The following is a 56,492-nucleotide window of genomic DNA, read 5'->3' as shown; positions in this document are numbered from 1 at the left end:
CGCGGGCGATCCCTCGCCGAAGCGCTGGTAGCGGCTCAGCCACGCCTCGTCGCAGGTCCGCGAAAGCACCACCCGGTCCGTATCGGCCTCGACGTCCCCGACCGGCGCGAGCGCGCCGATCCGCACCTGTGCGTAGGTCTCGGCCGCCCAGCCCTTCGACTCCAGCTCCGCGCACAGCAGTTCATGGGTGCCCTCGGCCCCGGTGGACGTCTGCACGAACGCGGGCAGCCCGCGCTCCGCGTACCACTCCCGTACGAAGGAGAGCGCGTCGTCGAGCGGCATGCCGGGGTCGCCGAGCGCGAGTACCGAGTTGGCCCGGCGCGTGAAGCCGTCCGCGGCCCGCAGCTCCCAGTCCCCGAGCGGTTCGCTCTCGACCGGCTGCCAGCTGCGTGCCGCCACCCGCGCCAGCTCCTGGAACGAAGCCGCCGGTCCCCGCCGCCGGGCCGGCGCGGCGGGCACGACCTTGCCCGCGACCAGGCGGGATTCCGGAATACGGACAGGTGAACCGTCACGCCGTGTGATGAGCAGCACATCGTTGTTCCACGATGTGAGAACCCCCACCGTGTCGGTGAACTTCCCACCCGTGGCTCCAGCGTCCGTCAAGGACCGCACGGAGACCCGTTTGCCCACGTCAGAGCGGTTGATGCGGATTTCGAGAAGACCGCCACCGATGATTTCCACAGCTCAGTCCGCCCCTCCTGTTCGGATCATGCCCCGGAACGGAGATACTAGGTGCGGGCATCGACGACGCCGCGCTCCCGCGCGCCAGGTGGCGGAGGCCCAGGAGGCCCGCCAGCGCCCTATCGAGGAGGAACGACAGCGTGACTTACGTCATCGCGCAGCCTTGTGTCGACGTCAAGGACAAGGCGTGCATCGAGGAGTGCCCGGTCGACTGCATCTACGAGGGCTCCCGGTCCTTGTACATCCACCCGGACGAATGCGTCGACTGTGGTGCCTGTGAGCCGGTCTGCCCGGTCGAGGCGATCTTCTATGAGGACGACACTCCTGAGGAGTGGAAGGACTACTACAAGGCGAACGTCGAGTTCTTCGACGAGCTCGGCTCCCCGGGCGGCGCCAGCAAGCTCGGCCTGATCGAGCGCGACCACCCCTTCATCGCCGCACTGCCGCCGCAGAACCAGTAGTCGGCAGGCCACACTCCACGGTCCCGTACGGCGCGAACTGCCGTACGGGACCGAGGCGTTTTTCCGGCCGGGGGACCCAGGGGTCGCCCCCGGGAAAAAACAGTCGTACGTACGAGAAAGTGAGCACCCCGTGAGCGCCGTCTCCGACCGTCTGCCCGTGTTCCCCTGGGACAAGCTCGAGCCGTACAAGGCCACCGCCGCCGCCCACGCGGACGGCATCGTGGACCTCTCGGTCGGCACCCCGGTGGACCCGGTGCCGGAGCTGATCCGGAAAGCTCTGGTGGACGCGGCGGACTCGCCGGGCTACCCCACGGTGTGGGGCACGACCGAGCTGCGGGACGCGCTCGTCGGCTGGTGCGAACGGCGCCTGGGCGCCCGCGGGTTCACCCACCGCAACGTCCTGCCGACCGTCGGCTCCAAGGAGCTGGTGGCCTGGCTGCCGACCCAGCTGGGTCTGGGCCCCGGAGACAAGGTGGCGTACCCGAGGCTCGCGTACCCGACCTACGAGGTGGGCGCCCGCCTGGCCCGCGCGGACTACGTCGCGTACGACACTGAGACATTTGCGGCTGACGCCGCGGGCACGGAACTCGACCCCACCGGCATCAAGCTCCTGTGGCTCAACTCGCCCTCCAACCCGACCGGCCGCGTCCTCGCCGAGGACGAGCTGATCCGGATCGTGGCCTGGGCCCGTGAGCACGGCATCCTCGTCGTCTCCGACGAGTGCTACCTGGAGCTCGGCTGGGAGGCCGAGCCGGTCAGCGTCCTGCACCCGAAGGTCTGCGGCGGCTCGTACGAGGGCCTGATCGCGGTGCACTCGCTCTCCAAGCGCTCCAACCTGGCGGGCTACCGCTTCGCGTTCCTCGCGGGCGACGAGAGCCGCCTCCAGGACCTGCTGCAGATCCGCAAGCACGGCGGCATGATGACCGCCGCTCCCGTCCAGGCCGCGGCCGCCGTCGCGCTCGGCGACGACGCGCACGTGGCCGAGCAGCGCGCCCGGTACGCGGCCCGCCGCGAGGCGCTGCGGGACGCGCTGACCGCGCACGGCTTCCGTATCGAGCACAGCGAGGCCAGCCTCTATCTGTGGGCCACCCGCGACGAGAACTGCTGGGACACGGTCGGCCGGCTCGCCGAGCTCGGCATCCTGGTGGCGCCCGGTGACTTCTACGGCACGGCGGGGGAGCGCTTCGTCCGCGTGGCGTTCACGGCCACCGACGAGCGGGTCGCGGCTGCGGTGGAGCGGCTCCGCAAGGGCTGATCGTCCCCGAACACGCCGAAGGGGCCCGGGAGTTGATCCCAGGCCCCTTTCGCGTGGAGACGCGGACGGGTCAGCCGCCGAGCGGCAGGCCGCCCATCAGGCCGTCGGTGGGCAGACCGCCACCGGCGACCGGCAGACCGCCCTTGGTCAGGCCGTCCGTGGGAAGGCCGCCCTTGGTGAGCGAGTCGGTGGGCAGACCGCCCTTGGTCACGGCGTCGGTCGGCAGACCACCCTTGGTGAGCGAGTCGGTGGGCAGACCCGCGCCCACGATCGGCAGACCGTCCTCGGTCGCGGCCTTCGTGCTCTCGCCGAGCACCTCGCCGGCGCTGCCCGCGACCTCACCGGCGGCCTTCTGCACGGCGGGCGTGGCGGTCTTGCCGGCCTTGCCGACGGTCTTGCCCGCGGTCGGCACGGCCTTCTTGACGGCCTTGGAACCGGCATCGCCCGCGAGACCCGAGACGTTCTGCGCCGCGTTGTCGATGGTGTCGCCGAGGCCGGCGCCGTCCAGGGCGGTCAGCCCGCCGAGGTCGGGTGCGGCCGGGAGGTCGACGGCGCTCGCGGAGCCGGCCGCACCGACCGCGGAGGCCGCTCCCGCTGCGGTGAGCAGCGCGGCACGGGCGATCCGACGGGTCAGGGGGAGGGACATGATGCTCCTTTTGGACGGGGAAAGTAGAACGTTGTGCGTCCTGCCGCATCCGGCTTTCGGACTGCCGCATCTGGCGTACGGACGCCGTGACTACCGCTCGAAGCGCGGGAAGGTTGCGGTCCGGCAACGTAAAGAGTTGGTAATGCGTCGCATCATCGTCTGCGGCGAAATCCGGGCAAAATCGGCCCTTCGGCGGAGCCTTTGGGTGCGCCACTTCCCTTTGTTCTCAAGGGATTTGAGGACTAGGGGACTGTGCGTAGAAAAACTGGTCCCAAGGGTCGTGCGTACGCCGCCGGGCTAACCCCTGCGAGTGAACGCCCGCACGGCTGCCCGCTGACGTTCGGCGACGGCGAACGGAGCTGGAAGGGGATCGGGCGCCGGTGACGATCAGGTGGCGGTGGACGATCAGGCAGCCGTGACGATCAGGCAGCGGTGACGATCAGGACCTCGGCCGCGCCGGAGCCCTTGCCGGACCCGGCGTCACGCCACTGCCCGTCGTTCTCGCCGGCGACCCACTCGCGCCCGTCGTACACGACCCGCTCGAGCCGCAGCGCCGAGGCCTGCGCCACCGCCCACTGCGCGAGCTCCCAGCCGCGCCGTCCGTCGCCGCCCGTCACCGGCACGTTCACCGTGCGCTGCCGCTCGGCGGCCTCCGCGTCGTCCGTGACCTCCGCGCCGGCCGCCTCCGTGCGGGGCAGCACCCCGCGCCCGAAGTCCCGCTCGAGCGTCTCGCGCACCTTCGCCGGGTCGCCGGCCTGCGCGGCCGCCGGGCCCTCGCACTTCAGCGAGCCCGCGGCCCGCCCGGTGAGCGCGGCGGAGAGCAGCGCGGCATCCGGCTCGTGCTTGGCGTACGCCTGCGGGAAACCGCTGCGCTGCACCTTCTGCGCGGCGACCGTCAGCGGAAGCCGCGAGTAGCCGGGCACGTCCTTGAGGCCGTCGTAGAACTTCCCGGCCGAGTACACCGGGTCCATGATCTGCGCGATCGTGCCCCAGCCCTGCGAGGGCCGCTGCTGGAAGAGGCCGACCGAGTCGCGGTCGCCGTGGTCGATGTTGCGCAGCCCGGACTCCTGGAGGGCGGTCGCAAGGGCGATGGTCACGGCCCGCTCGGGCATCTTGCGCGAGGTGCCGACGGCGGAGATCGTCGCCGCGTTCTCGGCCTGCTCGTATGTCATCTCGTACGAGGCACCGCCCGCGCCGATCACCGTGCAGCGCGGTGCGGGCTTGCCGCCGCCCTCGTACTGGACCACCAGATACCCGGCGAGTCCGAGCAGCACGACAAGGGCCGCGCCGAACCGGAGGAAACGGCCGCGGCCTGCGACGGCGGGGGAGGGACCAGGCACGCGGACCACCGTACTGGAGTCCAACGGGCAGACGGGCACAGTCCCTGGCCGAGCCGGACGTTAGGCTCGCCACTATGGCCGACCAGCACAGCTCTTACACCCAGCCGACCGCACTCGACCTGGACCTCGACGCCGCTCAGCTCACCGCTCAGCTCGTCGACTTCGCCTCGCCCAGCGGCTCGGAGAAGCCGCTCGCCGACGCGATCGAGACGGAGCTGCGCGCGCTGCCGCATCTGACGGTCGACCGCTTCGGCAACAACATCGTGGCCCGCACCCAGCTCGGCCACAGTGAGCGCGTCATCCTGGCCGGCCATATCGACACCGTCCCGATCGCGGACAATGTGCCGAGCCGCCTCGACGAGGACGGCACCCTGTGGGGCTGCGGCACCAGCGACATGAAGGCCGGTGTCGCGGTCCAGCTGCGCATCGCGCGGACCGTGCCCGCGCCCAACCGCGACCTGACCTTCGTCTTCTACGACAACGAAGAGGTCGCCGCCCACCTCAACGGTCTGGGCAAGGTCTCCGAAGCCCACCCCGACTGGCTCGCGGGCGACTTCGCGATCCTGCTCGAAGGCACCGAGGGCCTCGTCGAGGGCGGCTGCCAGGGCACGCTGCGGGTCTTCCTCAAGTTCAAGGGGGAGCGGGCGCACTCGGCGCGCGCCTGGATGGGCAGCAATGCCATCCACCGCGCCTCGAAGGCCCTGGCCGCGCTGGCCGCGTACGAGCCGCGCAAGCCGGTGGTCGACGGGCTGCAGTTCCACGAGGGCCTCAATGCCGTACGCGTGGAAGGCGGCGTCGCGGGCAACGTGATCCCCGACGAGGCCACCCTGGTGGTCAACTTCCGCTACGCACCTGACCGCAGCATGGACGACGCGCTCGCCTTCGTACGGGAGTTCTTCGCGGACTGCGACGTCGACGAGTTCGTGGTCGACGACCACTCGGGCGGCGCACGCCCCGGACTCACCCACCCGGTGGCGGCGGCCTTCGCCGCAGCCGTCGGCGGCGAGCCGCGCCCGAAGTTCGGCTGGACGGACGTCGCCCGATTCAGCGCACTGGGCGTACCGGCCGTGAACTACGGCCCGGGCAACCCGATCTACGCCCACAAGGTGGATGAGCGCGTGGACACGGCGAAGATCCTGGAGGGCGAGAAGGCCCTGAGGGGGTGGCTGACCAATTAGCCAATCAAGCCCCTGCGGCGCTTGAGCAGATCCGAACGAAGTTCGGGTGCGGGGGGTCCGGGGGCGGGGCCCCCGGTTTCGGGAAGGGGCGGGGCGGGGAGAAAAGCCCGCCGCAGGCGCCACCCACCTGCACCGGCCACCCTCCGCACCCCCGTAATTCCCCCACCGTCAACCGACTGAGATCTACGCTGATCACGCGGCACGCGCTGCACAGCACCAGTGGGAGGAGAAGGCCATGGGCAATCCGGAAGCGCAGGGTCCGCCGGAGGAGCAGTACCTGGGTCCGGTGGTGCGGCGACGGGATCAGGTCACGCCCGACACCACCGACCGGCGCCTGCTCGACACCGAGGGCGACTCGGAGTGGGTGCACACCGATCCCTGGCGGGTGATGCGGATCCAGTCGGAGTTCGTCGAGGGCTTCGGCGCGCTCGCCGAACTCCCCAGCGCGATCAGCGTGTTCGGCTCGGCCAGGACCCCGGCCGACACCCCGGAGTACGAGGCGGGCGTCGCGATCGGCCGGGCTCTGGTCGAGGCCGGCTTCGCCGTGATCACCGGCGGCGGACCCGGCGCGATGGAGGCCGCGAACAAGGGAGCGCGCGAGGCCGACGGCGTCTCCGTCGGGCTCGGCATCGAGCTCCCCTTCGAGCAGGGCCTCAACCCGCACGTCGACATCGGGGTCAACTTCCGCTACTTCTTCGTCCGCAAGATGATGTTCGTGAAGTACGCGCAGGGCTTCGTGGTGCTGCCCGGCGGCCTCGGTACCCTCGACGAGCTCTTCGAGGCCCTGACCCTCGTCCAGACGCGAAAGGTCACCAAGTTCCCGATCGTGCTCTTCGGCACGGCGTACTGGAGCGGTCTGGTCGACTGGCTGCGCGACACGGTGATCGCCCAGGGCAAGGCCTCCGAGAAGGACCTCCTGCTCTTCCACGTGACGGACAGCGTCGACGAGGCGGTCGCCCTGGTGACCAAGGAGACGGGCAAGTAGCCGACCGCCCCGGCGGGCTCACGCGACCGTACGCAGGGGCCCGCCGTCGGGAACGCTGTCGAGCAGCAGCCGCGTATAGGGGTGCTGCGGTGCGGTGAACAGGTCGTCCCGCGCGGCGACTTCGACCAGCTCACCGTGTTGCAGCACCGCCACCTCGTCGCAGACGTGGCGGACCACGGCCAGGTCGTGGGAGATGAACAGCATCGTCAGACCGAGCTCGCGGCGCAGTTCGCGCAGCACGCCGAGCACCTCGGCCTGCACCGAGGTGTCGAGCGCCGAGGTGACCTCGTCCGCGATGATCAGCGCGGGGCGTACCGCCAACGCGCGTGCCACGGCGATCCGTTGGCGCTGTCCGCCGGAGAACTCCTGCGGGTAGCGGGCGGCGACGTCGCCGTCGAGCGCGACGCGGTTGAGCAGCGCCTCGATCTCCGGGCGGTGCTTCTTGACGCTCGCGCGCCGTGGATCGAGCGCTTCGGCGAGGGTCTCGCCGATGGTCATACGCGGGTTCAGCGAGGAGTACGGGTCCTGCGGGATCATCTGCACCCGGCGGCGTACCGCGACAGTCCGCTTGGCGTGCGTGAGGTCCACGCCGTCGAGCAGGATCCGTCCGCCGACCGGCCTGACCAGGCCGACGACCGCTTTGGCCAGGGTGGACTTGCCCGACCCCGACTCGCCGACGAGGCCGAGGGTGCGGCCCCGCGGGACGGTCAGGGAGACCTGCTTGAGGACGTGGTGCCGGCCGAAGGCGACGTCCAGGTCCTGGACTTCCAGAACGGCGTTTCCCGTTGTGGTCGCGTCGGTCATGCGACGACCTCCTCGTCCTGCTTGTCCCAGGTGAGCGCGTGGCAGGCGGTGGCCCCCGTACCCGTGGCGGCCAGTACCGGCAGTTCGTCGTGGCACTGCTGCCGCGCCAGCGGGCAGCGCGGCGCGAAGGCGCAGCCCGCCGGGCGGCTCGCCGGGTGGGGCGGCCGGCCGGGTATCGAGGCCAGCGGCTCGTCGACCGCCGAGTGCAGCGTGGGCGTGGCGGCCAACAGGGCCTGTGTATAAGGGTGATCGGCGTCCCCCGCGCGCAGCCGCCCGATGGGCAGCGTCTCCACGATCCGGCCCGCGTACATGACGACGACCCGGTCGCAGATCGCGGAGATCACCCCGACGTCGTGCGAGATCAGCAGGATCGCGGTGCCGTCGCGCTCGTTGGCCTCGCGCAGCAGCCCGAGCACCTCGGCCTGGACCGTGACGTCGAGCGCGGTGGTGGGCTCGTCCGCGATGAGCAGCTTCGGCGAGGTCAGCAGCGCAGAGGCGATCATCGCCCGCTGCCGCATGCCGCCGGACAGCTCGTGCGGGTACTGCTTGAGCCGCTGCTCCGGCAACGTCACGCGTGCGGCGGCCAGTTGGTCCACGGCCTGCTGTGCGGCGGCCTTCTTGGACGTGCGGCCATGGGTCCGCAGCGCCTCGGTGAGCTGGCCGCCGAGCTTGAGCGTGGGATTGAACGAGGCCGAGGGGTCCTGGTAGACGATGCCGATCTCAGTGGCCAGCCTGGACGCCGGAGGCTTGCCGTTCAGATCCAGATCGCCCACCTTGAGCGTGCCCGCCACCGCAGTGAGGTCCTCCGGCAGCAGCTTGGCAAGGGCCATCGCCGTCAGGCTCTTGCCCGAGCCCGACTCGCCGACCAGTCCGAGGACTTCGCCGGGCTTGACGGCGAAGGAGACCTCGTCGACCAAGCGGGTGCCGTCGGGCAGGACGACACTGAGCCGGTCGGCCACGGCGAGCGCGTCCTCGTCGTACGGGGGTACGGCGGTGACCGCCTCGACCTTGGCCCGGTACCCGCGCTTGCGCCCGGCCGCCGGGCTGACCGCGGCCGCGAGCCCGTCGCCGATCAGACCGCCGGCAAGACCGGCCAGGATGATCACGAGGGACGGGCCGAGCGCCGGCCAGGGGTTGAGGTAGATGCCCTCGAGCCCCTTGTTGAGTACGGATCCCCAGTCGTAGTCCGGCGCCTGCACCCCGACCCCGAGGAAGGAGAGCCCGGACAGCGCCTTCAGCGAGACGGTGAAGGCCACCGAGAGCAGCACGAGCAGCGGCTCCGCGATATTCGGCAGGATGTGCCGGCGAAGGAGCCGGGCCGGCGATACACCGAGCAGCCGCGCGGTGGAGACGAAGTCCCGGCCCGCGATGGACGCGGCCAGATTGGTGGTGAGCCGGGCGAAGGCCGGGCAGGTCGCCAGACCGATCGCGACGATCGAGGTGCTCACGCCGGGGCCGAGGATCGCCACCATGACCAGGGCGAAGATGACGCTGGGATACGAGATCAGTACGTCGATCACGCGCTGCCCGAGTGCCCGTACGCGGGGGCCGGCCACCCAGATCGCCGCACCGAAGCCGATCCCGCCGACCGCGGCGATGGCGGTGGTGGCCAGGCACATCAGCAGGGTCAGCCGGGTCGCGACCATCGTCCGGGCGAAGATGTCGCGGCCGAGCGCGTCGGTGCCGAACCAGTGCTCGGCGGAGGCCGCCAAGTGGGTCTGGTCGGTGAGGGTTTCGGCCCTGTCGCCCCAGATGTACGGGGCGATGATGCCGAGGGCCACGAAGAGCGCGAGCCCGGCCAGACCGAGCATCAGCGCGGGAGACCTGCGCAGTTGCTTCCTCATGCGTCGCCCGCCTTTCCGCGGAGGCTGCGGGGGTCGAGGAGGCCGAGCACGACGTCCACGAGCAGATTGAGAAGGGTGGCCAGGATGCCGAGCAGCAGCACGACGCCCTGGATCACCGGGTAGTCGCGTTTCACGAGGGCGTCGAGGACACCCGTACCGAGTCCGGGCCAGGCGAAGACGAACTCGACGATCACCGCGCCGCCGAGCAGTCCGGTCAGGACCAGGCCGCCCAGCGTCAGGGTGCTGGTCATCAGATTCGGCAGCGCGTGACGTGCGTAGAGCCGGACTGCCCTGAGCCGGCGGCCCTTTGCGGTGCGCATGTAGTCCATGGAGAGCACGGCCGCCGTCTCGCGCCGCACCACACGGGCCAGCGTGCAGATCGGCGCGATGGTCAGGGCCAGGACCGGCAGCACCATCGAGTCGAGGGTGGCGGCGCCCGACGGCGGGAACATGTTGAGCTTGATCGCGAAGAACATGATCAGCAGGGTCGCGAGCACGAACTCGGGGATCGAGCCCAGAACCGCGGTCACCGAGGTGAACGCCGTGTCAAGCGCCTTGCGGCGGTTGCCCCGGCAGGCCACCGCGACCGCCATCCCCAGCGGGACGCTGACGACGAGGGCCATCACGACCGCGAGCAGCGCGATCTGGGCGGTGAAGGGGAGCCGGTTGGCGATGATCTCGGAGACCGGGAGACCGCTGCTGAAGGACGTACCGAGATCACCCTCAAGCAGACCGCCGGCGTACTCCGTGAACTGGGTGAACAGCGGCTGGTCCAGGCCCTGTTCCTGCCGGATCTGCTCGACCTGCGCCTGACTGGCATCCGGTCCGGCCATCACCTGGGCGGGGTCGCCCGGGATCAGCTGGACGATCAGGAACGTGCCGACGACCAGCATGACGAGGACACCCACGAGGCCGCCGAGCCGGCCGAGCAGGAACCGCGGCCAGGGCGACCCGACGGTCTTCGGCGTGACGGCCTTGGGCGGCTCAGGCGCCTTGGGGGATGCGATCAGAGTCTCCACGACTCTCCTCACCTGGGGAAGAAACCGGCCGGGGCAACGCCGCCCCGGCCGGTCCGGGTGCCGCTGCACTGCGTACTACTTGGTGACGCGCACCGTCTCCGGCGCGAGCAGACCGTCGGGGGCGGCGATCGAAATCCGGGCGGCGGTGGTGTAGTTGAGGTTCACCGTCGCGAGCGGCACCACGTCGTGGCTGCCGAGCAGCGACTTCTGGGCTTCGCCCCAGGCCGCGCACTTCGCGCTCTCGTCGGTGGTGGCCATCGCCTCGCCGAAGCCCTTCGCGAAGCCCTTGTTGTCGACGCCGGGGAAGTTGCGGCCGCCATCCGCCGGGTCCGGGCCCAGGAACAGGCTGGCCGGGGTGGTCAGCAGGTTCGTCAGGTTGAGGTTCGGCAGGATCGTGAGGTCCCAGTCGCCCTTGTTGCTGATGACGTCGTTGCCCCACGTGGCGCTGTCGGCGTTGCGGAGCGAGACATCGGCGCCCGCGGCCTTGAGCGCGGCCTGTACGTAGTCGTTGCCGGAGCCGCCCGCGACCGCGTTCGTACCGACGAGCTTGATCTTGACGCCCTTGAGCACGTCCTTGGCCCCGGCCACGTCGGTCTTGGCGAGCAGCGACTCGTCCTTGTTGGCGCAGGGCACGCTGCCGTCGGTGATGCTGGCCATCAGGGTGCCGGTGCCGCGCGTGACGGCCTGGTTGAAGGCCTTGCGGTCCAGGGTCTTGGCAATCGCCTCGCGGACCTCCGGGTCGGCGCCCGGGTGGCCCTCGCGCTCGTTGAAGACCACCATCATGCGGATGATCGGCGCCGGGTTGATCGTGAACCGCTTGTCCTTGACGAACCGGGCGACATCCGGACCGGTGAAGGCCGCGTAGTCGAGCGTGCCCGCCGCGAGGTTGTTCGCCATCGTGGCCTCGGACTGGATGACCGGCATCTCCACGGTGTCGGGCACGGTGCCCTTCGGCATGTTCTTGTACGTGGCCCAGCCGGTGTATCCCTCGACGGCGGTCAGCGTGTAACTGGTCCCGGGCTTCGCGGACTCCATGTAGTACGCGCCCGTACCGGCGCCCTTCTTGCCGGACTTGAGCAGCTCCGGCTTGTCCAGGGCGGCCGGGCAGACGATGCCGGCCTGCGGGAGCGCGAGGCCGTACAGGAGGTCCGACCAGGGCTTGTCGAGCTTGACGGAGACCTTGCCCGAGGCGTCGTCGCCGGTGGCGGTGACCTTCGCGCCCGGCCCGAACACCTGGCTCGCCGCGGTCGACTTGGTGGCCGGGTCGGCGAACCGGGTCAGCACCTTGGCCACCCCGGACGCGGTGACCTTCGTACCGTCGGTGCACTTGGCGTCCTTGCGGAGCGTGAACTCCGCGGAGGTCGGATCGGCCTTCCACTCGGACGCGAGCCCGGGGATGATCTCGCCCTTGTCGTCGCGGCGGACCAGCTGGTCGTTGAGCATCCGCGCGAAGACGAAGTCGGCCGCCACGGTGCCCAGGTTCGGGTCGAGGCTGGTCGGGTCGGAGGACGTCGCGATGGTGGCCTTGACCTTCTTGCCACCGTCCTTGCCGCCGCCGGTGGAGTCGGCCGAGGTGGTGCAGCCCGTCACGGCCAGGCCGAGGGCCAGGGTGCAGACGCCCGCAGCGAGGGGGACACGTGCCATTTGGAGCCTCCTGATGTGCGCGGATGCGCGAATGCGAGACCGCTGGTTAGAGGTGTGCGTGAGGGAGGTGTGCGTGCGGGGGGGGGAGTACGAGGTGGTGGGGAGTACGGGGAGAGGACAGGGCCTCGCTCAGAGGTCGGGCCACCGTGCGGCCCAGGGCCTGGCCGCCTCGAGTTGGGCGCACAGGGCCAGGAGTTGCGCGTCCTCGCCGAGCCGGCCGGTCAGCATCACGCCGATCGGCAGGCCCTCGTCCGACCAGTGCAGCGGCACATTCGCCGAGGGCTGGCCGGAAACGTTCTGGGCCGCCGCGTAAGGGCTGGCCAGGAACTGGCGTTTCAGATCGGCCTCTTCGCCGAGTTCCTTGAACCACTCCGGCCGCTGCGGAGGCAGTGCCAGGGTCGGGCTCAGGACCGCGTCGTAGCGCTGGGTGGCGATCATCGCCTGGGTGCCGCGCAGTTGGATGTCCTGCAGCGCTCCGAGGAACCGCTCCGCACTGACGGATCTGCCGCGCGTCCGCCAGTACCGGGTCAGCGGCAGCAGTTGTTCCTCGTCGGCCACGGGCACCCGCAGGGACCGCACGGACCACACGTCCTGGAACTCCTCGACCATGGACAGGCCGAACGGCGCCTCGATCTCCTCGACCTCATGCCCGAGGGATACGAGGAGTTCGGTGGCCCGCTCGTACGCGGCCAGGACATCCGGATGTACGGAGACCTCGTCGCTCCCCGGATCGCTGAAGCGGCCGATCCGCAGCTTCCCGGGCTCGCGCCCCGCCCAGCCGAGGAAGCTCTCCCCGTCGGGCAGCGGCGGCGCCCAGAACAGGTCGCCCGGCGCAGGACCGGCCATCGCGTCGAGCATGGCCGCGGCATCGGCGACCGTACGGGACAACGGGCCCTGGCAGAGCTGGATGACCGGGTCGAGCCCGAGTGGACCGTTGCTGACCCGGCCCCGCGAGGGCTTGAACCCGAAGAGCCCGCACACACTCGCCGGAATCCGGATGGACCCGCCGGCGTCGTTGCCGTGCGCGAACGGCACGAGCCCCGCGGCGACCGCGGCCCCCGAACCGCCACTCGATCCACCCGCGGTACGTGTGAGGTCCCACGGCGTACGGGCCGAGCCGGCGTAGGTGTCGGAGTAGGCGGAGAGCCCGAACTCGGCGGAGTTCAGCTTGCCCAGACTGATCGTGCCCGCCTCGCGGAGGAGCCGGACCAGATGGGCCTCGACCGGCGGTGTGAAGTCCCGGAAGGCGGCGGATCCGAAGGAGGTCGGCATGTCGGCGGTGCCGGTGAGGTCCTTGACCGCGGTGGGCACGCCGAACAGCGGCGGCAGTTCGTCACCCGCGTGCCGCTCGCCGAGCCGCTTCTCCGCCGCCACCGCCGCGGCCCTTGCCTGCTCCACGGCCACGTACGAGAAGGCGCCGACCAGCTCGTTCAGGCCTGCGATCCGCGCGAGGCAGTGCTCGACGAGCTCGACCGGGCTCAGCTCACCGGCCCGTATCGCCGCTGCCTGCTCCAACGCGCTGAGCTCGTGCAGCTGCCCCTGCTCGTGGCCCGTCATCAGAAGGCCCCGTCCGGCACGTCCATCAGATGCTGGTCGGTCTGATCCAACACGGCGAGGCGGGCGGCCAGTTCGGGCAGCACCGTGGCGGCGAAGAACCGGGCGGCGGCGACCTTGCCGCTGTAGAAGTCGCTCTCGGCCGAGCCGGCGTCCAGCGCGGCCAGGGCCACCGAGGCCTGCCGGAGCAGGAGATAGCCGATCACCAGATCGCCGACGCTCATCAGGAGCCGGGTGGTGTTCTGCCCGATCTTGTAGACCTCGCCGGGATGTTCCCGCGCCTCCTGCTGCCAGGCCAGCATCACATCGGCCATGCTCCGTACGTCGCAGAGCGCGGCGTTCACCTTGGCCCGCTCGGTCTTCAGCCGGCCCTCGCCCTCGATCCGTACGAGGAAGTCCTGGATCTCCCGGGTCAGCATCGACAGGGCGGCTCCGCGGTCCCGGGAGATCTTCCGGAAGAAGAAGTCCAGGCCCTGGATGCCGGTCGTGCCCTCGTACAGCGAATCGATCTTGACGTCCCGCAGATACTGCTCCAGCGGATAGTCCTGCAGATAGCCCGAGCCGCCGAACGTCTGCAGCGACAGGGCGAGTTGCTCGTAGGAGCGCTCGGATCCGACGCCCTTGACGAGGGGAAGCAGCAGGTCGTTCATGGCGGCCGCGGTCTTCGCGTCCACGTCGTCCCGGTCCAGCCAGTCCGCGGTGTAGAGGTAGACCGCGCGCAGGCCCTCCGCGTACGCCTTCTGCAGCATCAACATGCGGCGCACATCGGGGTGTTGACCGATGGCGACCCGGGGCGCGGACTTGTCCGAGGCCTTGGCGAGGTCGGCGCCCTGGACGCGGGTCCGCGCGTACTCCAGGGCATGGAGGTAACCGCTGGAAAGGGTCGCGATCGCCTTGACGCCCACCTGCATACGGGCCGACTCGATCACATGGAACATCTGGGCTATGCCGTCGTGCACTTCGCCGAGAAGATGTCCGACCGCGGGTATCTCCCCGCCGAAGGTCAGCTCGCAGGTGGTGGAGACCTTCAGGCCCATCTTCCGCTCGACGTTCGTCGCGAACACGCCGTTGCGCGCGCCCGGTTCGCCGGTCTCGGGGTCGAAGTGGAATTTCGGTACGAGGAAGAGCGACAGGCCCTTGGTGCCGGGTTGCGCGCCCTCGGGCCTGGCCAGGACGAAGTGCAGGATGTTCTCGGCCAGATCGTGCTCGCCCGAGGTGATGAAGCGCTTCACACCCTCGATGTGCCAGCTGCCGTCGGCCTGCCGGACCGCCTTGGTGCGGCCCGCACCCACATCGGATCCGGCCTCCGGCTCGGTCAGCACCATCGACGCGCCCCAGCGGCGCTCGATCATGAGGTCGCCGGTCCGGGCCTGCTCGGGGGTGCCGAGCTTGTGCAGCAGGCCGCCGAAGCCGGGGCCGCTGCCGTACATGTACACCGGGGCGTGGGCGCCCTGGATCAGCTCGATGACCGACCACCACAGCGAGCGCGGTGCGCGGGTGCCGCCGGCCTCGACGGGCAGGTCGAGCCGCCACCACTCGGCGTCCATGTAGGCCTGGTAACTGCGGCGGAACGCTTCCGGCATGGTGACGGAGAAGGCCGCCGGGTCGTACACCGGCGGGTTGCGGTCGCCGTCGGTGAACGAAGCAGCCACGGGCCCGGTGGCGAGCCGCTCGACCTGGCCGAGGATGTCGCGCGCGGTGTCGCCGTCGATGTCGTCGAACGGCGCGGAGCCGAGCCGGCCGTCCAGGCCGAGCACCTCGAACAGGTTGAACTGGAGATCGCGCAGATTGCTGCGGTAGTGACTCACGGTGACCCTCTCGACTGCATGCGAGATATCGCATGCATCACACTCGGGGCGGGGAATTTTGTCAATACCGATCGGTCGGTATTGGAAAAGTGACATGCAGAAGCAATGTGCGGCGACTGATCAGGCCTGGTCAGGCGGGGTAGCTCGGGTACGACTCCTTGAAGACGCCCTGGTGCAGCAGGACTTCGGCGACGGCGGAACCCGTCGTATCGCTCGTCACCGTGGTGCGCACCCAGGCCGTCTCGGTCCGGCGGGTCTCACCGAGAGCGACGATCTCGCGCTCCAGGGTGTAGGGCGCGTCCACGAAGACCGGGCTCCCGAGCAGCCTGATCTGGAGATCGAGGAAGAGCCCGACGGACGGTTCGGCCTTGACCAGACCGGACTCGGCCCATGTGGCCATCGAAAGCACGCTGATCATCTCGATCGGCACGATCGGCCGGCCCCAGGGATTGTCCGCGCCGGTGTACCAGGGGCTGGTCTCGGTGATCGTCTCCAGCTTGCGGCGCAGCGTGAACGGATAGAGGTCGCCCATGTGCGTGTCGAAGTCCATCCGGACGTGCTCGGGCCGCGCGCCCCTGCGGCCGGGCGTCCAGCCCTCGAAGATCACGGGCCGCTCCAGGGGCCGGAGCCGCGCCAACCGCCCGTCCAGGGCGGTCGGTTCGTCCCCGAGCGTCGCGGTGCCGGACAGGACGACCGTCCCGTCCTCCTTCAATGTCCTGATATCCGCTCGGTCTTCCGTGAAGGCCGCGGTCGCCCGGGTCTGCTCCCCTTCGAGGCAGATAGCTTCGAAGTGCGCGCTCAGACAGCCGTCGGTGAACCACTTCTCGCCCCACATGCGGCCGGCCAGCGGGTCGTACTGGCTGAAGTGGGTCGGACCCTCCACGGCCGCCCCCGCGACGCCCAACTGCTGTGCGGTGGCGGGGTCATGGATGCTCGCGTGATCCCCGTAGGTCTGGTCGAGCAGCAGGTTGCGCGGTGACCTGAGGGGGCCCGAGAGCTCGAGCGGCGTGGTGAACATGGCCGCTTTCTAGCACGAGTTCATAGACATACCAACCGGTCGGCATTGACTTTCTTCCGGGGCCGCGCTGTGATGTGTGCCGCAGAACACGCCTCGCGAGCGCACCCGGAGGACAGCGATGGCCCGCACCAAAGATCCCGACCCGGAGGTGCGCCGGCGCATCCTCGACGTCTCCCTCGACCTCTTCGCGACGAAGGGGTTCGCCGCCACCGGCGTCCAGGAGATCGTGACCAAGGCGGGCGTGACCAAGGGTGCGCTCTACCACTACTTCAAGTCCAAGGACGAGATCCTCTTCGAGATCTACGGCAGGGTCTTCGGGCACGAACTGGAGTCCCTGCAACGGATCGTGGCCGAGGGGCACGACCCGGTGCGGACCCTGCGCACGATCATCGTCGACCTGGTCTCCCACACGGCGGCCATCACCAAGGAGTCGGCGGTCTTCGCCAGGGGCGGCCATGCCGACTCCCCGCACTGGCAGGCCATGCAGGAGCAGTGGCGGCGCTACCAGGAGGGCTTCCGCCAGGTGATCAGGGACGGTCAGGAGGCGGGTGCCTTCTCGTCGAAGGCCTCACCGGAAGTCGCATCCTGGTCGGTCTTCGGCTTCACCAACTCCATGCACACCTGGTACCGGCCGGAGGGCCGCAAGTCTCCCGCCGACATCGGCGAAGAGCTCGCCGACCTCATCCTGACCGGGCTGCAGTCGTGAACTCCGACCGCGGTGCAGGGGTGGGGGATTCCGGCCGGGCCGCAGGGGGGAGCGGTTTCGGCCGTGCGGGAGGGGGGAGCGGTTTCGGCCGTGCGGGAGGGGTGCGCGATTCCGGCCGCGCCGCAGTCGTGGGCGTGGAATCCGCGCTGAAGGCGGCGCTCGACTGCGCCGTCGGAGCCGTCGAGACCACCGTCGACGACTCGGGCGTCACCTTCCAGCGGGTGCCCGCCGCGGCCCGGGCGCGGATCGCCGACCCCACCCTCGACTTCATGAGTACGGTGCCTTCCGGCGTGCGCCTCGAAGCGGTCACCGACGCCCCGGCCCTCGAACTCGACCTCCAGCTCACCCATCTCGTGCCCGTGGGCCAGGAGTCCGCCGGCACGGCGCTGGACCTCGTCGTCGACGGTGCGGTGCGCGAGCGCGTCCACACCCGCCAGGAAACCGTCGTCCACATCGACCTGCGCACCCGCGAGACGCAGGTCCACCCCGCAGGGCCCGTAACCCTGCGGTTCGAGCTCGGCGAGGCGGGGACCGAGCGCCGTATCGAGCTGTGGTTCCCGGTGGCCGCGGCCATGAAGCTGCTCGACGTACGGATCCCCGAAGGGACCTCCCTGCGGCCCGCACCCGCCGCGGGACCGCTCTGGGTGCACCACGGCAGTTCGATCAGCCAGTGCTCCGAGGCCGACCGCCCCACCGGGTCATGGCCGGCGGCCGTGGCGCGCGCGGCCGGCGTCTCCCTGCTCAACCTGGGCCTCGGCGGTCAGTGCCACCTCGACCAGTTCATGGCCCGCACCATCAGGGACCTCCCCGCCGCCGCGATCAGCCTCGAACTGGGCATCAACGTCGTCAACTTCGACAGCATGCGCGAACGTGCCTTCGTCTCGGCCTTCCACGGCTTCCTCGACACGGTGCGCGACGGCCACCCCGACACACCTCTCCTGATCCTCACGCCGATCTTCTGCACGACCGCCGAAGACCGCCCGGGCCCGACCCCCTACGGCCCCGACGGCCGCTTCACCGCCGTCGAACGCCCCGCGGACAGCTCAGGCGGCTGCCTGTCGCTCGGCCGGATCCGGGAACTCCTGGGCGCCCAGGTCGAGTTGCGCCGCGCCGAGGGCGACGGAGCGCTCCACCTCGTGGAGGGCACGGACCTGTTCGGTCCGGCGGACGCGGGGGACCTGCCCGACGGGCTGCACCCCAACCCGGCCGGCTACCGTCGCATGGCCGGCCGCTTCCTGCCTCTGGCCTTCGGCGAGGGGAGCTTGCTCCGCCAGAGGGCGGGCTCTTCTCCGCGCTGACCATCTGGTCTCTTGACTGTCCGGCCGATTTTCTGGCCGCATGTCTGGCCGACTGGCCGGCCGATTGTCTGGCTGCCTGACCGCCTGACCGCCTGACCGCCTGACCGCCTGGCCGCCTGGCCGCCTGACCGCCTGCGGGTGGGTTGCGCCTGCGGCGGGCGCGGGGCGCCCATCACGGCGAGGTGGGAGGGGGTGGAGGTGCGCGTGGGGCGGTGTTCTCGGCCGCTTCGGGCCCTCGGCCCCCGCGGGGTGGTTGCTCGCCGTCGGCGGCTGCGGGTGCGTCCGGGTTTCTTCAACGAGTTGCGTGGCTGAGCTGCGTGGGGGGTTGCGCAGACCTCGCGCGGGTTGGATTGCGGCTTTCCCGCCGTCGGCCTTCCTTTCCCCCATTGCTGTCAGGACTTCTTCCGGACCGTCTCTTTTTCCTTACCTGTGAAGGGGGCCCATTTCCCACCTGTGAAGGTGGACCATTCCCTGACCTCTGAAGGGGACCGTGACCTCTGAAGGGGGACCGTCTGTTCAGCGGGGATGCCCTCAATTCGGGCATCGGGCAGACAGTTGGTCCCCCTGGCCCCGACCCCGAGACGAAACCGCACGCGCGACAAGCGGGGGCACGGGGGCAAGGCCCCCGAAATCGGGGCCTGGGGGCGCAAGCCACCAGCGGGGGTCCGGGGGCAGAGCCCCCAGGGAGCCCCACCCAGGGCGCCACCCGCTACGGCGTCAGCCCAGCCCCCGCCGACCCACCGCAGGAGCCCGATGCCCGGCGATGGACGCCACCATGTCAAGCACCTGCCGCGTCTCACCCACCTCATGCACGCGATAGACCTGCGCCCCCAACCACGCCGACACCGCCGTCGTCGCCAACGTCCCGATGACCCGCTCCTTCACCGGCTTGTCCAGCGTCTCGCCCACGAAGTCCTTGTTGGACAGCGATACGAGCACCGGCCACCCGGTCCCCACCATCTCCCCGAGCCTGCGCGTGGCCTCCAGGCTGTGCCGGGTGTTCTTGCCGAAATCGTGCCCGGGATCGATCAGGATCGACTCCCGCGGCACCCCCAGCTCAAGCGCCCGCTCCGCAAGCCCGACGGTCACCTCGAGAATGTCGGCCATCACGTCCTCGTACGCGATCCGGTGCGGCCGCGTCCGCGGCTCCGCGCCCCCCGCATGCGTGCACACGAGCCCGACCCCGTAACGGGCCGCGACCTCCGCCAGCTTCGGATCGACCCCGCCCCAGGCGTCGTTGAGCAGATCGGCCCCCGCCTCGCAGACCGCCTCGCCGACCTCGTGCCGCCAGGTGTCCACGCTGATGATCACGTCGGGGAAACGGCGCCGCACCTCGGCCACGAAGCCGACCGTGCGCCGCGCCTCCTCCTCGGCCGTGACCTCCTCGCCGGGGCCGGCCTTGACCCCGCCGATGTCCACGATCTCAGCGCCCTCGGCGATGGCCTGCTCGACACGGGCGAGCGCGGGCTCGTCCTGGAACGTGGCGCCCTGGTCGTAGAAGGAGTCGGGAGTCCGGTTGACGATCGCCATGATCACCGGCTCGTACGGGCCGAACTCGCGCCGTCCGAGCCTCAGCGGCCTTGCCATCGTCACGCTCCTCATGTCTCGCTTAGGTCGCCTGCGACCTTAACTGTCGGTGCCGCATGGCACGATCGGAGCCGGACAGTTTCTGCAGTCGGGGAGTCTCCGTGTTCTGGTTCCTGCTCATCGCGCTGGTCGTGGTGGTCGCCGCGGTCACGCTCGCCGTGCTCGGCGGCTCCGAGGACGGCGTGCTGCCCGAGGCCCCGCCCCAGTACCTCGTCGACCCGCTGCCCGCGGACCGCCCCCTCGGCCGCGCCGACGTCGAGGCCCTGCGCCTGCCGACGGCCGTACGCGGCTACCGCATGGCCGACGTGGACGACGCCCTGTCCCGCCTCGGCGCCGAACTCGCGGAGCGGGACGCCCGCATCGCCCAGCTGGAACGCTCGCTGGCGGGCGTCCAGGCGGCGCCCCCGGCAGGACCGGGGCTCTTCGACAAGGCGCCGCAGAGCTATGCGACAGGGGCCACGGCCGTGGTCGCCGAGGCCTCCGCGGAGCCGGAGCCGCCGGAGCCCGCGGAAGCCGGGTGGACGCCGCCCGAGGAAGCGGGGGCCGCCCGGGCGGACGAGGACGACGACTTCGACCCGTGGAGCCCGCCGGCCGGCGGGCCCGACTCCCCGGAAGGACCGAGGCATTGAGTGGCGCGCTGGCCGGCCCGGACGGCGCGCTGCGCTGCCCCTGGGCCCTGTCGACCGAGGACTACGTCGCGTACCACGACGAGGAGTGGGGCCGCCCGGTCCACGGCGACGACGCGCTCTACGAACGTCTGAGCCTGGAGGCCTTCCAGTCGGGCCTGTCCTGGATCACGATCCTGCGCCGCCGCGAGAACTTCCGTAAGGCGTTCGCCGATTTCCGGATCGAGGCGGTCGCGGCCTTCACGGACGCGGACGCGCAGCGGCTCCTCGCGGACGCGGGCATCATCCGCAACCGCGCCAAGATCGAGGCCACGCTGGCCAACGCGCGCGCCCTCGCGGACTGGTCCCCGGGCGAACTGGACGAGTTCATCTGGTCGTTCGCCCCGGACCCGGCCGCGCGCAAGGCCCCGCGCACCCTGGCGGACGTACCCGCGATCACGGACGAGTCGACGGCCCTGTCCAAGGCGCTGAAGAAGCGGGGCCTGCGCTTCGTGGGACCGACGACGGCGTACGCGCTGATGCAGGCATGCGGCCTGGTGGACGACCACCTGGCGGACTGCGTGGCACGCGGCCGGACCTGACCCACCGTCCGCCCGGCCGGACCCGACCCACCGTCCGCCCGGCCGGACCTGACCCACCGTCCGCCCGGCCGGACCCGACCCACCGTCCACGCGGCCGGACCCGACCCACAGTCCGCCCGGCCGGGGCTGAACCCCGGCCCGCAGGGCACCCCTACCGCCCCAGATACTCGGGCTTCTTCTTGGCGATGAACGCCCGCACCGCGATCGCGTGATCCTCCGACGCGCCCGCCCGCGTCTGGAGTTCGTCCTCCTTCTCCAGCGTCTCGGCCAGCGAGTGCGACGCCGCGAAGGCCAGCGACTCCTTGAGCGCCGCGTAGGCGACGGTCGGCCCCGTGGCCAGGGTCCGCGCGAGTGCCTCCGCCTCCGCCGCAAGCGACTCCGCCGGCACCAGCCGGTTCGCGATCCCCAGCTCGTACGCCTCCTGCGCCTTCACCGTACGAGGGAAGAGCAGCAGATCCGCGGCGCGCCCGGGCCCGATCAGTTTCGGCAGCGTCCAGGAGACCCCCGAGTCGGCGGTCAGGGCGACACCCGCGAACGAGGTGTTGAAGGACGCGGTCTCCGCCACGATCCGGTAGTCCGCCGCGAGCGCGAAGCCGAATCCGGCCCCCGCCGCGACCCCGTTCACACCGGCCACGACCGGCTTCGGCATCTCGGTGAGCGCCCGCACGATCGGGTTGTAGTGCTCACGCACCGTCGACATCGTCTGCCCGCTGCCCGACTCGCGGTCCGCCGTGAGCGACCCGATGTGCTCCTTGAGGTCCTGCCCCACACAGAAGGCACGCCCGGTCGCGGTGAGAAGTACGGCTCGTACGGAGGGGTCCGCGGCCGCTGCCTGCACGGCATCGCGCAGCGCGACCTTCGCCTCCGTGTTCATCGCGTTCATCGCCTCGGGACGGTTCAGCGTGATCGTCGCGAGCCCGTCGCCCACCTCATAGAGCACGGTGTCGGCCATGGAGGTCCGTCCCCTCGTTACGTATGAACAGGTAAACGCGCACGTACCGTCACGGCGCATGCGTCAGGGGACAGCATGGCTCAGACGGATCACCCGGGGTATGGGTCCCGGCATGTGACGTGCGTCAAAGAATTCACGTCTGCCGAGGGGTGGGAAGCGGAGCAGTATCGCAGTCACATCGCCGAATTGGGTGGTTTTGCTCAAGCGCGTTGCGCAAGCGATGCCGACTGATGTTGGTCATCGGGTCTGTTGATGCGGGATAATGGCTTGGAAGCAATGTGTTCGATGCCGGTGACACCTGGGTTGTCGGCTGCGTGAGCTGGTTTCAGGAAGGGGAACGAGCATGGCGGCCATGAAGCCGCGAACGGGCGACGGCCCGCTCGAGGTGACCAAGGAGGGGCGGGGCATCGTCATGCGCGTTCCGCTCGAAGGCGGAGGGCGACTTGTCGTCGAGCTGACTCCCGATGAGGCCGATGCGCTCGGCGACGCCCTGAAGAAGGTCGTCGGCTGACGTAACGTCCACCATTTTCACCGCCCCGGCACACTAACAAGTGCCGGGGCGGTGTTGTTCGCAAGGGGGGCACGGGCGGGATACGCGGGCGTCCACGAGTGGGTTACGCGGGGGTCGCCCGCTTCACCGCGCACAGCAGCCCGTCGCCCACCGGCAGCACCGACGGCACCAGCTCCGGGCTCTCCCGTACGGTCCGCAGCAGCTCCCGCAGCCGCAGGACCTCGACCGGCTGGGGTCCCGAGTCGACCGTGCGCCCGTCGGCGAAGACGCCCTCGAACACGACCAGGCCGCCCGGCCGCAGCAGGCGCAACGATTCAGCGAGGTAGTCGAGGGACTCGGTCCGGTCGCCGTCGCAGAAGACCAGGTCGTATCCGCTGTCCGCGAGCCGCGGCAGTACGTCGAGCGCGCGTCCGGGGATGAACCGCGCCCGGTTGCTCGCGAAGCCGGCCGCGCGCAGTGCGGTGCGGGCGAACTGCTGGCGCTCGGGCTCGGGGTCGACCGTGGTCAGGACCCCGTCGAGGCGCATCCCGCCCAGGAGATGGATACCGGACACCCCGGTGCCGGTACCGATTTCGGCCACCGATTTGGCGCCGACCGTCGCGGCCAGCATCCGCAGCGCGGCGCCCGTCGCGGGAGACACCGCACGCAGCCCCGCCTCGCGCGCGCGCTCGCGCGCCCAGAGCAGCGCCTCGTCCTCCGCGACGAAAGCGTCGGCAAAAGCCGAAGTCGGCTGCCGGTTGCCGGTAATGACCCTCTCCTGTCTCCCCGTATGTATCTGGCCGTGACTGTATCCGCTGGGCCGGGAACCTGCTGATGGGGCTGGGCGTTGAAAGCGGTGTACGGGCAGGTGCGGGGGCGAGGGGGCCCCTCGGGAAGTTCCGGTGCCGCAGGACGGGGGGAATGAAATGGACCTGGGGGACGAAGAGTACGAACGGCCGGGGCGAACCCGTCTGCGATCTTCTCCACGATCTTCAAATTCTCGTAAAGACTCTTATCCTGAGCTAACAGGCGAGGTGGCTATGGTAGGGGCTCCACTGGACACCACCAGAGCCGACAGGGGAGGTGCGGCTACGACCGGTGACCTCGGAACGATGGCGCGAATCAAGCGCCGCTTCCTCAGGTCGGCGGGCGAGCCGAAATCCGTGACCGACACTGCTGACCACTCCGCCGTTTCCGCACAGACCGCGACCTTTGCCGCCGATGCGGAATCCCAGGCGTGGACTCCGCCCAGCTGGGAGGAGATCGTCAGCACGCACAGCGGACGCGTCTACCGCCTCGCCTACCGACTGACGGGCAACCAGCACGACGCCGAGGACCTCACCCAGGAGGTCTTCGTCCGCGTCTTCCGCTCGCTGTCCACCTATACGCCCGGCACCTTCGAGGGCTGGCTGCACCGCATCACCACCAATCTGTTCCTGGACATGGTCCGGCGACGGCAGCGAATCCGTTTCGACGCGCTCGGCGACGACGCGGCCGAGCGGCTGCCCAGCCGTGAGCCCAACCCGCAGCAGGTCTTCAACGACACGCATTTCGACGCGGACGTCCAGCAGGCCCTCGACACCCTCGCACCCGAATTCCGCGCCGCGGTCGTCCTGTGCGATATCGAAGGACTCTCGTACGAGGAGATCGCCGCGACACTCGGCGTGAAGCTCGGCACCGTGCGCAGCCGGATCCACCGCGGCCGCTCGCAGCTCCGCAAGGCCCTGCAGCACCGGTCTCCCGAAGCCCGCGCCGAACGCCGTTCTCTCGCGGTCGTCGGTGTGCCGGCTCTGGGGGGAGGGGGCGCGACCGCGTGAGTGGATCACGGCTCAACCCTGCCGAGCGGCATCTTGCCGAGCAGCATCTGGGAGACCGGCTCGCCGCCCTGGTGGACGGCGAACTGGGCCATGACACCCGCGAGCGGGTCCTCGCCCATCTCGCGACCTGCGCCAAGTGCAAGGCCGAAGCCGATGCACAGCGCCGTCTGAAGACCTTCTTCGCCGAGGTCGCGCCGCCCCCGCCGTCCGAGAGTTTCCTCGCACGGCTGCAAGGGCTGTCCGAGTCAGGGGGCCCGGGCGGTTCCGTGGACCAGGGCGACCCCTTCGGCCGGCCGCTCGCGGACGGTGTGTTCGGTGCACGCGACGACGGCGGCTTCGGGCTGCGCGCCGACACCTTCTCGTACGCGCCGTCCGGCGGCCGCGGCGGCATGCTGCCCGGCGGCGATCGCGCGGGCGGGTTCCGTATCCACGAAGTCGGCCGCAGCGGTGCCGAGCGTGCGGCCGCCTCGCGCGGGCGGCGCTTCGCCTTCGCGGCCGCCGGTGCGGTCTCGCTGGCCGCGATCGCGCTCGGCGGGGTCTCCACCGGAGTGCCCGCCGACACCGCCGAGGCGCGGGGCCGGGCCAATGCCTCACCGCAGCGCACCCAGGGTGCGGCCACCGCGGCCGACACAAGCCGGCGGCGCGGCGGTGCGCAGAGCGTCGGCGCTCAGGCGCCGGGCAGGCTCTCCGCGCCGGTCGCCTCCCCCGGAGTGTCCGCTCCGGGCGTGCCCGGCGTGACGGGACAGCGGCAACTGCCGCTCGCCTCCCCGATACTGAACCGCTCCGCGGCGCTCCCTCCGCTGATACGTCCGGTCGCGGCCACCGTTCCGTACTCACCGCTGCCTCCCTTCGGGGAGAGCTCCGCCGCGCCGGGGCAGACCGCCGTGCCGGAGGAGCCAGCCGCGCCCAGCCCGTCCCCCGTCGCCGGACTTTCGCTGCCCGCCCGCTGACCCTGCCGCTGACCGCCCGCCGGTGCACCTGGTTGAATCCCGGGTGGGATCGCCGCCGAGAGGTGGGTATCCCTGTTGGGGGTTGCGCCCGGCGGGCGGATCCGGGGTGAGGGACGTGTCGTGTACGGCGGTTCCTGCCCGTGGACCGCGTCGGCCGGGGACCTCGTGTGTGGTCCGCGCCCGAGGGCGCGGGGACGAGACGCCGAACGCTGCGTGGGGAGAGGCATGGACGAGGGGAAGCCCACCGGGTCCAAGGCGAAGTGGTGGAGCCGGCCCCGGAGTTCCGATGAGCCCGCGCCGGCGGACACCGCCCAGGATGCGGTGCGGGACGCGGTGCCCGGTGCTGAGGGAGCTGCTTCGGACGGGGACTATCCGTTGAGTGCTCCGGGGGTTCCGGGGGGTTTGGATGCTTCGGGTGGCTCGGGTGGCTCGGGTGGCTCGGGTGGCTCGGGTGGCTCCGGCGCTCCGGAGGTTGCGGGTGGCTCGGGTGTTTCAGGTGTCCAGGGCGTCTCGGGGGTTCCGGCTGGTTCGGATGGGGCGTTTGCCTCAAGTGCCTCAAGTGCGTCAAGCGCTTCGGATGCCGGGGGAGTCGCCGGTGGCGAGGGGGTAAGTGAGGCCTTGGGGGCGGCTGTTGGGCCCGATTCCGGTCGTACGGGCGAGGCGGCCGGGGCCGGCGCGACCATGGCCTCGGACGAAGCTCCCGCACCCGCTGAGCCCGCCCCCGCCGACCGGCCGAGCCCGCTGCACGACCCCGACCCCTACAGCACGCCGCCCTACGGAGGCCCCGGACCCTGGGCGCCCGCGCCGCCCGTGCAACACCCGGTGGCCACTCCGGCGCAGGGCACGGTGGTGCCGCAGGGTGCGGCTCCGGTGCACGGTGCGCCCTCCGCGTATCCGCAGAGCGCCCAGGCCCCGCAGCCGATACCCGGCGCGCAGATACCCCCGGCCCAGGACGCCCCCGCGCCGGCCGCTCCGACCCACGCCGGCCCTGCCCTGGCAGCCCACGTCCCGCCGCACGCCCCGCAGCCGCACGGCGCCCAGATACCGCAGCAGCCGGGCGCACCCCAGCCCCACCTGACCGCGGCACATCCGCACCCTCAGGCCGCAGCCCACCCGCAGTCCTCCCCGGCCCACCCGCAGCCCGCTCACCCGACGCAGGGCGGGCCGATGCCGGGCCAGGGCCACCCGACGCAGGGTCAGCCGATGCCGGGCCAAGCCCACCCGACGCAGGCTCACGGCCAGCAGATACCGGGCCAGGGCCACCCGACGCAGGGTCACGGCCAGCAGATACCGAGCCAGGACCACCCGGCGCAGGGTCAGCCCGCACCCAGCCACTCCACCCCGCCCCCGCACACGGTCCACACCCCGCCATCCGATGGCACCCCCGCCCACGGCTCCCCCGCCCACGGAGCCCAAGCCCACGCCGCCGCTCAGCTCCCCGCCGTCCAACAGCCCGCACCCCCCAACCCCTGGGCCACATACGACCCTTGGCGTTCCTCGCAGCCCCTGCTGCAGAGCGACGGGAGTGCCGGGGCGCCCAAGCGGAAGTCCCGCAAGGGGCTGCTCGTTCTCGGGGCCGTCGCACTGTCGCTGGTCACCGGCGGAATCGGCGGCGGTATCGGCGCGTATATCGAACGCAACGGCGGCGTCTCCGAGGTCGAGCTGGGCCAGGCAGGCGAGGAGTCCAAGGACCGCGCCCCCGAGAGCGTGGCCGGCATCGCCTCCAGCGCGCTCCCCAGCGTCGTCACCCTGCACGTGAGCGGTGACGACGGCGCGGGCACCGGCACCGGCTTCGTGCTCGACGGCAAGGGCCACATCCTCACCAACAACCACGTAGTCGAACCCGGCGGCGACGGCGGCGAGATCTCCGTGACCTTCAGTGGTGGCGAGACCGCGAGCGCCAAGATCGTGGGCCGGGACGCCGGTTACGACCTCGCCGTGGTGAAGGTCAGCAACGTCAAGGGCCTCAAGCCGCTGCCGCTCGGCAACTCCGACAACGTCCAGGTCGGTGATCCCGTCGTGGCGATCGGCGCTCCCTTCGACCTCTCCAACACCGTCACCTCCGGGATCATCAGCGCCAAGGAGCGCCCGATCACGGCCGGCGGCGAGGCCGACGGCAGCGATGTCTCCTATGTGAACGCCCTGCAGACCGACGCCCCCATCAACCCCGGCAACTCCGGCGGCCCGCTCGTCGACTCCAAGGCCCGCGTGATCGGCATCAACAGCGCGATCCGCTCGGCCGGTGACGGCGGCGGCACGGAGGGCGGTCAGGCGGGCTCGATCGGCCTCGGCTTCGCGATCCCGATCAATACGGGCAAGCGGGTCGCCGAGCAGTTGATCAACGAAGGCCGGGCCACGCACCCGGTGATCGAGGTCACGCTGGACACCGAGTTCACCGGCGACGGCGCCCGGGTCGCGGAGAAGGCCGGTGGTGGCGGCCCCGCGGTCAAGCCCGGCGGACCGGGAGCCAAGGCGGGCATCGAGTCCGGCGATGTGGTCACGGAAGTCGACGGACAGCGGATCCACTCGGGCGAGGAGCTGATCGTGAAGATCCGCGCCCATGAGCCGGGCGACCGCCTGGAGTTGACGATCGAGCGCGACGGCAAGGAGCGCACGCTCTCGGTGACCCTCGGCGAGGCGGGCGACTGAGAGGCGAAAGGTGCGGCAGCCGTCCGGAGGGCTACGGGCCGGGCGGCAACTGTTCACCGAAACGTCCGACGATTGATCGCTGATCCCGGCGACCGGACAGTACCGGTCGCCGGGGATCGGCGGGTACCGTAGAGCTGCCCGGGAACCGGTCTTCGGACCACCTGCCACCGGGGCTGCGGACAGGGCAAGGAGCGATACGTGTTCAACGACATAGGCGGACTCGAGCTGATCGCGCTCGTGGTCCTCGCCGTGCTCATCTTCGGCCCGGACAAGCTGCCCAAGGTCATCCAGGACGTCTCCGCGTTCGTCCGGAAGATCCGTGCGTTCTCCGAGAGTGCAAAGCAGGACATCCGTGAGGAACTGGGCCCTGAGTTCAAGGACTTCGAGTTCGAGGACCTGAACCCGAAGAAGTTCATCCGCAAGCAGCTCGACCAGCACGGCGACGACCTCGGGATCGACGAGATCCGCAACGGCTTCAACCTCAAGAAGGAGATGGCCGAGGTCACGGACGCCGTGAACGGCAGCGAGAGCTCGAGCAGCGCCGGCGGCACCAGGACCAGCCTCACGAAGGGCCCCGAGACCAGCCTCACCAAGGGCTCTGACCTGGAGAAGAAGCCGGCTCAGGACGACCGTCCGCCGTTCGACGCCGACGCGACCTGACCCCGCCAAAACCGTCCCCGCCGAGCCCTATGGCTATCCTCCTCAGGTGTTGTCCGGACTTCAGGACGCCCGAGGGGGGTGGGCCGCTCCGGACCGAACAGGACGAAGGAGGCGGCCGGTAGATGGAGACGACGAGTCAGCCCAGTCGGGCGGGAGTGCGCACGGTCGACGGCTATCTGCTTGCGCCGTTCCCGTGGTACGCACTCGACGAGGCCTTCACGGGCCCACGCTGGCTGATGCAGGTCGGCGCCGCGGCGGACGGCACGGTCGAGCACGGTTCGATCGGTCACGGCGACGAGCCCGCGGTGCGCGCCGACATGAGCGCCGACCGTGAGCGCTTCGCGGTCGTGGTGACGGTCGCGGCCAACCCGGTGCGCCGCAGCCCGGACGGCACCGGCGTCATGGAGGCGACCTCGGTCTCCTCCGCCGCGTGGCTCGCCGGCGTCGGACTCCTCAGCTTCACCTGGCCGCAGCAGATGGACCACACCCTGCGCGACGACTGGCTGGACCAGCAGACCGAGACGGCCTGGGTGCTCGCCGACGACCTCGCGGGCCCCGACTGGTCGACCCTCTCGCTGCCGGTGGACGGGGTTCCGACCTCGTTCCACTACCGCGAGTCCGAGTTCGGCTGGGTGCTCGCGGGCTCCACTCAGGAGGGCGTCCACCTGGGCGCGTACGGCCGCGGCATGAGCGCGTACGGCCTGGGCTTCTCGGTGGTCAAGGACATCGGGACCTACGAGAGCTGAGCGAGCGGCCACGGCAGACACGGCGATACGCGGATGGGGCGCCCCTCACCAAGAGGGGCGCCCCATCCGCGTATCACGTCACCGAAGCGGGTGCTCAGAACTTGTTGCGCGGCGTGATCCCGAGCGACATGCCCGACAGACCGCGCTGCCGCCCGCCCAGCTTGCCCGCGATCGCACGCAGCGCCGCACCGGCCGGCGAATCGGGGTCGGACAGGACCACCGGCTTGCCGTCGTCGCCGCCTTCGCGCAGCCGTACGTCGATCGGGATCGCACCGAGGACCGGCACATTGGCGCCCGTCGTCTTGGTGAGGCCCTCGGCGACCGCCTGGCCGCCGCCCGTGCCGAACACGTCGATCATCTCGTCGCAGTGCGGGCAGGGCAGGCCCGACATGTTCTCGACGACGCCGACGATCTTCTGGTGGGTCTGCACGGCGATGGAGCCCGCGCGCTCGGCCACCTCGGCGGCGGCCTGCTGCGGGGTGGTGACGACGAGGATCTCGGCGTTCGGCACGAGCTGCGCGACCGAGATCGCGATGTCGCCGGTGCCGGGCGGCAGGTCGAGAAGGAGCACGTCGAGGTCGCCCCAGTAGACGTCCGCGAGGAACTGCTGGAGCGCGCGGTGCAGCATCGGGCCGCGCCACACGACCGGTGCGTTGCCCGGGGTGAACATGCCGATGGAGATGACCTTCACACCGTTCGCGGACGGCGGCATGATCATGTTCTCGACCTGGGTGGGACGGCCTTCCGCGCCCAGCATCCGCGGTACGGAGTGGCCGTAGATGTCGGCGTCCACGACACCGACCTTGAGACCGTCGGCGGCCATCGCGGCCGCCAGGTTCACCGTCACCGAGGACTTGCCGACGCCGCCCTTGCCGGAGGCCACCGCATACACCCGGGTCAGCGAGCCGGGCTTGGCGAAGGGGACCTCGCGCTCGGCGGTGCCGCCGCGCAGCGCCGCGGCCAGCTCCTTGCGCTGCTCGTCGCTCATCACGTCGAGCTCGACCTGGACGGAGGTCACACCCTCGACGGCCTGCACCGCCTCGGTCACGCGGGACGTGATCGTCTCGCGCATCGGGCAGCCGGAGACCGTGAGGTAGATGGCGACGGCCACCGCGCCATCCGCAGCGACCTCGACCGATTTCACCATGCCGAGCTCGGTGATCGGCCGGTTGATCTCGGGGTCGTTGACCGTGGAGAGCGCCTCGCGCAGCGCCTCTTCAGTCGGATACGTGTCGGTAGCCATACGGAGATGGTACGGCGACCGGGTGACAAGCCGTACGACTGGTCAGCGGTCGTCTTCGTCACGCTGCTCGGCCGGGGAGAGCGGGAATACATGGCGCTCCAGCGCTCTGCGTTCCTCCATCTCCTTGACCAGGTCCTGCAGTTCGGACCGGATCCAGTCCCGGGTCGCCACCTCGCCGAGACCGATCCGCAGCGCGGCGATCTCGCGGGTCAGATACTCGGTGTCCGCGATGGACCGCTCGTTCTGCTTGCGGTCCTGTTCCAGGTTGACCCGGTCGCGGTCGTCCTGCCGGTTCTGCGCGAGCAGGATCAGCGGAGCGGCGTACGAGGCCTGCAGCGAGAGCATCAGGGTCAGGAAGATGAACGGGTACTCGTCGAAGCGCAGATGCTTGGGCACCACGATGTTCCAGATCACCCAGGCGAGGATGAGCACGGTCATCCAGACCAGGAAGGTGCCCGTCCCCAGGAAGCGCGCGATCTTCTCCGAGAACCGTCCGAACGCGTCCGGATCCACCTCGGGCAGATACCGCCGCCGCGGCGGCCGCGGCTGGTCGAGGCGCACACGGGCGCGGGCGAGCGCACGCTCCTTCGTGGCGGCCTCGCCGCGCTCGGTCAGCCCGTACTCACTCATGGACCGGGTTCACCTCCGCCGCATGGAACTCGTTCTCGCGCCAGTCGTCGGGCAGCAGATGGTCGAGCACGTCATCGACGGTGACCGCGCCGAGCAGCGATCCGCTGTCGTCGACGACGGGCGCCGCGACCATGTCGTACGTGGCGAAGAAGCTGGTCACCTCGGGCAGCGAGGTGTCCGGTGAGAGCGTCTGCAGATCCTTGTCGAGCATCGCGCCGACCAGCGTGAACGGAGGATCGCGGAGCAGCCGCTGGAAGTGGATCGTGCCCAGGTACTTGCCGGTCGGCGTCTGGTCGGGCGGCCGGCAGACGTAGACCTGCGCGGCGAGCGCGGGGGAGAGGTCGGGGTTGCGGACCCGGGCCAGTGCGTCGGCGACGGTCGCGTCCGGCGGCAGCACGATCGGCTCGGTCGTCATCAGACCACCGGCCGTGCGCTCCTCGTACGCCATCAGACGCCGTACGTCGGCGGCGTCCTGCGGCTGCATCAGTTCGAGCAGCTTCTCCTGCTCGTCCTCGGGCAGCTCGGAGAGCAGGTCGGCCGCGTCGTCGGGGTCCATCGCCTCGAGGACATCGGCGGCGCGCTCCTCCTGGAGCTTGCCGAGGATCTCGATCTGGTCGTCCTCGGGCAGCTCCTCGAGGACGTCGGCGAGCCGGTCGTCGTCGAGGGCCGCGGCCACCTCGATACGGCGCTTGGGGGAGAGATGATGCAGCACATTGGCGAGGTCGGCGGCGCGCAGCTGCTCGAACGTGGCGAGCAGCGATTCCGCGCCCTGGCCCTGCTCCTCCAGCGTGAACCCGGTGACGGACGACCACTCGACGGTCAGCGCCTCGCCCTTGGCCCGCCGAAACGTTCCGGCCTTCCCCTTGCGTACGTAGACCCGGTCGATCTCCCAGTCACGGCGCGCCGGCAGCTGCTGCACCGACACATCGAGCACCGTGACCTCCTCGCCGGAATCGACCAGACGTACGCGGCGGTCGAGCAGTTCCCCGATGACCAGGCGTTCGGTGGGCCGCTGCTCGAAGCGGCGTACGTTCAGTACGCCCGTCGTGATGACCTGTCCGGCCTGAATTCCGGTCACCCGGGTCATGGGCAGGAAGATCCGGCGCCGTGTGGACAGTTCGACGACGAGACCGAGCAGGATCGGCGGACGGTTGCCCACGCGCAGCATCGCGACCAGGTCGCGCACGCGCCCCACCTGGTCACCGTTGGGGTCGAAGACGGCCGTGTCCGACAGATGCGAGACGAAGATCCGGGGGGTGCCGGACGGCATACGGTCTCCTTCGCGCGGGCGAGGTCGGCTGCTGTCTGTCTCTTGTCTGGCGATTCTCAGGCAATACGGCCTTCAGGCTAGTACGCCCCGTTTGGAAACGCCCTGGTGGGGCGTCCGCAAGGCTGTCTGCAAGCGGCGTACGGGTCCCGGGTACGCTGCCCTACTGCTGGTAAACAACCCGGACGAGAGGCAGTGCCGCACGTGACCGTGATCCCCTTGGGCCGTGCCCGCCGCAGCGCCGTCGTCGGTGCGCTGAGTGCGGGGTTGTTCGCCGGGATCACTGGCCTGGTGGGCTGCAGTTCCGAGGATCCCGACGCGGGCACCAACGGGATGGCGGACCTCTCGGCGGCCAAGATCCACAGCCAGGCGCGGGCCGCCGCCGACAGCGTCGCCTCGGTGACCGTCAACGCCGATCTGGTCGTCAAGGGACAGCCGTACAAGATCGACATGAAGCTGAACTCGGACGGCGGCACCGGGAAGATCACCGACAACGGGGTCAGCTTCCGCCTGCTTCGCGTCGGCGACGACGTCTTCATGCAGGCCGACGCCGCGCTGCTCAAGGAGGGCGACAAGCCCGCCAAGCCGTCCAAGCTCTCCGACAAGTACGTGAAGGTCCCCGAGGACGACCCCAAGTACAAGCGGCTGCGCGCCTACACCGACAAGGGCGATCTGCTCGACATGCTGCTCGACCTGCCGGGCAAGCTCACCAAGGGCGACCGCTCCACCGTCGGCTCGGTACGCACCATCCAGCTCGCCGCGGGCAACGGGGACGGCGGCACCATCGACGTCTCCCTGGAGGGCGAGCCGTATCCGCTGCGGCTGGTGCGCGCGGGCGGCGCGGGCACGCTGAAACTCAGCGACTGGGGGCAGAGCGTGACGGTCGAGGCGCCGGCGAAGAACGAGATGGTGGACTTCGGGTCCCAGCTGCCGAAGTCGGCGGGCTGACCTTCAGTCGTACGTGTCCTCTGCTGGCGCTCTGCCGTACGTGTCCTCTGCGGGCCCTCTGTCGTACGTGCCCTCTGCTGACCTTCTGCCGTACGTGTCTCCTGCGGCCGCTCCTTACGAGCTCCGCTTCCGCCGCTTGAACAGCAGCCGCGGCAGTGCGGCCGGGATCTCCTGGCGCGTGGTGGACGGGGACGGCAGCGGCGCGGCGGCCAGCGACCCGCCGGGCAGCTCACGGTCCGTGCCCCGCCACTCCAGACGCAGGACGCGGCACTCGCGCGCCCACCGCTCGGTCAGCTGCTCGCTGTCGGGCGCATTGAGCCGCTTGCCCTTGAGCTCGGCGACGGCGGCCTCCCACCCGGCCGAGTGCGGCGCGAGCTCCACCACCTTGGCGTCCCAGGCCACGAGCCGCCCGCCCTTGTCCTTGCTGCGCACGGTGACCTGAGCGCGGCCCCCGTCGGTCAGGCCGGGCAGCGGCTGCTCGCCGGGCCCGTCGCCCACGATGTGGGCGGCGCCCTCGGTCCATACGTGCCACAGCGCGCGGGCGGGCCCGGAACCCTGCACCCAGATGAGACCGGACTTCTTGGTGGCCTCCTCGGCGAGGGCGGCGTCGAGCAGCGACTCAGTCATACGTGCAGGGTAGGCGAGGGGTGCGAAGGTCCGTACGGGGGAGCGGCCCGAAGACCCGTACTACAGCCACCCGTTCCGCTTCAGGGTGCGGTGGATCACGAAGCAGATCCCGGCGATCCCGGCCATCACCATGGGGTAGCCGTACTGCCAGTCGGTCTCCGGCATGTAGTCGAAGTTCATGCCGTACACCCCGCAGATCATCGTCGGTACGGCGATGATGGCCGCCCATGAGGTGATCTTGCGCATGTCCTCGTTCTGCGCGACGGTCGCCTGCGCGAGGTTGGCCTGCAGGATCGAGTTGAGCAGTTCGTCGAAGCCGACCACCTGCTCCTGGACGCGGGCCAGGTGGTCGGCCACGTCACGGAAGTAGTTCTGGATGTCCGGGTCGATCAGCCGCATCGGCCGCTCGCTCAGGAGCTGCATCGGCCGGCACAGCGGCGACACCGCCCGCTTGAACTCGAGCACCTCGCGCTTGAGTTGGTAGATCCGGCCGGCGTCGCTGCCGCGCGCACGGCCCCTGCTGTCCGGCGAGAAGACCTCGCTCTCGACCTCGTCGATATCGTTCTGCACGGCGTCGGCCACGGCGATGTACCCGTCCACCACGTGGTCGGCGATGGAGTGCAGCACCGCCGATGGGCCCTTCGCGAGCAGCTCCGGGTCGTCCTGCAGCCGGTGCCGCAGACCCCTGAGCGAACCCTGGCCGCCGTGCCGGACGGTGATGAAGAAGTCCTTGCCGGTGAAGCACATGACCTCGCCGGTCTCCACCACCTCGCTGGTGGCGGTGAGTTCGGCGTGCTCCACGTAATGGATCGTCTTGAACACCGTGAACAGGGTGTCGTCGTACCGCTCCAGCTTCGGCCGCTGGTGCGCGTGCACCGCGTCCTCCACGGCGAGCGGGTGCAGCCCGAACTCGGCGGCGATACCGGCGAATTCGGTCTCGGTGGGCTCGTGCAGACCGATCCAGGCGAAGCCGCCGTCGCGCCGTACGAGCAGCATCGCCTCGTGCGGCGTCATCGACTCGTCGCTCTTGACGCGACGGCCGTCGCGGTAGACCGCGCAGTCGACCACGGCGCTCAGGGCGGACGGGTCGCGCGTGGTGTCGTACGCCGGTCCGCTCGGGGTCTTGCGGAGCTGGGGGCGGACGGCGGCACGCAGGTCACGGATCATCGACATGGCAGGCTCCTTCGAGGCGCGACTGCCGGTGCGGGCGGTGGCACAGCCCGGAATGGGGACGTCCGACGTTCTTCGGCGGACATCCGCAAAGCGGGCGGCACCGTGCATCGCTGCCGGCACTCTCACCACTGGGACAGATCAAGCACGGGATCTTGCGGGTACCCCTGCTCGAGCGAGGTCGGGAGCGGGGGAGGGACCGAGACGCTCTTCCGTCGTGCGGATGCCTGGTGTCCGGAGTTTGCCCGGCTGCGGGCGGGGTACGGGAAGCCCCGAGTGAAAGGCAGTTACCTGGCGGAAGAACGGGTGGTACTGCACGGTCGACTTCGATCCATCAGTCCCACCTCCTCGCGCCGGGCCCCCGTGGGGGAAAGCCGTCTGCCGGGCCTTCTCGTGCTGACTACCAGTGTGGCCGTCAACACGATGCCCTGACCAGCCGCCAACCCTATCAGCCGACTGAAGTGCCCTGCCCTGCTTTGCCTTTCCCATACGAGATCTATGCTCGCGGGATGGCAGATGTACTGGCTCTCGTCGAAGCCCGGCTGCGTATGGCGCTGGGCGAACCGGACGCGCGCGCGTCGGTCACCTTCCTCGGCACGGACCGTATCGAGGTGCTCCGCTTCACCGACGGCGACGTGGTCCGCTATGCGACGCTCGGCATGTCCGCCACCCCGATGACGGATCCCACGGCCGCGTTGGCGGACCCGGTGCGGGGGCCTCGCGCGGAGCTCGTCCTTTCGGTACGGGCAGGGCGCGCCGACACCGACAAGGTGCTCCGTGCGCTGGCCGTCCTGGCGGCCTCTCCGCAGGTCGAGGGCGTGGTGGTGGCTCCCGGCGCCTCGCTCGACACGGGCGAACCGCTGTGGCCCGGCGCCCCGTTCACCTCCGTCCTGGTCGCCGAACCGGGCGGTCTGGTCGAGGACTTGGAGCTGGACGAGCCGATGGACCCGGTGCACTTTCTGCCGCTCCTGCCGATGACGCCGAACGAGGCGGCGTGGAAGCGGGTGCACGGGGCGGCGGCTCTGGAGGAGAAGTGGCTGGAGCGGGGGACGGATCTGCGGGATCCGGTGCGACGGGGCGTGGAGGTGTAGCCCCCACGGCGGGGTGTGGCGGGGTGTGGCGGGGTGTGGCGGGGTGTGGCGGGGTGTGGGGGCGCAGCCCCCACGGGCGCCGGACGACAACACCCACCCGTACACCCGCAGCCCACCCCCTCCAGGCGGGGGCTTGGGGGCGGCAGCCCCCAAAGAAGCGCCAGCCCCCAAAAGCCCCCGGGAAGACTGCCCACAGACGGGTGATCGTCCTTGACGCGGCGGCGGGTGGGTAGGACTGTTGAGCGCTATGAGGGGCGAACCCAGTTGCCCGAAGTGTGGTGGCCGGGTGCGGGCTCCCGGTCTTTTCGCCGATGCCTGGCAGTGTGACGTGCACGGCACCGTGCACCCGCTGCAACCCGTTGTGCCACCGAGTGTCGAGGCGCTCTCCGTCGTCGTGCACCGCTCCCATGTCCCGGTCTGGATGCCCTGGCCGCTTCCGGTCGGCTGGCTGTTCTCGGGCGTGGCCTGTGCGGGTGACGACCGCAGCGGTGGGCGCGCCACGGCGGTGGCGTGTTCGGGGCCCGGGCCGCTCGGCGGCAGCGGTGAGCTGATCCTGGTCGCGGAGGAGCTCGGCATCGGTCTGGGGGCTCGGTATGCCGGGCTTCCGGGGCCCGATCCGGGGCCGCATATGGACGTTGCGCGTCCGCCGCAGGCGAAGGTGCATGCGGCGGGGCGTCCGACTCCGCTCTGGCATGTGAAGGACACGCCGTCGGACCGTGCGGTCTTCGCCGGTGAGGCGCGTGGGTTGTGGTTGTGGGCGGTGGTCTGGCCTGAGCAGTCGGGGCTGCTGATGTACGACGAGCTGGTTCTGACGGATCTGCGGGATGCGGGTGCGGAGGTGGAGCTCTTGCCGTGTGGGGCGTTGTCGCCGCGGATTCTGACGCCGTAGCGGGTGGGGCCCTGGGTGGGGCTCCCCTGGGGGCTCTGCCCCCCGGACCCCCGCTGGTGGCTTGCGCCCCCAGGCCCCCGATTTCGGGGGCCTGGCCCCCGTGCCCCCGCTTGTCGCGCGTGCGGTTTCGTCTCGGGGTCGGGGCCGGGGTGGGGTGCTTGCTCATTCGGGCAATGGCACCGTGGCCGCGAAGGGTTGCCGTTGTCGTCGGGGGTGCCCGAATGACAATGCACCCCACCCCGTCCCCTCACGCCGGTACGCGTCTGCGGGTGGGTTTGGGGTTTCGGTCCACCGCACGGGGTGGGTGGACTCCGATCCGCCGGTACGCGGCTGCGAGTGGGTCGGGGGTTTCGGGCCACAACGCGTGGGTGGGTGGGCTCCGTTCTGCCGGTACGCGGCTGTGGGTGGGTGAGGTTTCGGGCCACAACGCGGGGTGGGTGGGCCGTTGCGCGGCTGCGGGGCAGCCGCTTTGGCCCGGTGCGATCACCCCGAGTGCGTTGCCGTACTCACGCGGGTCGGTAGTGCTCCGCGAACAGGCGGGCGACGAGTTCGCCTCGGCTGGAGGCCTCTGTCTTGCCGAAGACGGCCTTGATGTGATCGCGCACCGTGTGCGGGGAGATGAACAGCGTCGTGGCGATCTCCGCGGTGGGCAGTCCGCGGGTGATGAGCTGGGTGATCTGCAGCTCGCGCGGCGTCAGGCCGTAGGCCTCGGCGATGAGGACCGCCCGGTCGGCAGCCGCGGCCGGCTCGATGACGAGTGCCACGGGGCCGGGCTGTCCGCCCGGTCCGCTGAGGCAGGAGGCGTGGCAGGTCAGCCAGCGGCCGTCGACGGTCCGGATGCGCGTCCTCGCGCCGCCTGCCTGCTCGCGGCCCCGGGCGATCGCGCGGGCCTGCAGCGCGGTGGTGACCACCCAGATCGGCAGCCTCAGACCCAACCTCGAAGGTATGGAGGGACCTTCAGGCAGCTGGGAGAGGTGCTGCCGCGCCTCTTCGTTGATCGAGGCCGGTTCACCGGAGGGATCGAAGAGGACAAGGCCGGGCGCGGGTGTGCCGGTCGCGCCGCCGGGAGCGGAGGGGCGGGCGAAGCGGCGTACCCGCGCAGCCAGCGGAGCGGACAGGCCGGCGAGCAGCGTGGTCTCTTCGGTGCCGAACGGGGCCTCACCGCGCATGCGGAACAGGCTTGCCACGGCCCACGGGCGGTCGCCGATCCGCAGAACGGCCCGTAGCTCGTCCGCTACGCCTTGGCTCCCGAGCAGCCGGCGGAAGCGCGCGCTGCGAGCGGGCAGGTCGCGGGTGACGGCGCGCAGGCCGGCCGCGGGGACGGCGGCGCGGGAGAGGTCACGGAACGGGAGGACGTTCTCCTCCAGGAGTTCGCTTTCCCAGTAGTCGGCGCACCGTTCACCGGAGCCGAGGTTCTCCACCAGCATCGGCGCGGTGATGAGACCGGTCTCCGGATCGGTGGCCGCCCACACCGCCGAGTCGAACGGCATGAGCCGCCGCAGCTCCGCGGACGTCCGGCTGAAGAGTTCGCGTGTGTCCGTGGCCCGGTCCGCGGACGCCAGCACCTTGGCGTGGCCCGATATCGCTTCGGCATGGCGGTGAGCAGTGGACATGCGGATCCCCCGGTGACTTGGACGCGGGCAACCCTGCCCGCCTTCCCTTCCTGTCTCAACCCCCCGTTTGAGGGGGTCGTTCCCGGGCGGGTCACCACTCGCAGGGGATGGGCCCCGCCCCAGGTGGCGGCGAGGCTCGATGAGGCCGCGTCTCCTCCGGCGGCGGCTCACGAAGTGAAGGGAAAGCCATGGATATCGCAATCGTCGGGGCGGGGGCGGCCGGGGTCGGTCTGCTGGACGCGCTGGCAGCCACCGCCGAAGGTCCGGGAACCGTCACGGTGTTCGAGCCCTCCGTGGATCTCTGGCGAGGCCGCCCGTACGGACCGGACCTGGACACGGTGCTGGTCAACGCGCCACCGGCCGTCATGTCCATGCGCCGCACGGACTTCGGGCACTACGCGACCTGGCTGGGCACTCGCGGCGCTGCCCACCTCGATGAGCGACTGGACCGGCCGCTGGTCCCGCGTGCGCTCTACGGCGAGTACCTCGCGTACACCGCTGAGACGGCGTTGTCGGCGCTGCGCGCGGGCGGCCGGCGTGTGCGCGTCGTCCGGGACCGTGTCACCGGCGCCGCCCGGTCCGGTGCCCGATGGTCGCTGCGTACGGAGAACGGGCGGGAGTACGAGGCGGACCACGTGGCCCTGTGCGTGGGCGGGGGAACGCCGCAGGACCCCTACGGTCTCGGCGGCGCCACCGGTTTCGTGGCCGATCCCTATCCGCTGGCCCGCACGCTCGAACGGGTTCCGGCCGGCAGCGATGTCGCGGTCGTCGGGAGCGGGCTGACGGCGGTCGACGTCGTCGTGTCGCTCGCGGCGCGCGGGCACAGCGGGCCGATCACCCTGCTGTCCCGCAGCGGGGTACTGCCCCATGTCTGGCAGCGCCCGGTCGACCACCGGCCGCGGCACGTGAGCCCCGAGCGAGTGGCGGCGCTCCACCAGGAGCACGGCGCCGTCACCCTCGAGGACCTCCTCGGGCTGCTGCGCGCCGAGTTGGAGGAGTCGGGGGAGGACTTCGAGGCCTTCGCGGCCGATCTGCTCGCGGTCAGGGCCGACGACCCGGTTCGGCGCCTGCGCGCACAACTGGCCGCCGTCGGCGACCCCGGGATCGGCCGGCGGGTCCTGCAGGAGACAGCGCACAGCCTGGGTCCGTACGTATGGCGGTTGCTGCCCGAACCCGATCGCCTGCGGCTGCGCCGTCATTTGCGTACGGCCACGAGTGTGGCCTCACCGATGGTCCCGGTGAACGCCGCCGTCATGGTGCGGCTCCTGGACTCCGGGCAACTCGCACTCGCCGCGGGCGTCCGCACGATCGAGGCGGCGGACGGCGTGTTTTGGGTGAACGGAGAGTGCGGAAGCCGTTCCTTCGACACCGTCATCAACGCGGTGAACCCCCCACTCGGCGCGGTCCCGCAGGCAGCCGAGCCGCTGATCGCCGGCCTGCTGGCCGACAGCGCCGCCGAGCTCCACCCGGCGGGCGGGCTCGTGGTGACGGCCCCGCACCTGCACGTGGTGGGAGATCTCGCCGGGGGCGGTCCGTTCATCACGTCCAGCATTGCGGGCATGGCCGCTCAAGCGGCACGGGCCGCGCAGGCCATCGTGGCGGCTGGAGCCGGAGCCGGAGCCGGGGTTCGGTAGGGAGCAGGCGGGGCGGGCGGGGCGGGCGGAGTCCCCGGTCGGGTGACCTCGGGCTGCGACATGAGCGATGCGCGGTGGGCAGGGGAGCGAACCCGCACCCCGGCGGCCGACGGACCGAGCACCCCCCGACGCCCCGTTATCCTGGAGCGTCCCCCGAGTCCGTAGATCGCCGAGAGGAGCAGCCGTGCGGATTGATCTGCATACCCACTCCACGGCCTCCGACGGCACCGACACCCCCGCGGAGCTCGTGCGCAAGGCCGGGGACGCGGGGCTCGATGTGGTGGCGCTGACCGATCACGACACCACGCGGGGGCACGCCGAAGCGGTGAAGGCGCTGCCCGAGGGGCTCACGCTCGTGACCGGTGCCGAGCTCTCCTGCCGGCTGAACGGCACGGGTCTGCATCTGCTCGCGTACCTCTTCGACGCGGACGACCCCGCCCTCCTCGCCGAACGCGAACTCGTCCGCGACGACCGCGTCCCGCGCGCCCGCGCGATGGTCGGCAAGCTCCAGGAGCTCGGCGTGGACATCGAGTGGGAGCAGGTCGCCCGGATCGCCGGGGACGGCTCGCTCGGGCGGCCGCACATCGCCGAGGCGCTCGTCGAGCTGGGCGTCGTGCCCACCGTCTCCGACGCCTTCACCGCCGACTGGCTCGCCAACGGCGGCCGCGCGTACGTCGACAAGCACGAGCTCGATCCGTTCGAGGCGATCCGCCTGGTGAAGGCGGCCGGCGGCGTCACCGTCTTCGCGCACCCGCTCGCCGTCAAGCGCGGCGAGGTCGTCCCCGAGGACGCCATAGCGCGGCTCGCGGAAGCCGGCCTCGACGGGATCGAGGCCGACCACATGGACCACGAGCCGGCGACCCGCGCCCGGCTCAAGGGGCTCGCCGGTGAGCTCGGGCTGCTGGCGACCGGTTCCAGCGACTACCACGGCAGCCGCAAGACCTGCTCGCTCGGCGAGTACACCACCGACCCCGAGGTCTACGGGGAGATCATCCGCCGCGCGACGGGGGCGTTCCCCGTGCCCGGCACCGGCGGGCGCGACGAATAGGAGCGCCCGCAACCCCGGTATGCACCGCCACGACGGATGGCAGGCGTTCCGGGCACGACCCGCGCGGAGCCCACTCCCGTAACCCGGTACGCCGCGCCATTCCCGTATCTGCGAATGCGCCGCGCCCCCGCACGCCCACCCGCTCAACCTCCAACTCCCGCAAGGCTCCCCTGTGTTCGACGCTGCCGTGTTCGGCTCCCTCTTCCTGACCCTCTTCGTGATCATGGACCCGCCCGGGGTCACCCCGATCTTCCTCGCCCTGACCGCGGGCCGCCCCGCGAAGGTCCAGCGCCGGATGGCCTTCCAGGCCGTGTGCGTGGCCTTCGGGGTGATCTCGGTCTTCGGTCTGGTCGGGCATCAGATCCTGGACTATCTGCATGTCTCGGTGCCGGCCCTGATGATCGCCGGCGGTCTGCTCCTGCTGCTCATCGCGCTCGATCTGCTGACCGGCAAGACCGACGAGCCCAAGCAGACCAAGGACGTCAACGTCGCCCTCGTCCCGCTGGGCATGCCGCTGCTCGCCGGGCCCGGCGCGATCGTCTCGGTGATCCTCGCCGTGCAGGACGCCGAGGGGTTCAAGGGCCAGTTCTCGGTGTGGGCCGCGATCGTCGCGATGCATGTCGTGCTCTGGGTCGTCATGCGCTACTCGCTGGTGATCATCCGCGTCATCAAGGACGGCGGCGTCGTCCTGGTCACCCGCCTGGCGGGCATGATGCTCTCCGCGATCGCCGTGCAGCAGATCATCAACGGTGTCACCCAGGTCATCCAGGGCTCGTAGCGCCGCCGCCCGCCCACGGATCCGGGCACGCGAAAGGCCCCCGCGCATCAGTGCGCGGGGGCCTCGTACGTCTACGTCTTTATCAACAACGCGAGCAGCTGCACGGCATTACGAAGCCGTGCCTGTGGCCGGGCGGATATAGATGCGCTGGCCGGTAGCGGCGGCCTGCTGCACGATCCGGTTGACGGAGGCGGCGTCTACGACGGTGCTGTCCACGGCGGTTCCGTTGACATCGTCCAGGCGCATGATCTCGAAGCGCAAGGGCTTCTCCCTTCGTCTGGTGATCCTCCTGAAGGAGAACTAAGTGAACTATGCGTTTGTTCGCGCTGGATGTCGCGATGACTCCCAGCGCGTTACGTATGGTCCAACGGCTTGCACCCTACAAACATTCCCTACGCTAAGGAAATTTTTTCCTCGCCTAATTACCTGCGAGTAGCGAGACGGGTTGTGTTCGCAGCGTAACCGGCCGGAGAATGGCTGCCCTATGAACCAAGAAGAGCTGGGTGTGCTGTCGACGCGTATCGATCACACCAATGAGCTGCTGCAACGCATGCTCGCCGAGGTCTCCAAAACTCCCTCTACCCACGCGATCTTCGTGGATGCGGGTTATCTCTACGCCGCGGCCGGCCGGCTCGTCGCCGGTACGGAGGACCGCCGCTCGTTCGACCTCGACGCGGAAGGTCTGATCGACGCGCTGATCGACAAGGCCCGCACGATCTTCGCGGACAGCCGGCTCCTGCGGGTCTACTGGTACGACGGTGCGCGCCGCCGTATCCACACCTCCGAGCAGCAGACGATCGCCGAGCTGCCCGACGTCAAGGTCCGCCTCGGGAACCTGAACGCGAACAACCAGCAGAAGGGCGTCGACTCGCTGATCCGCAGCGATCTGGAGTCCCTCGCCCGGCACCGCGCGATCAGTGACGCGGCGCTGCTCGGCGGCGACGAGGACCTGGTCTCGGCGGTCGAGGCCGCGCAGGGGTACGGCGCCCGCGTCCACCTCTGGGGCATCGAGGCGCCCGACGGCCGCAATCAGGCCGAGCCCCTCCTGTGGGAGGTCGACAGCCAGCGCACGCTCGAGCTCGACTTCGTCAAGCCGTACGTAGCCCGCCGCACCGACACCGCCTACGATCCGGCCGCGCCCCGGCCCGCCCGCGAGGACGTCCGCTTCGTCGGTGCGCAGATCGCCGCGACCTGGCTGGGTGCGCGCGGCCGCCAGTCGATGGTCGAGCTGCTGCCCGGCCATCCGTATCTGCCGGGACCGGTCGACCAGGACCTCCTGGTCGAGGCCGAGCGCCTGCTCCAGTACTCGCTGCGCGGTCAGGCGGATCTGCGCCGCGCGCTGCGGGACGGCTTCTGGGACCACCTGCAGGGGCAGGTCTGAGACCACGCGCCGAGGACCTGTCCGACCTGGCGGTTTGTCCTCTTCAGGCAGGCTTCAGGTCCGTATGTGATCGTATGGGAGTCGGCGCTTCGCCCCGTCGGCAGCACACAGCCATACGACGCGAGGGAGTCCCTGATGACCAGCAGCCGCCGCCCCATGACCCGCACCCGCAGGCTGTGGGCGATGGGTGCCCTGTCCGGAGCGCTGGTGCTCTCCGTCGCCGCGTGCTCGTCGGACAGCGACTCGAACGCGGACGAACCGCGCGAGCGCGTGAGCAGCGCCGCGTCCGCCGCTTCCTCCGCCGCCAACGAGCCGGACACGGCCGGTGACGCCTCCGCGGCACAGGACGGTCCGAAGGTCACGTACGACGACGCGATCGCGGCCGCGCAGAAGGAAGTCCCCGACGCCGAGGTCACCGAGGCCGAGTACGACGACGACGGCGACTGGGAGGTCGACCTGATCACGGACGAGCCGCGCGTGCACAACGTCACGGTCGACGCGACCAGCGGCGAGGTCGTCCGCACGCACGAGGACCGGATCCCCGACGATCAGCGCGACCGCCTGAAGTACCCGCTCGCCAAGCTGGACGCGGCGTCCGTCTCCCTGGACGATGCGGCGGACAAGGCGCTGAAGGACGCCGGCGGCGGCTATGTCTCCAAGATCTCGATCCAGGGCACCGAACAGCGCCCGAAGTGGGACGTCGAGGTCACCGACGGCCGCGTACAGCATGAGCTGGACATCGACGCGAAGACCGGTGAGGTCGTCTCCAAGGAGACGGACCGGGAGGACTGATCCGGGGATACGGCCCGCGCGACGGGCGGTACGGGACAGGGGGCGGGGCTTGAGCGACAGTGCGCTGGTGGAGGCGGTACGGGGTGGGCGCGAGGAGGCAGTACGGGCGCTCCTCGCGTCCGGCGCCGACCCGGACACGCTGACCGAGGACGGACTGCCGGTGCTCTGCGCGGCCGTCGCCGCGTACGACCTCGGCGTGGCGAGAGCGCTGATCGAGGGCGGCGCGGACCCGGACGTCGCGCTGCCGGACGGAACCACCCCTCTGCTCAGGGCAGTTGACGCAGGTTCGCCTGCGATGGTGGAGGCCGCCCTGGGGCGCGATCCCGGGCTGCGGCTGCCCGCACCCGTACGGGAGTCGCTGCTCGGCCGGGCGAGGGCGTGGCATGAGCGCGGTGCCGAGGCCGAACTGCGGCGCAGGACCGGCGCGTTGAACCCCGTGCGGGCCGAGGTCGTGGAGGACGAGTACGACCACGTGACGCAGCTGTCGCTCGCCGGCCACACGGTCCGCGCCGGCCATCTGGCGATCCTGACCGGTCTCGAGTGGACCTTCCGCATCCTGACGCCCGTGGACGAACTGGTGGCGCGTGCCGTGTCGGCGGGCGATCCGGACGACGTGACGTGGACGGCCGCGCGCCGGGTGCTCGGGGAGCGCCGCAGCAGGCAGACCTGGTCGGCGGTGACGGCATACCGGCATGATCCGGATCCGCTGCCTCGCCGTTTCGTCGTCGATGTCCTGCGCTGGTACGTGTTCTCGCAAGGGAGTCGGCGCAACTCCTACGACAAGGAAGCAGCCGAACTGCTCACCGCCTGGGTCGCCGAGGGCGAAGACGATCCCGAGGTGCTCGCCGCCGTACTCGACGTGCTGAGCGATACGGAGCACGGGGAACTCGAAGACATCGGCCTCGGGCACGCGGACCATCCCGCCGCTGTCGTGCGCGCCCGCGTCCCCGCGCTGCTCCTCGACGGGGGAGCCGCGGCCAGTCCTGCCGCCCGGGTCGCCTCGCTCGCTCTCGCGCGGGATGCGGACCCCACCGTACGGGCGCAGGCCGGCTGGTGGTTGGCCGTCGCCCACGACGGCAGCACCGAGGTGTCGGCCGCGCTCGTGGCGCTGCTCCGGGATCCCGATCCGCAGGTCCGCGCCTTCGTCGCCGAGTACGCGGCACCCTGCCCCGACCGCACACCCGCCGTCGCCGACGCCCTCGCGGACCTGGTGTACGAGGGTGAGCTCAACTCACGGCTCAACGCCGTCCACGGGCTGCTGCTCCGCGACGACCCGCGGACGGACGAGGCGGTCGAGAGCCTGGGCCCGCTGACCGTCCCGCGCGTCAGTGAACACGACCACCGGGTCTCCGCGATCTGGTCCTGGCGCTGGAAGCGGGACCATCCGGAGCCCTGAACGCCGGCCGGTCGGCGCTCCTGTCAGCGCTCTTGGAGCCCGTCCCAGAACGCGATGAGCGCGGCGGCCGTGCGCGCCGGCTGATCGGTGTTGGGGGAGTGCTCGGCCCCGGCGATGACGCTCCGCTCGGCGCCGAGCCGCCGGGCCATCTCGTCGAACAGCGGCACGGGCCAGGTGTCGTCCCGCTCCCCGGACACCACATGCATCGGCAGCGGTACGGCGGCGAGTTCGGCCACTCGGTCGGGTTCGGCCAGCAACTGGCGCCCCGTGGCGGTGAGTTGAGCCGGGCTGTGGCGCAGCCAGCGGCCGCGCAGCTCGGCGTCCGTGTCCGTCTCCTCGGGGGCGTCGAGGGCCTGGATCGCCTCCCACACCTGCGCCATGTCCATCACGGCCAGCGCGTCGAGCAGCAGCTTGGCGCGCTGTTGCTGCGAGGGGGAGATCTGCGCGGGTCCCGAGGACATCAGGGTGAGGGACGCGAAGGGCGAGGCGTCCAGGAGTACGGCCGCGCGCGAGATCTGGCCGCCGAGCGAATGACCCACGAGATGTACGGGCCCGGCGGCCAGCGCCTCCACCTGGGCGAGCACGTCACGCGCCAACTCGCCCTGTGCGTACGGCGCTTGGTCGTCCCCCGGGCCCTCGGACTCGTACTGCCCACGCCCGTCGACGGCGACGCTGCGGTACCCGGCCTCCGCCAGCGGCTCGTGCAGCGCGATGAAGTCCTCTTTGCTGCCGGTGAACCCGGGGAGCAGGACGACGGTTCCTCTGGGGGTGCCGCTCGGCCGTGCGTCGATGACGGCGAAGTCGCCGCGCGCGGTGCGAAGGACGGCGGCGTGGGCGCACGGGGGTGGCATGAAGGTGGGCGGCCTGCTCATGCAGCGAGGCTAACCGCCCCGGATGACCACCGGGGGTCTGGGGCGGAGCCCTCGAAGGCGGGGCGGCGAGGGCTCACCCGTGTGCGCGCAACGTGTGGCCCGGCCTCACCTTGTACAGCCCGGTCTCGGCTCGACCTGAGCCCCGAACGCAACGTGGCCCGGTCCCCATCAGGGGACCGGGCCACGACAGCGTGAGTGGTCAGCTCTCCGACTGCTCGCCGGCCGGCTTGCGCGTCCGCGTACGACGGCGGCGCGGCTTGGCCGCACCCTCCGCGGACTCGGCGGCGGGAGCCTCGGCGGCCGGGGCGGTCTCGGTGGCCGGAGCCTCCGTGGCCGTACCGTCCACCGCCGTACCGCCACGGGTACGGCGACGCTGACGCGGCGTACGCGTGCGGGCCGGGCGCTCCTCGGTCTCCGTCGCGGCCTTGGGGCCACCACGACGCGAGGAACCGCGGGAGTTACGGCCGCCCGGCTCGCCCAGGTCCTCGAGCTGCTCCGCGTCCAGACCCGCACGCGTGCGGTCGGCGCGCGGCAGCACACCCTTCGTGCCCTCGGGAATGTTGAGGTCGGTGAAGAGGTGCGGGGACGAGGAGTACGTCTCGACCGGGTCGTTGAAGTCCAGCTCGAGCGCCTTGTTGATCAGCTGCCAGCGCGGGATGTCGTCCCAGTCGACCAGCGTGATCGCGATGCCCTTGGCGCCCGCGCGGCCGGTGCGGCCGATGCGGTGGAGGTAGGTCTTCTCCTCCTCCGGCGACTGGTAGTTGATGACGTGCGTGACGCCCTCGACATCGATACCGCGCGCGGCGACATCGGTGCAGACGAGCACGTCGACCTTGCCGTTGCGGAACGCGCGCAGGGCCTGCTCACGCGCGCCCTGGCCCAGGTCGCCGTGGACGGCGCCGGAGGCGAAGCCGCGCTTTTCGAGCTGCTCGGCGATGTCGGCCGCCGTGCGCTTCGTACGGCAGAAGACCATCGCGAGCCCGCGGCCTTCGGCCTGCAGGATGCGGGAGATCATCTCCGGCTTGTCCATGGAGTGCGCGCGGTACACGAACTGCGCCGTGTTCCGTACGGTCTGGCCCTCGTCGTCCGGCGCGGTGGCGCGGATGTGCGTGGGCTGCGACATGTAGCGGCGCGCGAGGCCGATGACGGCGCCCGGCATGGTCGCCGAGAACAGCATGGTCTGACGCTTGGCCGGAAGGAGGTTGATGATCTTCTCGACGTCGGGCAGGAAGCCCAGGTCGAGCATCTCGTCGGCCTCGTCGAGGACCAGGCACTTCACCTTGGAGAGGTTCAGCTTCTTCTGCCCGGCGAGGTCGAGCAGCCGGCCCGGGGTGCCGACGACCACGTCGACGCCCTTCTTGAGGGCCTCGACCTGCGGCTCGTAGGCACGGCCGCCATATATGGCGAGGACGCGCACATTGCGCACCTTGCCGGCCGTGAGCAGGTCATTGGTGACCTGGGTGCACAGCTCTCGGGTGGGGACCACGATGAGCGCCTGCGGCGCCTCGGTGAGGTCCTCGGGCTTGGCCCGGCCCGCCTCGACATCGGCGGGGACCGTGACGCGCTCGAGCAGCGGCAGGCCGAAGCCCAGCGTCTTGCCCGTGCCGGTCTTGGCCTGGCCGATGACATCGGTGCCGGAGAGCGCTACGGGGAGCGTCATCTCCTGGATCGGGAACGGGGTGGTGATACCGACGGCCTCAAGGGCCTCGGCGGTCTCGGGAAGGATCCCGAGCTCTCGGAAAGTCGTAGGCGTGTTCAGGGTGCTGCCTCTTCTGTGAGACGCGGCACAAGGCGAACGCTGGGGGTCTGACCGGGCGGGACCTGCGAAAAAAGCAGTCCGCCGGTGGCCGAGCCGGTAGCTTCCGGCCGCTTGGCGCAGGCCGGGTGGCGCGGGACCACAGCCGTCGCTCGAGCGCTCGTGCCGCTGAGGGGCCCCTCTGGGACGTACATCCATGTACGTCATTTGAGGGCTGTCGGGTCGGAGCCGATCGGGCCACCGACCGGGCATCCTCATTCGGGATGGCCCGTCGAGGCGGTCGGTCCACTCTCCGTACGTCTCGTACGCAGGGGAAAACCGGCCACGGCTCAGCGGGCGCATTACCACTGTACCCCGAGTACCTGCAGGCGTGTCTGTCAAATTCCTCACGTCACGCTGGTCACAGCCGATGACCAGGGCCTTACGAGGCCCGGCAGGCGGGCTATTGTGCGGTTCATGGAGACGCCTGACAACACCCCGGAAGCCCCGTCGCCGACCGGAATCGCAGCCCAGGACTGGGCCACGGCCAGTGCGGACCCGCAGTACCGCGCCGCGGTCGTCGACCTCCTGGGTGCGCTCGCGTACGGCGAGCTCGCCGCTTTCGAGCGCCTCGCGGAGGACGCGAAGCTGGCGCCGACGCTCGGCGACAAGGCGGAGCTGGCGAAGATGGCCTCGGCCGAGTTCCACCACTTCGAGCAGCTGCGGGACCGGCTCTCGGCGATCGGTGCGGAGCCGGTCGAGGCGATGGACCCGTTCGTGGCTGCGCTCGACGGCTTCCACAAGCAGACGGCGCCGTCGGACTGGCTCGAGGGCCTGGTCAAGGCGTACGTCGGCGACTCGATCGCATCGGACTTCTACCGGGAGGTCGCGGCCCGGCTCGACTCGGACACGCGCAGCCTGGTGCTCGCCGTCCTGGACGACACGGGCCACGCGTCCTTCGCCGTGGAGAAGGTGCGGGCCGCGATCGACGCGGATCACCGCGTGGGCGGACGTCTCGCGCTGTGGGCCCGCCGCCTGATGGGCGAGGCCCTGTCGCAGTCGCAGCGGGTCGTGGCCGACCGGGACGCGCTGTCCACCATGCTTGTGGGCGGGGTCGCGGACGGGTTCGATCTGGCCGAGGTGGGGCGGATGTTCTCGCGGATCACCGAGGCGCACACGAAGCGGATGGCGGCGCTGGGTCTTGCCGCGTAGGCCGGCTCCGGGATTGCCGGGTAGGCCGGCTCCGGGATTGCCGGGTGGGCCGGCTCCGGGGCTCGCCGCGTAGGTTCCTACCGGTTCGGCCCGGTCTCAGAGGGCGTGCGCGGAACGCCCTGACCGGGCCGAGTTACCCCTTCCCGCAGGCCGCACCAGGAGCGACAGCAGGGCCACCGCGACGACCACCGCACCGCCCAGAACCGGGAGCGCATGGCCGGGGCCGAGCGCGGAGTGGGTGACGAAGGCGCCGAACAAGGCGCCCGCCGCACCGGTCGCGAGGACCAGATTGCGGGCCGGCAGCCGGTGTCCGAGCCGGTACCCCGCGAGCAGGGCGAGGGCCAGGCCGAGGAGTACGGAGGCGAGCGCTTCCAGAAACATGGGTCCTCCCGCGGCCAGGGTGCAAATCGGTCACAGCCGGTCCTACCCGGGGCGCACGGAATGCAACCCTCCTTTCGCTGCAGGTGAATTGACGCCTCCGGCGGCAAGGGCGCGACAAAAGGGCGGGCCCCGGAGAGTTCATCTCCGGGGCCCGCCCTGTTCATCTTCGGCGGCGCGGCCTAGAGGGCGCTGAAGCCCACCTTGCGCGAGGTCGGCTCACCGAGCTCGACATACGCGAGCCGCTCGGCCGGCACCAGGACCTTGCGGCCGTGGTCGTCCACGAGAGTGAGCAGCTGAGACTTGCCGCTCAGCGCCTCCGACACCGCCTTCTCGACCTCTGCGGCGGTCTGGCCGCTCTCCAGAACGATCTCGCGCGGCGCGTGCTGCACGCCGATCTTGACCTCCACGGCTTTGTCCCTCCGACGGTCAGTGGTGCGCGGGCGTCCGCGCCGTACGCAGCACACATTAGCCCGGTGAGGGGACTCGGCAGCGCGCCGCCGTGCACGCTCGCAGCGAACAGCCGCGAGGAATACGGCGCCGGACGCGACCTAGTGCTGGTCCGTGCCGTGCAGCGGGAAGCCCGCCACACCGCGCCAGGCCAGCGAGGTGAGGAGCTCGACGGCCTTGTCGCGGTCGACCTTGGACTCGCTGTGCAGCCAGTAGCGCGCCACGACCTGGGCGAAACCGCCGAGGCCGACGGCGAGCAGCATCGACTCGTCCTTGGACAGACCGGTGTCCTCCGCGATCACCACGGCGATCGCCTGGGCGCACTCGAGCGTGACCTTCTCGACGCGCTCGCGTACGGCCGGCTCATTGGTGAGGTCCGACTCGAAGACCAGGCGGAACGCACCGCCCTGGTCCTGGACGTACGTGAAGTACGCGTCCATCGTCGCGGCGACCCGCAGCTTGTTGTCCGTGGTGGACTCCAGAGCCGCCTGCACCGCCGTCAGAAGCGACTCGCAGTGCTGGTCGAGCAGGGCGAGATAGAGGTCGAGCTTGCCGGGGAAGTGCTGGTAGAGCACCGGCTTGCTGACGCCCGCGCGCTCGGCGATATCGTCCATCGCCGCCGCGTGGTATCCCTGCGCAACGAAGACTTCCTGGGCCGCGCCCAGAAGCTGATTGCGGCGGGCCCGGCGCGGCAGGCGGGTGCCCCGCGGACGGGCCGCGGCCTCGGTCTGCTCGGTGGCTGTCACGCCGCCTCCCCATACATGGCTGTTCCGTGTGCGGTTGTGCTGCCGCTTCGTCATCGTACTTTTCGGTAACCGTCGTGTGCGCGGCTCGGAGGCAGAATTTCATGGACCGGACGCGTGTCCAGCCCTGTGGAAAGCCCCGTAATGCCTGGATACGAGGGCAAAGCGGCCGCCGGCGAACATCAGTCCGTCAGCGGTAGTCGTCCTCGTCCTGGCTCACCACCCTCGACTGCTCCACGGCGTCGGCGGCATCGGCGTTGGACGGATCGAAGCGCGGTTCCGCCTCGTCGTCCTGCTGCCGCAGCTCGGTGTGCTGTTCGGCGGCGTCGGCCTCCGGCGCCTCCGGGGCGAGCGAGTCGTCCTCTTCGAAGGTGTCCGGCTCGGTGGGGTCGACCGTCATGACTGGCTCCCTCTCTCATAAGAAGTCAGGGGCCAGGGCGTGTGCCCATGCTTCCTGGGCGTATGCCCTTCCTCCATGAGCGTAGGAGGATCCGTTTCGGGGCGCTACGCGATCGTGTGACCGCGAACACGTGATCCAACGCGTGATCGTCTCGTAACATCGCCGTATGTCTTCGACCGAGCTTCCGGGTGCCGTCGCCGCCGCGGTGACCCCGAAAACGCTGCCGGTGCGGGTCGCCGAGGGCGAGAAGCTGCGCCAGGTGTCCCTGCCGGGGCTGACGCTCACGGTGCGTTCGAGACCGCCGGTGCGTGCGGGTCTGGCGCCCGCGCTGTTCGTGCACGGGCTCGGTGGTTCCTCGCAGAACTGGTCGGCGCTGATGCCGCTGCTCGAGGACGTCCTGGACTGCGAGGCGGTCGATCTGCCCGGCTTCGGCGACTCGCCGCCGCCGGACGACGGCAACTATTCGGTGACCGGGCACGCCCGCGCCGTCATCCGGCTGCTCGACGCGAGCGGCCGCGGTCCGGTGCACCTGTTCGGCAACTCGATGGGCGGTGCGGTCGCGACCCGCGTCGCGGCGGTACGCCCCGATCTCGTACGGACCCTGACGCTGGTCTCTCCCGCGCTGCCGGAGATCCGGGTGCAGCGCACCGCGGTGCCGACCGCGCTGGTGGCGCTGCCGGGTGTGGCGCAGCTTTTCGCGCGGCTGACCAAGGACTGGACGCCCGAGCAGCGCACGCGCGGTGTGATGTCGCTCTGCTACGGCGATCCGAAGATGGTCACGCCCGAGGGTTTCGCGCACGCGGTGCAGGAGATGGAGCGGCGGCTCCAACTCCCTTATTTCTGGGATGCGATGGCCCGCTCGGCACGCGGCATCGTCGACGCCTACACCCTCGGTGGCCAGCACGGGCTGTGGCGGCAGGCCGAGCGGGTGCTCGCGCCGACGCTGCTCGTCTACGGCGGACGCGATCAGCTGGTCTCGTACCGGATGGCGCAGAAAGCGGCGCGTGCCTTCCGTGGCTCCCGTCTCCTTTCGTTGCCAGAGGCGGGGCATGTGGCGATGATGGAGTACCCGGACGTGGTGGCCACGGCGGTACGTGAACTGCTCGCCGCGCAAGGCGACTTGACGGTGGAGAGCTGAGGCGGGGAGTGGGCAGGCACGCACGCAAGGGCGGCAAGAGCGACAGCGATACGGGCGCGATACCCGTCGTCCCCGGTGGATCCGGGGCTTCTGCCGTGCCTGAGGGCAAGGGACGCCGTCGCCGTTCCGGGCCGCCGCCGGGTCCGGCGCAGGGCCGGCCCGACCTGACCCCGCCGCGTGGTGTGCCGCAGGCGCGTCCGGCGATGACGCCTCCGTACGGTGTGCCCCAGGCCCGTCCCGCCATGACACCTCCGCACGGAGTTCCGCGGGTACGCCCCGACGGGACCCCGGCCCACGGCACCCCGCGGGTGCCGCCGCCGGGGGCCGGCCGGCCGCATCCGCAGCAGCGGGAGACCGGCGGCGGATGGGGCGCGATATCCGGGACCGGGGCGCAGCCGCGCGTCGGTCAGACGGGGCCGCAGCCTCGGATCGGCCAGACCGGGCCTCAGCCTCGGATCGGCCAGACCGGGCCTCAGTCTCGGATATCGGACACCGGTCCGCAGGCGCGCTTCAGCCAGACCGGGCCTCAGCCTCGCGTCACTCAGACGGGTCCGCAGCCCCGCGTCACCCAGACCGGTCCGCAGCCCCGGATCCCCGGTCCGCGCGGTGAGTACGTCTCCGCGTTCGACCGGCTCGATCCGCTCGCCGACGAGCCGGATCTCTTCGACCCAGCCGCGCGTCGCCCGCCCCATGACCCGTACGCCGCCGTGACCGACTTCCGGCATGAGCTGAGCGAGGACGAGGCGCCGCCCGCCGCCCCCGTACAGCCCGATCCGCCGCAGAAGAAGACCAAGGGGCTGACGTTCACCGGGATCGCGGCCGCCGCCGTGACCACCGTGCTCGCCGTGGTCGTCGCCGGTCAGGTGGCCGACGGGCGGGAGCAGGATCCGCAGACGCAGGCCGCGGACGCCAAGGGCGGCGAACGGGGCGACGCCTCCGAGGCCTCGCGCTCCGACGCACGTCAGGCGCCCGCCGAGCAGCAGCCGCTCTCGTACGAGCAGAAGATGGCGAAGAGGGCCGCTCTGCCGCCGAAGCAGGCGAGCGGCGAGTTCGAGGCGGTCGGCGGTCTCGACAAGGCCCCGGGCACCGGCCAGAAGTTCCGCTACCGGGTGGATGTCGAGAAGGGACTCGGCCTGGACGGCGCGCTGTTCGCCGAAGCCGTACAGAAGACCCTGAACGATGAACGGAGTTGGGCGCACAAGGGCGCGCGCACCTTCGAGCGGGTCTCCAGCGGCAAGGCCGACTTCGTCATCACCCTGGCCAGCCGGGGGACCACGGCCACCTGGTGTGCGAAGTCCGGGCTCGACACGACGCAGGACAACGTCTCGTGCGATTCGGCCGCCACGAACCGCGTGATGATCAATGCCGACCGTTGGGCGCAGGGCGCCGAGACCTATGGTGACGCGATCTTCGCGTACCGGCAGATGCTGATCAACCACGAGGTCGGTCACCGGCTCGGGTTCAACCATGTGAGCTGCAGCGTGGACGGCGGGCTCGCGCCGGTCATGCAGCAGCAGACGAAGTTCCTGGACCACGACGGCATCAAGTGCAAGGCCAACCCCTGGGTGTATCCCAACAGTTGATCACGGCTGTCCCGGATCCTGAGATCGCCGTCTCATTGCTTTGACTTCCCGGCGATGGTCATGGATATTTCTCGCCATGTCGACCCGTCACGCCCCTGCGAGCGCCGCCCTTGAGCTGGCGCTGTTCGGCGTGAGCGCGCTCTGCGCCGCCGACATCCACTGTCGCTGACGTACCCGCCCCTGGCGTGTGCGTCGGTCCGCGACGGTCTCTTTCCGGTCCGTGACGACCACCACTTCACCTTTCCTCAAGGGTTCTTGGCGCTGCTCTGCGCCGGGGCGGAATCCGATGCACCTGCTGTGCCTTCCTGCCCCGTTCCGTGATCCCGAGAGGTCTCCTTGCGATGAGTCGCATATCCGTCATATCCCGCCGTGTCGCCGGCGCGTCCGTCAGCCTCGTCCTGGCCGCGGGCCTCGCCGCCTGCGCAGGGCCCGAGGACTCATCGGACGGCGGCGGTTCGGGTGCGGACGGCAAGCCCGCGAAGGGCGGCACGCTCACCGTCCTCAACTCCAACCCGCAGCAGGACTTCGACCCGGCCCGCCTCTACACCTCCGGCGGCGGCAACGTCCCGAGCCTGGTCTTCCGTACGCTCACCACCCGCAACCGCGAGGACGGCGCGGCCGGCGCCGAGGTCGTGCCGGACCTCGCGACCGACCTGGGCAAGCCCAACAAGGACGCCACCGTCTGGACGTACACCCTCAAGGAGGGCCTCAAGTACGAGGACGGCACGCCGATCACCTCGGCCGACATCAAGTACGGCATCGAGCGGTCCTTCGCGGCCGAACTGTCCGGCGGCGCGCCCTACTTGAGGGACTGGCTGATCGGCGGCGACAAGTACGAAGGCCCGTACAAGTCGAAGAAGGGCCTCGACTCGATCGAGACCCCGGACGAGCGCACCATCGTCTTCAAGCTGAACAAGCCGGAGGGCGAGTTCCCCTACCTCGCGACGCAGACGCAGTTCGCGCCGGTCCCGAAGGCCAAGGACAAGGGCACCAAGTACGAGGAGCACCCGGTCTCCTCGGGCCCGTACAAGGTCGTCAAGAACGAGAACGACGGCGAGCACCTCGTCCTTGAGCGCAACAAGCACTGGGACCCGAAGACCGACGAGGAGCGCAAGGCCTACCCGGACAAGATCGACGTCCGCTCCGGTCTCGACTCCGCCGTCATCAACCAGCGCCTCCAGGCCAGTCAGGGCGCGGACGCCGCGGCGGTCACCACCGACACCAACCTCGGTCCTGCCGAGCTCGCCAAGGTCAGCGGCGACAAGAAGCTGGCCGAGCGGGTCGGCACCGGGCACTTCGGATACGTCAACTACCTGGCGTTCAACCCGAAGGCGAAGCCCTTCGACGACCCGAAGGTGCGCCAGGCCATCTCGTACGCCGTGAACCGCTCCTCGGTGATCAACGCGGCCGGCGGCTCCTCGCTCGCCGAGCCCGCGACCACCTTCCTGCCGCCGCAGAAGTCCTTCGGGTACACGAAGTACGACCACTTCCCGGCAGGTGAGACGGGCGACGCCGAGAAGGCCAAGGAGCTGCTCAAGGAGGCCGGTCACAAGGACGGTCTCAAGATCAAGCTCACGCACTCCACCGACAAGGACTTCGAGACCAGCCCCGAGATCGCCACCGCGCTCCAAGAGGCGCTGCAGAAGGCCGGGTTCACGGTCGAGCTGGACGGCCTGGAGTCCAACGACTACAGCGAGAAGATCCACAACGTGAAGAGCGCGCCCGGGCTCTTCCTCGCGCACTGGGGCGCCGACTGGCCCTCCGGCGGCCCGTTCATCGCGCCGATCTTCGACGGTCGGCAGATCGTCAAGGAGGGCTCGGGCAACTACAACGCGGCCGAGCTGAACGACCCCGCGGTCAACAAGGAGATCGACGAGATCAACAAGCTGACCGACCTGGACGCGGCGGCCGCACGCTGGGGCGCCCTGGACCGGAAGATCGGCGAGCAGGCCCTGACGGTGCCGCTGTTCCACCCCGTCTACAAGCGCCTGTACGGCAAGGACATCAAGAACGTCGTGATCAGCGACTGGACGGGCGTCCTGGACATCTCGCAGGTCTCGGTCAAGTGACCGCGGTTGCCGAGCACTTGTCATGACTGAAGCACTGTTGGTCAAGGAGGCGGGGACGGTCCAGGCCGCCCCCGCCCCCGGGGCCCGCTCGTTCTGGCGGCGGCTG

At 70.6% G+C, this 56,492-nt stretch carries 53 protein-coding genes and 1 pseudogene (1 of these 54 running past the window's edge); 28 read left to right on the top strand and 26 right to left on the bottom strand.

What is annotated here, in order from left to right; all coding sequences use genetic code 11:
* On the bottom strand, positions 1 to 681 hold the 5' portion of the coding sequence (locus ABT367_RS17120) for a GNAT family N-acetyltransferase (RefSeq protein ID WP_352253903.1). 324 nt of this gene lie to the left of the window's left edge; the window shows 681 of its 1,005 coding nt (coding positions 1–681); its start codon is at positions 679 to 681; the stop codon falls past the left edge of the window.
* Positions 682 to 821: 140 nt separating this feature from the next.
* On the opposite strand from ABT367_RS17120, the gene fdxA reads away from it, so the two are divergent.
* Both fdxA and dapC read left to right on the top strand, forming a co-directional pair.
* Positions 822 to 1,142, top strand: a complete 321-nt coding sequence (gene fdxA / locus ABT367_RS17115) for a ferredoxin (protein ID WP_018089397.1) — start codon at positions 822 to 824, stop codon at positions 1,140 to 1,142.
* Positions 1,143 to 1,272: 130 nt separating this feature from the next.
* Entirely contained in the window at positions 1,273 to 2,397 is a 1,125-nt protein-coding gene (dapC, locus tag ABT367_RS17110; RefSeq protein ID WP_352253902.1) for a succinyldiaminopimelate transaminase, read from the top strand.
* A gap of 70 nt (positions 2,398 to 2,467) precedes the next feature.
* Here dapC and ABT367_RS17105 read toward each other — a convergent pair whose 3' ends face one another.
* Positions 2,468 to 3,043, bottom strand: coding sequence for an ATP-binding protein (locus ABT367_RS17105; protein WP_352253901.1), 576 nt, complete (start codon positions 3,041 to 3,043; stop codon positions 2,468 to 2,470).
* 422 nt (positions 3,044 to 3,465) lie between these two features.
* On the bottom strand, positions 3,466 to 4,383 hold the full coding sequence (locus tag ABT367_RS17100) for a hypothetical protein (protein ID WP_352253900.1): 918 nt from the start codon (positions 4,381 to 4,383) through the stop codon (positions 3,466 to 3,468).
* A 74-nt stretch (positions 4,384 to 4,457) separates the two neighbouring features.
* On the opposite strand from ABT367_RS17100, the gene dapE reads away from it, so the two are divergent.
* Both dapE and ABT367_RS17090 read left to right on the top strand, forming a co-directional pair.
* Positions 4,458 to 5,561 carry a succinyl-diaminopimelate desuccinylase gene (gene dapE / locus ABT367_RS17095; protein WP_352253899.1) on the top strand — a complete coding sequence of 368 codons (1,104 nt, stop codon included), beginning with the start codon at positions 4,458 to 4,460 and terminating at the stop codon, positions 5,559 to 5,561.
* A gap of 235 nt (positions 5,562 to 5,796) precedes the next feature.
* Positions 5,797 to 6,546, top strand: coding sequence for a TIGR00730 family Rossman fold protein (locus ABT367_RS17090; protein ID WP_352253898.1), 750 nt, complete (start codon positions 5,797 to 5,799; stop codon positions 6,544 to 6,546).
* 18 nt (positions 6,547 to 6,564) lie between these two features.
* On the opposite strand, the gene ABT367_RS17085 is transcribed toward ABT367_RS17090, so the two are convergent.
* The 7 genes from ABT367_RS17085 to ABT367_RS17055 form a co-directional block, all read right to left on the bottom strand.
* The gene (locus tag ABT367_RS17085; RefSeq protein ID WP_352253897.1) at positions 6,565 to 7,350 is read right to left on the bottom strand and encodes an ABC transporter ATP-binding protein; all 786 of its coding nucleotides are present in this window, start codon (positions 7,348 to 7,350) and stop codon (positions 6,565 to 6,567) included.
* A complete protein-coding gene (locus ABT367_RS17080) occupies positions 7,347 to 9,194 on the bottom strand; it encodes a dipeptide/oligopeptide/nickel ABC transporter permease/ATP-binding protein (protein ID WP_352253896.1) in 1,848 nt (615 codons plus the stop codon). Before ABT367_RS17080 ends, ABT367_RS17085 begins: the two co-directional genes overlap by 4 nt.
* On the bottom strand, positions 9,191 to 10,213 hold the full coding sequence (locus ABT367_RS17075; protein ID WP_352253895.1) for an ABC transporter permease: 1,023 nt from the start codon (positions 10,211 to 10,213) through the stop codon (positions 9,191 to 9,193). Before ABT367_RS17075 ends, ABT367_RS17080 begins: the two co-directional genes overlap by 4 nt.
* Positions 10,214 to 10,288: 75 nt before the next feature.
* Positions 10,289 to 11,857 (bottom strand): ABC transporter substrate-binding protein, encoded by a 1,569-nt coding sequence (locus ABT367_RS17070; RefSeq protein WP_352253894.1) that lies wholly within the window; start codon positions 11,855 to 11,857, stop codon positions 10,289 to 10,291.
* A gap of 129 nt (positions 11,858 to 11,986) precedes the next feature.
* The gene (locus ABT367_RS17065; protein WP_352253893.1) at positions 11,987 to 13,414 is read right to left on the bottom strand and encodes an amidase; all 1,428 of its coding nucleotides are present in this window, start codon (positions 13,412 to 13,414) and stop codon (positions 11,987 to 11,989) included.
* Positions 13,414 to 15,219: an acyl-CoA dehydrogenase gene (locus ABT367_RS17060; RefSeq protein WP_352253892.1), complete on the bottom strand. Its 1,806-nt coding sequence runs from the start codon at positions 15,217 to 15,219 to the stop codon at positions 13,414 to 13,416. Before ABT367_RS17060 ends, ABT367_RS17065 begins: the two co-directional genes overlap by 1 nt.
* A 130-nt stretch (positions 15,220 to 15,349) precedes the next feature.
* Positions 15,350 to 16,237: a hypothetical protein gene (locus tag ABT367_RS17055; protein ID WP_352253891.1), complete on the bottom strand. Its 888-nt coding sequence runs from the start codon at positions 16,235 to 16,237 to the stop codon at positions 15,350 to 15,352.
* 118 nt (positions 16,238 to 16,355) lie between these two features.
* Between ABT367_RS17055 and ABT367_RS17050 the strand changes: the two genes are divergently transcribed.
* Both ABT367_RS17050 and ABT367_RS17045 read left to right on the top strand, forming a co-directional pair.
* Positions 16,356 to 16,943 carry a TetR/AcrR family transcriptional regulator gene (locus ABT367_RS17050; RefSeq protein WP_352253890.1) on the top strand — a complete coding sequence of 196 codons (588 nt, stop codon included), beginning with the start codon at positions 16,356 to 16,358 and terminating at the stop codon, positions 16,941 to 16,943.
* A gap of 134 nt (positions 16,944 to 17,077) precedes the next feature.
* Complete coding sequence (locus ABT367_RS17045; RefSeq protein ID WP_352253889.1) at positions 17,078 to 18,241, top strand: GDSL-type esterase/lipase family protein; 1,164 nt, start codon at positions 17,078 to 17,080, stop codon at positions 18,239 to 18,241.
* A gap of 717 nt (positions 18,242 to 18,958) precedes the next feature.
* Here the strand turns inward: ABT367_RS17045 and folP are convergent.
* Positions 18,959 to 19,828 (bottom strand): dihydropteroate synthase, encoded by an 870-nt coding sequence (gene folP / locus ABT367_RS17040; protein ID WP_434975478.1) that lies wholly within the window; start codon positions 19,826 to 19,828, stop codon positions 18,959 to 18,961.
* A 56-nt stretch (positions 19,829 to 19,884) separates the two neighbouring features.
* On the opposite strand from folP, the gene ABT367_RS17035 reads away from it, so the two are divergent.
* Positions 19,885 to 20,457, top strand: a complete 573-nt coding sequence (locus ABT367_RS17035) for a DivIVA domain-containing protein (RefSeq protein ID WP_352253887.1) — start codon at positions 19,885 to 19,887, stop codon at positions 20,455 to 20,457.
* Positions 20,454 to 21,035: a DNA-3-methyladenine glycosylase I gene (locus ABT367_RS17030; RefSeq protein WP_352253886.1), complete on the top strand. Its 582-nt coding sequence runs from the start codon at positions 20,454 to 20,456 to the stop codon at positions 21,033 to 21,035. Before ABT367_RS17035 ends, ABT367_RS17030 begins: the two co-directional genes overlap by 4 nt.
* Positions 21,036 to 21,186: 151 nt before the next feature.
* On the opposite strand, the gene ABT367_RS17025 is transcribed toward ABT367_RS17030, so the two are convergent.
* Entirely contained in the window at positions 21,187 to 21,987 is an 801-nt protein-coding gene (locus ABT367_RS17025) for an enoyl-CoA hydratase/isomerase family protein (protein WP_352253885.1), read from the bottom strand.
* A 343-nt stretch (positions 21,988 to 22,330) separates the two neighbouring features.
* Between ABT367_RS17025 and ABT367_RS17020 the strand changes: the two genes are divergently transcribed.
* Positions 22,331 to 22,498: a DUF3117 domain-containing protein gene (locus ABT367_RS17020; RefSeq protein ID WP_003966491.1), complete on the top strand. Its 168-nt coding sequence runs from the start codon at positions 22,331 to 22,333 to the stop codon at positions 22,496 to 22,498.
* Between the two features lie 103 nt (positions 22,499 to 22,601).
* Here the strand turns inward: ABT367_RS17020 and ABT367_RS17015 are convergent, their stop codons facing one another.
* Positions 22,602 to 23,273: an O-methyltransferase gene (locus ABT367_RS17015; RefSeq protein WP_352253905.1), complete on the bottom strand. Its 672-nt coding sequence runs from the start codon at positions 23,271 to 23,273 to the stop codon at positions 22,602 to 22,604.
* A 325-nt stretch (positions 23,274 to 23,598) separates the two neighbouring features.
* On the opposite strand from ABT367_RS17015, the gene sigE reads away from it, so the two are divergent.
* The 5 genes from sigE to ABT367_RS16990 all read left to right on the top strand — a co-directional run bounded on the left by sigE (position 23,599) and on the right by ABT367_RS16990 (position 29,299).
* A complete protein-coding gene (gene sigE / locus ABT367_RS17010; RefSeq protein ID WP_165336782.1) occupies positions 23,599 to 24,294 on the top strand; it encodes an RNA polymerase sigma factor SigE in 696 nt (231 codons plus the stop codon).
* Complete coding sequence (locus ABT367_RS17005; protein WP_352253884.1) at positions 24,291 to 25,244, top strand: anti-sigma factor family protein; 954 nt, start codon at positions 24,291 to 24,293, stop codon at positions 25,242 to 25,244. The genes sigE and ABT367_RS17005 overlap by 4 nt, the downstream gene beginning before the upstream one ends.
* 681 nt (positions 25,245 to 25,925) lie before the next feature.
* Entirely contained in the window at positions 25,926 to 27,893 is a 1,968-nt protein-coding gene (locus ABT367_RS17000; protein ID WP_352253883.1) for a trypsin-like peptidase domain-containing protein, read from the top strand.
* A gap of 198 nt (positions 27,894 to 28,091) precedes the next feature.
* Positions 28,092 to 28,553 (top strand): sec-independent translocase, encoded by a 462-nt coding sequence (locus ABT367_RS16995; RefSeq protein WP_352253882.1) that lies wholly within the window; start codon positions 28,092 to 28,094, stop codon positions 28,551 to 28,553.
* 122 nt (positions 28,554 to 28,675) lie between these two features.
* Positions 28,676 to 29,299: a hypothetical protein gene (locus ABT367_RS16990; RefSeq protein WP_352253881.1), complete on the top strand. Its 624-nt coding sequence runs from the start codon at positions 28,676 to 28,678 to the stop codon at positions 29,297 to 29,299.
* A gap of 94 nt (positions 29,300 to 29,393) precedes the next feature.
* On the opposite strand, the gene ABT367_RS16985 is transcribed toward ABT367_RS16990, so the two are convergent.
* The 3 genes from ABT367_RS16985 to ABT367_RS16975 are packed head-to-tail and all read right to left on the bottom strand — an operon-like array spanning position 29,394 to position 32,442.
* Positions 29,394 to 30,542, bottom strand: a complete 1,149-nt coding sequence (locus ABT367_RS16985) for an Mrp/NBP35 family ATP-binding protein (protein ID WP_352253880.1) — start codon at positions 30,540 to 30,542, stop codon at positions 29,394 to 29,396.
* A gap of 42 nt (positions 30,543 to 30,584) precedes the next feature.
* A complete protein-coding gene (locus ABT367_RS16980) occupies positions 30,585 to 31,172 on the bottom strand; it encodes a DUF1003 domain-containing protein (protein ID WP_165336504.1) in 588 nt (195 codons plus the stop codon).
* Complete coding sequence (locus ABT367_RS16975; RefSeq protein ID WP_352253879.1) at positions 31,165 to 32,442, bottom strand: magnesium transporter MgtE N-terminal domain-containing protein; 1,278 nt, start codon at positions 32,440 to 32,442, stop codon at positions 31,165 to 31,167. The genes ABT367_RS16980 and ABT367_RS16975 overlap by 8 nt, the downstream gene beginning before the upstream one ends.
* A gap of 201 nt (positions 32,443 to 32,643) precedes the next feature.
* Here ABT367_RS16975 and ABT367_RS16970 point away from each other — a divergent pair, with 201 nt between their 5' ends.
* Positions 32,644 to 33,387 carry a hypothetical protein gene (locus ABT367_RS16970; RefSeq protein WP_352253878.1) on the top strand — a complete coding sequence of 248 codons (744 nt, stop codon included), beginning with the start codon at positions 32,644 to 32,646 and terminating at the stop codon, positions 33,385 to 33,387.
* A gap of 114 nt (positions 33,388 to 33,501) precedes the next feature.
* On the opposite strand, the gene ABT367_RS16965 is transcribed toward ABT367_RS16970, so the two are convergent.
* Positions 33,502 to 34,014: a hypothetical protein gene (locus ABT367_RS16965; RefSeq protein WP_352253877.1), complete on the bottom strand. Its 513-nt coding sequence runs from the start codon at positions 34,012 to 34,014 to the stop codon at positions 33,502 to 33,504.
* Positions 34,015 to 34,074: 60 nt separating this feature from the next.
* A complete protein-coding gene (locus ABT367_RS16960; protein WP_199551824.1) occupies positions 34,075 to 35,187 on the bottom strand; it encodes a magnesium and cobalt transport protein CorA in 1,113 nt (370 codons plus the stop codon).
* Positions 35,188 to 35,693: 506 nt separating this feature from the next.
* Here ABT367_RS16960 and ABT367_RS16955 point away from each other — a divergent pair.
* Together ABT367_RS16955 and ABT367_RS16950 are read left to right on the top strand one after the other, a co-directional pair.
* Positions 35,694 to 36,275, top strand: coding sequence for a suppressor of fused domain protein (locus tag ABT367_RS16955; RefSeq protein WP_352253876.1), 582 nt, complete (start codon positions 35,694 to 35,696; stop codon positions 36,273 to 36,275).
* A 247-nt stretch (positions 36,276 to 36,522) separates the two neighbouring features.
* Complete coding sequence (locus ABT367_RS16950) at positions 36,523 to 37,164, top strand: DUF6758 family protein (RefSeq protein WP_352253875.1); 642 nt, start codon at positions 36,523 to 36,525, stop codon at positions 37,162 to 37,164.
* Between the two features lie 506 nt (positions 37,165 to 37,670).
* Here the strand turns inward: ABT367_RS16950 and ABT367_RS16945 are convergent.
* Complete coding sequence (locus ABT367_RS16945; RefSeq protein ID WP_352253874.1) at positions 37,671 to 38,777, bottom strand: helix-turn-helix transcriptional regulator; 1,107 nt, start codon at positions 38,775 to 38,777, stop codon at positions 37,671 to 37,673.
* 188 nt (positions 38,778 to 38,965) lie between these two features.
* Between ABT367_RS16945 and ABT367_RS16940 the strand changes: the two genes are divergently transcribed.
* From ABT367_RS16940 to ABT367_RS16930, 3 genes are all read left to right on the top strand, one after another.
* Positions 38,966 to 40,411, top strand: coding sequence for an FAD/NAD(P)-binding protein (locus tag ABT367_RS16940; protein WP_352253873.1), 1,446 nt, complete (start codon positions 38,966 to 38,968; stop codon positions 40,409 to 40,411).
* Between the two features lie 184 nt (positions 40,412 to 40,595).
* Positions 40,596 to 41,459: a PHP domain-containing protein gene (locus ABT367_RS16935; RefSeq protein ID WP_352253872.1), complete on the top strand. Its 864-nt coding sequence runs from the start codon at positions 40,596 to 40,598 to the stop codon at positions 41,457 to 41,459.
* 172 nt (positions 41,460 to 41,631) lie between these two features.
* On the top strand, positions 41,632 to 42,237 hold the full coding sequence (locus tag ABT367_RS16930) for a MarC family protein (RefSeq protein ID WP_352253871.1): 606 nt from the start codon (positions 41,632 to 41,634) through the stop codon (positions 42,235 to 42,237).
* A gap of 108 nt (positions 42,238 to 42,345) precedes the next feature.
* Here ABT367_RS16930 and ABT367_RS16925 read toward each other — a convergent pair whose 3' ends face one another.
* Positions 42,346 to 42,498 carry a hypothetical protein gene (locus tag ABT367_RS16925; protein WP_165334512.1) on the bottom strand — a complete coding sequence of 51 codons (153 nt, stop codon included), beginning with the start codon at positions 42,496 to 42,498 and terminating at the stop codon, positions 42,346 to 42,348.
* 223 nt (positions 42,499 to 42,721) lie between these two features.
* Between ABT367_RS16925 and ABT367_RS16920 the strand changes: the two genes are divergently transcribed.
* The 3 genes from ABT367_RS16920 (at position 42,722) to ABT367_RS16910 (ending at position 45,806) form a co-directional block, all read left to right on the top strand.
* A complete protein-coding gene (locus ABT367_RS16920) occupies positions 42,722 to 43,618 on the top strand; it encodes an NYN domain-containing protein (RefSeq protein ID WP_352253870.1) in 897 nt (298 codons plus the stop codon).
* A 135-nt stretch (positions 43,619 to 43,753) separates the two neighbouring features.
* Positions 43,754 to 44,410, top strand: a complete 657-nt coding sequence (locus ABT367_RS16915) for a PepSY domain-containing protein (protein WP_352253869.1) — start codon at positions 43,754 to 43,756, stop codon at positions 44,408 to 44,410.
* Between the two features lie 49 nt (positions 44,411 to 44,459).
* Entirely contained in the window at positions 44,460 to 45,806 is a 1,347-nt protein-coding gene (locus ABT367_RS16910; protein WP_352253868.1) for a HEAT repeat domain-containing protein, read from the top strand.
* 23 nt (positions 45,807 to 45,829) lie between these two features.
* On the opposite strand, the gene ABT367_RS16905 is transcribed toward ABT367_RS16910, so the two are convergent.
* Positions 45,830 to 46,678: an alpha/beta fold hydrolase gene (locus ABT367_RS16905; protein WP_352253867.1), complete on the bottom strand. Its 849-nt coding sequence runs from the start codon at positions 46,676 to 46,678 to the stop codon at positions 45,830 to 45,832.
* 219 nt (positions 46,679 to 46,897) lie between these two features.
* Positions 46,898 to 48,632: pseudogene (locus ABT367_RS16900) on the bottom strand (DEAD/DEAH box helicase); the annotation flags it as partial.
* 258 nt (positions 48,633 to 48,890) lie between these two features.
* On the opposite strand from ABT367_RS16900, the gene ABT367_RS16895 reads away from it, so the two are divergent.
* A complete protein-coding gene (locus tag ABT367_RS16895) occupies positions 48,891 to 49,625 on the top strand; it encodes a ferritin-like fold-containing protein (protein WP_165334507.1) in 735 nt (244 codons plus the stop codon).
* Between the two features lie 96 nt (positions 49,626 to 49,721).
* Here the strand turns inward: ABT367_RS16895 and ABT367_RS16890 are convergent, their stop codons facing one another.
* From ABT367_RS16890 to ABT367_RS16875, 4 genes are all read right to left on the bottom strand, one after another.
* Positions 49,722 to 50,006: a hypothetical protein gene (locus ABT367_RS16890; protein WP_352253866.1), complete on the bottom strand. Its 285-nt coding sequence runs from the start codon at positions 50,004 to 50,006 to the stop codon at positions 49,722 to 49,724.
* Between the two features lie 179 nt (positions 50,007 to 50,185).
* Complete coding sequence (locus ABT367_RS16885) at positions 50,186 to 50,413, bottom strand: DUF3107 domain-containing protein (protein ID WP_328707897.1); 228 nt, start codon at positions 50,411 to 50,413, stop codon at positions 50,186 to 50,188.
* 141 nt (positions 50,414 to 50,554) lie between these two features.
* On the bottom strand, positions 50,555 to 51,199 hold the full coding sequence (locus ABT367_RS16880) for a TetR/AcrR family transcriptional regulator (protein WP_165334504.1): 645 nt from the start codon (positions 51,197 to 51,199) through the stop codon (positions 50,555 to 50,557).
* A gap of 187 nt (positions 51,200 to 51,386) precedes the next feature.
* On the bottom strand, positions 51,387 to 51,596 hold the full coding sequence (locus ABT367_RS16875) for a hypothetical protein (RefSeq protein ID WP_352253865.1): 210 nt from the start codon (positions 51,594 to 51,596) through the stop codon (positions 51,387 to 51,389).
* A gap of 166 nt (positions 51,597 to 51,762) precedes the next feature.
* Between ABT367_RS16875 and ABT367_RS16870 the strand changes: the two genes are divergently transcribed.
* The 4 genes from ABT367_RS16870 (at position 51,763) to ABT367_RS16855 (ending at position 56,386) form a co-directional block, all read left to right on the top strand.
* Positions 51,763 to 52,734: an alpha/beta fold hydrolase gene (locus ABT367_RS16870; RefSeq protein WP_352253864.1), complete on the top strand. Its 972-nt coding sequence runs from the start codon at positions 51,763 to 51,765 to the stop codon at positions 52,732 to 52,734.
* Between the two features lie 8 nt (positions 52,735 to 52,742).
* Entirely contained in the window at positions 52,743 to 54,317 is a 1,575-nt protein-coding gene (locus tag ABT367_RS16865; protein ID WP_352253863.1) for a DUF3152 domain-containing protein, read from the top strand.
* 76 nt (positions 54,318 to 54,393) lie between these two features.
* Positions 54,394 to 54,486, top strand: coding sequence for an Ms4533A family Cys-rich leader peptide (locus tag ABT367_RS16860; protein WP_352253862.1), 93 nt, complete (start codon positions 54,394 to 54,396; stop codon positions 54,484 to 54,486).
* A 172-nt stretch (positions 54,487 to 54,658) separates the two neighbouring features.
* Complete coding sequence (locus ABT367_RS16855) at positions 54,659 to 56,386, top strand: ABC transporter substrate-binding protein (protein WP_352253861.1); 1,728 nt, start codon at positions 54,659 to 54,661, stop codon at positions 56,384 to 56,386.
* Positions 56,387 to 56,492 lie beyond the last annotated feature (106 nt).

Source organism: Streptomyces mesophilus, assembly GCF_040300965.1.
Classification (GTDB): domain Bacteria; phylum Actinomycetota; class Actinomycetes; order Streptomycetales; family Streptomycetaceae; genus Streptomyces; species Streptomyces mesophilus_A.
This window is presented reverse-complemented; position numbering and strand designations above follow the sequence as displayed.

Coding starts and splice junctions, on each gene's coding strand:
- ABT367_RS16875 (WP_352253865.1), bottom strand. CDS start 51,596: ATGACGGTCGACCCCACCGAGCCGGACACCTTCGAAGAGGACGACTCG.
- ABT367_RS16975 (WP_352253879.1), bottom strand. CDS start 32,442: ATGCCGTCCGGCACCCCCCGGATCTTCGTCTCGCATCTGTCGGACACG.
- ABT367_RS17070 (WP_352253894.1), bottom strand. CDS start 11,857: ATGGCACGTGTCCCCCTCGCTGCGGGCGTCTGCACCCTGGCCCTCGGC.
- ABT367_RS16860 (WP_352253862.1), top strand. CDS start 54,394: ATGTCGACCCGTCACGCCCCTGCGAGCGCCGCCCTTGAGCTGGCGCTG.
- ABT367_RS16990 (WP_352253881.1), top strand. CDS start 28,676: ATGGAGACGACGAGTCAGCCCAGTCGGGCGGGAGTGCGCACGGTCGAC.
- ABT367_RS16890 (WP_352253866.1), bottom strand. CDS start 50,006: ATGTTTCTGGAAGCGCTCGCCTCCGTACTCCTCGGCCTGGCCCTCGCC.
- ABT367_RS16985 (WP_352253880.1), bottom strand. CDS start 30,542: ATGGCTACCGACACGTATCCGACTGAAGAGGCGCTGCGCGAGGCGCTC.
- ABT367_RS16905 (WP_352253867.1), bottom strand. CDS start 46,678: ATGAGCAGGCCGCCCACCTTCATGCCACCCCCGTGCGCCCACGCCGCC.
- ABT367_RS16870 (WP_352253864.1), top strand. CDS start 51,763: ATGTCTTCGACCGAGCTTCCGGGTGCCGTCGCCGCCGCGGTGACCCCG.
- folP (WP_434975478.1), bottom strand. CDS start 19,828: ATGGCAAGGCCGCTGAGGCTCGGACGGCGCGAGTTCGGCCCGTACGAG.
- ABT367_RS17080 (WP_352253896.1), bottom strand. CDS start 9,194: ATGAGGAAGCAACTGCGCAGGTCTCCCGCGCTGATGCTCGGTCTGGCC.
- ABT367_RS17090 (WP_352253898.1), top strand. CDS start 5,797: ATGGGCAATCCGGAAGCGCAGGGTCCGCCGGAGGAGCAGTACCTGGGT.
- ABT367_RS17055 (WP_352253891.1), bottom strand. CDS start 16,237: ATGTTCACCACGCCGCTCGAGCTCTCGGGCCCCCTCAGGTCACCGCGC.
- ABT367_RS17085 (WP_352253897.1), bottom strand. CDS start 7,350: ATGACCGACGCGACCACAACGGGAAACGCCGTTCTGGAAGTCCAGGAC.
- ABT367_RS17065 (WP_352253893.1), bottom strand. CDS start 13,414: ATGACGGGCCACGAGCAGGGGCAGCTGCACGAGCTCAGCGCGTTGGAG.
- ABT367_RS17000 (WP_352253883.1), top strand. CDS start 25,926: ATGGCCTCGGACGAAGCTCCCGCACCCGCTGAGCCCGCCCCCGCCGAC.
- ABT367_RS16955 (WP_352253876.1), top strand. CDS start 35,694: ATGGCAGATGTACTGGCTCTCGTCGAAGCCCGGCTGCGTATGGCGCTG.
- ABT367_RS17050 (WP_352253890.1), top strand. CDS start 16,356: ATGGCCCGCACCAAAGATCCCGACCCGGAGGTGCGCCGGCGCATCCTC.
- ABT367_RS17020 (WP_003966491.1), top strand. CDS start 22,331: ATGGCGGCCATGAAGCCGCGAACGGGCGACGGCCCGCTCGAGGTGACC.
- ABT367_RS16945 (WP_352253874.1), bottom strand. CDS start 38,777: ATGTCCACTGCTCACCGCCATGCCGAAGCGATATCGGGCCACGCCAAG.
- ABT367_RS16980 (WP_165336504.1), bottom strand. CDS start 31,172: ATGAGTGAGTACGGGCTGACCGAGCGCGGCGAGGCCGCCACGAAGGAG.
- ABT367_RS17105 (WP_352253901.1), bottom strand. CDS start 3,043: ATGTCCCTCCCCCTGACCCGTCGGATCGCCCGTGCCGCGCTGCTCACC.
- ABT367_RS16920 (WP_352253870.1), top strand. CDS start 42,722: ATGAACCAAGAAGAGCTGGGTGTGCTGTCGACGCGTATCGATCACACC.
- ABT367_RS16950 (WP_352253875.1), top strand. CDS start 36,523: ATGAGGGGCGAACCCAGTTGCCCGAAGTGTGGTGGCCGGGTGCGGGCT.
- ABT367_RS16915 (WP_352253869.1), top strand. CDS start 43,754: ATGACCAGCAGCCGCCGCCCCATGACCCGCACCCGCAGGCTGTGGGCG.
- ABT367_RS16940 (WP_352253873.1), top strand. CDS start 38,966: ATGGATATCGCAATCGTCGGGGCGGGGGCGGCCGGGGTCGGTCTGCTG.
- dapE (WP_352253899.1), top strand. CDS start 4,458: ATGGCCGACCAGCACAGCTCTTACACCCAGCCGACCGCACTCGACCTG.
- ABT367_RS17035 (WP_352253887.1), top strand. CDS start 19,885: ATGGCACGATCGGAGCCGGACAGTTTCTGCAGTCGGGGAGTCTCCGTG.
- ABT367_RS16855 (WP_352253861.1), top strand. CDS start 54,659: ATGAGTCGCATATCCGTCATATCCCGCCGTGTCGCCGGCGCGTCCGTC.
- ABT367_RS16895 (WP_165334507.1), top strand. CDS start 48,891: ATGGAGACGCCTGACAACACCCCGGAAGCCCCGTCGCCGACCGGAATC.
- ABT367_RS17025 (WP_352253885.1), bottom strand. CDS start 21,987: ATGGCCGACACCGTGCTCTATGAGGTGGGCGACGGGCTCGCGACGATC.
- ABT367_RS16960 (WP_199551824.1), bottom strand. CDS start 35,187: ATGTCGATGATCCGTGACCTGCGTGCCGCCGTCCGCCCCCAGCTCCGC.
- ABT367_RS16965 (WP_352253877.1), bottom strand. CDS start 34,014: ATGACTGAGTCGCTGCTCGACGCCGCCCTCGCCGAGGAGGCCACCAAG.